This is a genomic window from Anaerotignum lactatifermentans, from assembly GCF_014982935.1.
Taxonomy (GTDB): Bacteria; Bacillota; Clostridia; order Lachnospirales; family Anaerotignaceae; genus Anaerotignum; species Anaerotignum lactatifermentans.
This window is the reverse complement of record NZ_JADCKK010000019.1, coordinates 1-46,098: the sequence shown is the minus strand read 5'-3', so window position 1 is coordinate 46,098 and position 46,098 is coordinate 1. Positions and strand designations below refer to the sequence as shown.

General features: G+C 39.5%; 49 protein-coding genes and 2 pseudogenes. 48 read left to right on the top strand and 3 right to left on the bottom strand.

Annotated features, from left to right (window positions below; genetic code table 11):
- Positions 1 to 202 precede the first annotated feature (202 nt).
- Positions 203 to 868, bottom strand: coding sequence for a GntR family transcriptional regulator (locus INF29_RS06795; RefSeq protein WP_193485459.1), 666 nt, complete (start codon positions 866 to 868; stop codon positions 203 to 205).
- A gap of 1,083 nt (positions 869 to 1,951) precedes the next feature.
- Here INF29_RS06795 and brnQ point away from each other — a divergent pair.
- The 43 genes and pseudogenes from brnQ to INF29_RS06590 all read left to right on the top strand — a co-directional run bounded on the left by brnQ (position 1,952) and on the right by INF29_RS06590 (position 40,954).
- Complete coding sequence (gene brnQ / locus INF29_RS06790; protein WP_193485457.1) at positions 1,952 to 3,232, top strand: branched-chain amino acid transport system II carrier protein; 1,281 nt, start codon at positions 1,952 to 1,954, stop codon at positions 3,230 to 3,232.
- Between the two features lie 80 nt (positions 3,233 to 3,312).
- Entirely contained in the window at positions 3,313 to 5,091 is a 1,779-nt protein-coding gene (gene iorA, locus INF29_RS06785; RefSeq protein ID WP_193485455.1) for an indolepyruvate ferredoxin oxidoreductase subunit alpha, read from the top strand.
- A gap of 4 nt (positions 5,092 to 5,095) precedes the next feature.
- The gene (locus INF29_RS06780; RefSeq protein ID WP_193485453.1) at positions 5,096 to 5,680 is read left to right on the top strand and encodes an indolepyruvate oxidoreductase subunit beta; all 585 of its coding nucleotides are present in this window, start codon (positions 5,096 to 5,098) and stop codon (positions 5,678 to 5,680) included.
- 50 nt (positions 5,681 to 5,730) lie between these two features.
- Entirely contained in the window at positions 5,731 to 6,912 is a 1,182-nt protein-coding gene (locus tag INF29_RS06775) for a pyridoxal phosphate-dependent aminotransferase (protein WP_193485451.1), read from the top strand.
- A gap of 41 nt (positions 6,913 to 6,953) precedes the next feature.
- Positions 6,954 to 8,732 (top strand): indolepyruvate ferredoxin oxidoreductase subunit alpha, encoded by a 1,779-nt coding sequence (gene iorA, locus INF29_RS06770; RefSeq protein ID WP_193485449.1) that lies wholly within the window; start codon positions 6,954 to 6,956, stop codon positions 8,730 to 8,732.
- A 1-nt stretch (position 8,733) separates the two neighbouring features.
- Entirely contained in the window at positions 8,734 to 9,306 is a 573-nt protein-coding gene (locus INF29_RS06765) for an indolepyruvate oxidoreductase subunit beta (RefSeq protein ID WP_072850967.1), read from the top strand.
- Positions 9,307 to 9,406: 100 nt separating this feature from the next.
- Positions 9,407 to 10,744, top strand: coding sequence for an acetyl-CoA hydrolase/transferase family protein (locus INF29_RS06760; protein WP_072850965.1), 1,338 nt, complete (start codon positions 9,407 to 9,409; stop codon positions 10,742 to 10,744).
- An 11-nt stretch (positions 10,745 to 10,755) separates the two neighbouring features.
- Positions 10,756 to 11,964, top strand: a complete 1,209-nt coding sequence (locus INF29_RS06755) for an MFS transporter (protein WP_072850963.1) — start codon at positions 10,756 to 10,758, stop codon at positions 11,962 to 11,964.
- A 248-nt stretch (positions 11,965 to 12,212) separates the two neighbouring features.
- Positions 12,213 to 12,716 (top strand): flavodoxin, encoded by a 504-nt coding sequence (locus INF29_RS06750; RefSeq protein WP_193485447.1) that lies wholly within the window; start codon positions 12,213 to 12,215, stop codon positions 12,714 to 12,716.
- Positions 12,717 to 12,729: 13 nt separating this feature from the next.
- A complete protein-coding gene (locus tag INF29_RS06745) occupies positions 12,730 to 13,149 on the top strand; it encodes a cupin domain-containing protein (RefSeq protein ID WP_193485445.1) in 420 nt (139 codons plus the stop codon).
- A 5-nt stretch (positions 13,150 to 13,154) separates the two neighbouring features.
- Positions 13,155 to 13,484, top strand: a complete 330-nt coding sequence (locus tag INF29_RS06740) for a carboxymuconolactone decarboxylase family protein (protein ID WP_072850955.1) — start codon at positions 13,155 to 13,157, stop codon at positions 13,482 to 13,484.
- On the top strand, positions 13,481 to 14,017 hold the full coding sequence (locus INF29_RS06735) for a flavodoxin family protein (protein ID WP_193485443.1): 537 nt from the start codon (positions 13,481 to 13,483) through the stop codon (positions 14,015 to 14,017). The genes INF29_RS06740 and INF29_RS06735 overlap by 4 nt, the downstream gene beginning before the upstream one ends.
- Positions 14,014 to 14,409: an SDR family NAD(P)-dependent oxidoreductase gene (locus INF29_RS06730; RefSeq protein ID WP_330608306.1), complete on the top strand. Its 396-nt coding sequence runs from the start codon at positions 14,014 to 14,016 to the stop codon at positions 14,407 to 14,409. The genes INF29_RS06735 and INF29_RS06730 overlap by 4 nt, the downstream gene beginning before the upstream one ends.
- On the top strand, positions 14,324 to 14,608 hold the full coding sequence (locus INF29_RS15065; RefSeq protein ID WP_330608305.1) for an SDR family oxidoreductase: 285 nt from the start codon (positions 14,324 to 14,326) through the stop codon (positions 14,606 to 14,608). Before INF29_RS06730 ends, INF29_RS15065 begins: the two co-directional genes overlap by 86 nt.
- A gap of 29 nt (positions 14,609 to 14,637) precedes the next feature.
- Entirely contained in the window at positions 14,638 to 15,630 is a 993-nt protein-coding gene (locus tag INF29_RS06725) for an alpha/beta hydrolase (protein ID WP_193485441.1), read from the top strand.
- Between the two features lie 307 nt (positions 15,631 to 15,937).
- On the top strand, positions 15,938 to 16,768 hold the full coding sequence (locus tag INF29_RS06720) for a DUF2262 domain-containing protein (RefSeq protein WP_193485440.1): 831 nt from the start codon (positions 15,938 to 15,940) through the stop codon (positions 16,766 to 16,768).
- A 15-nt stretch (positions 16,769 to 16,783) separates the two neighbouring features.
- Positions 16,784 to 17,509 carry a DUF4241 domain-containing protein gene (locus INF29_RS06715; RefSeq protein ID WP_193485438.1) on the top strand — a complete coding sequence of 242 codons (726 nt, stop codon included), beginning with the start codon at positions 16,784 to 16,786 and terminating at the stop codon, positions 17,507 to 17,509.
- A gap of 15 nt (positions 17,510 to 17,524) precedes the next feature.
- Positions 17,525 to 17,851 carry a DUF5713 family protein gene (locus tag INF29_RS06710; RefSeq protein ID WP_193485436.1) on the top strand — a complete coding sequence of 109 codons (327 nt, stop codon included), beginning with the start codon at positions 17,525 to 17,527 and terminating at the stop codon, positions 17,849 to 17,851.
- Between the two features lie 5 nt (positions 17,852 to 17,856).
- Positions 17,857 to 18,210, top strand: a complete 354-nt coding sequence (locus INF29_RS06705; protein ID WP_193485434.1) for a hypothetical protein — start codon at positions 17,857 to 17,859, stop codon at positions 18,208 to 18,210.
- Between the two features lie 7 nt (positions 18,211 to 18,217).
- Positions 18,218 to 19,198, top strand: a complete 981-nt coding sequence (locus tag INF29_RS06700; protein ID WP_193485433.1) for an NTF2 fold immunity protein — start codon at positions 18,218 to 18,220, stop codon at positions 19,196 to 19,198.
- A 402-nt stretch (positions 19,199 to 19,600) separates the two neighbouring features.
- Positions 19,601 to 20,155 carry an RNA 2'-phosphotransferase gene (locus INF29_RS06695; RefSeq protein ID WP_193485431.1) on the top strand — a complete coding sequence of 185 codons (555 nt, stop codon included), beginning with the start codon at positions 19,601 to 19,603 and terminating at the stop codon, positions 20,153 to 20,155.
- 134 nt (positions 20,156 to 20,289) lie between these two features.
- Positions 20,290 to 20,640: a DUF6547 family protein gene (locus INF29_RS06690; RefSeq protein ID WP_193485429.1), complete on the top strand. Its 351-nt coding sequence runs from the start codon at positions 20,290 to 20,292 to the stop codon at positions 20,638 to 20,640.
- Positions 20,641 to 20,690: 50 nt separating this feature from the next.
- Positions 20,691 to 26,284 (top strand): annotated as a pseudogene (locus INF29_RS06685) (immunity protein Imm33 domain-containing protein).
- Positions 26,285 to 26,298: 14 nt separating this feature from the next.
- A complete protein-coding gene (locus tag INF29_RS06680) occupies positions 26,299 to 26,880 on the top strand; it encodes a DUF4274 domain-containing protein (RefSeq protein WP_193485427.1) in 582 nt (193 codons plus the stop codon).
- Between the two features lie 23 nt (positions 26,881 to 26,903).
- On the top strand, positions 26,904 to 27,767 hold the full coding sequence (locus tag INF29_RS06675) for a CbrC family protein (RefSeq protein ID WP_193485425.1): 864 nt from the start codon (positions 26,904 to 26,906) through the stop codon (positions 27,765 to 27,767).
- A gap of 98 nt (positions 27,768 to 27,865) precedes the next feature.
- Positions 27,866 to 28,285 (top strand): nuclear transport factor 2 family protein, encoded by a 420-nt coding sequence (locus INF29_RS06670; RefSeq protein ID WP_193485423.1) that lies wholly within the window; start codon positions 27,866 to 27,868, stop codon positions 28,283 to 28,285.
- Positions 28,286 to 28,532: 247 nt separating this feature from the next.
- Positions 28,533 to 29,036, top strand: coding sequence for a glutathione reductase (locus tag INF29_RS06665; RefSeq protein WP_193485421.1), 504 nt, complete (start codon positions 28,533 to 28,535; stop codon positions 29,034 to 29,036).
- A 383-nt stretch (positions 29,037 to 29,419) separates the two neighbouring features.
- Positions 29,420 to 30,247, top strand: a complete 828-nt coding sequence (locus INF29_RS06660; protein ID WP_193485419.1) for a hypothetical protein — start codon at positions 29,420 to 29,422, stop codon at positions 30,245 to 30,247.
- Positions 30,248 to 30,399: 152 nt separating this feature from the next.
- A complete protein-coding gene (locus INF29_RS06655; protein WP_072850923.1) occupies positions 30,400 to 30,915 on the top strand; it encodes an RNA polymerase sigma factor in 516 nt (171 codons plus the stop codon).
- Positions 30,912 to 31,574, top strand: a complete 663-nt coding sequence (locus INF29_RS15060; RefSeq protein ID WP_193485417.1) for a DUF4367 domain-containing protein — start codon at positions 30,912 to 30,914, stop codon at positions 31,572 to 31,574. Before INF29_RS06655 ends, INF29_RS15060 begins: the two co-directional genes overlap by 4 nt.
- 136 nt (positions 31,575 to 31,710) lie before the next feature.
- Positions 31,711 to 32,007, top strand: coding sequence for a hypothetical protein (locus INF29_RS06645; protein WP_193485414.1), 297 nt, complete (start codon positions 31,711 to 31,713; stop codon positions 32,005 to 32,007).
- Position 32,008: 1 nt separating this feature from the next.
- On the top strand, positions 32,009 to 32,203 hold the full coding sequence (locus tag INF29_RS06640) for a helix-turn-helix transcriptional regulator (RefSeq protein WP_193485412.1): 195 nt from the start codon (positions 32,009 to 32,011) through the stop codon (positions 32,201 to 32,203).
- A 230-nt stretch (positions 32,204 to 32,433) separates the two neighbouring features.
- The gene (locus tag INF29_RS06635) at positions 32,434 to 32,766 is read left to right on the top strand and encodes a hypothetical protein (RefSeq protein ID WP_193485410.1); all 333 of its coding nucleotides are present in this window, start codon (positions 32,434 to 32,436) and stop codon (positions 32,764 to 32,766) included.
- Positions 32,767 to 33,317: 551 nt separating this feature from the next.
- Positions 33,318 to 34,433, top strand: coding sequence for a hypothetical protein (locus INF29_RS06630; protein ID WP_193485408.1), 1,116 nt, complete (start codon positions 33,318 to 33,320; stop codon positions 34,431 to 34,433).
- 197 nt (positions 34,434 to 34,630) lie between these two features.
- Positions 34,631 to 34,979, top strand: a pseudogene (locus INF29_RS15330) (DUF7021 domain-containing protein); the annotation flags it as partial.
- A gap of 36 nt (positions 34,980 to 35,015) precedes the next feature.
- Positions 35,016 to 35,504, top strand: a complete 489-nt coding sequence (locus INF29_RS14710; protein WP_243184114.1) for a DUF2262 domain-containing protein — start codon at positions 35,016 to 35,018, stop codon at positions 35,502 to 35,504.
- A gap of 18 nt (positions 35,505 to 35,522) precedes the next feature.
- The gene (locus INF29_RS06620) at positions 35,523 to 35,747 is read left to right on the top strand and encodes an Imm17 family immunity protein (protein WP_193485406.1); all 225 of its coding nucleotides are present in this window, start codon (positions 35,523 to 35,525) and stop codon (positions 35,745 to 35,747) included.
- Between the two features lie 48 nt (positions 35,748 to 35,795).
- On the top strand, positions 35,796 to 36,242 hold the full coding sequence (locus INF29_RS06615) for a C-GCAxxG-C-C family protein (protein WP_242949226.1): 447 nt from the start codon (positions 35,796 to 35,798) through the stop codon (positions 36,240 to 36,242).
- A 36-nt stretch (positions 36,243 to 36,278) separates the two neighbouring features.
- Positions 36,279 to 36,620 (top strand): DUF6881 domain-containing protein, encoded by a 342-nt coding sequence (locus tag INF29_RS06610; RefSeq protein ID WP_087990374.1) that lies wholly within the window; start codon positions 36,279 to 36,281, stop codon positions 36,618 to 36,620.
- Between the two features lie 554 nt (positions 36,621 to 37,174).
- The gene (locus INF29_RS06605) at positions 37,175 to 37,633 is read left to right on the top strand and encodes a hotdog fold domain-containing protein (protein ID WP_072850905.1); all 459 of its coding nucleotides are present in this window, start codon (positions 37,175 to 37,177) and stop codon (positions 37,631 to 37,633) included.
- Between the two features lie 62 nt (positions 37,634 to 37,695).
- Entirely contained in the window at positions 37,696 to 38,154 is a 459-nt protein-coding gene (locus tag INF29_RS06600) for a hotdog fold domain-containing protein (protein WP_072850903.1), read from the top strand.
- A gap of 132 nt (positions 38,155 to 38,286) precedes the next feature.
- Positions 38,287 to 39,480 carry a CaiB/BaiF CoA transferase family protein gene (locus INF29_RS06595; protein WP_193485404.1) on the top strand — a complete coding sequence of 398 codons (1,194 nt, stop codon included), beginning with the start codon at positions 38,287 to 38,289 and terminating at the stop codon, positions 39,478 to 39,480.
- A 118-nt stretch (positions 39,481 to 39,598) separates the two neighbouring features.
- A complete protein-coding gene (locus tag INF29_RS06590; protein WP_193485402.1) occupies positions 39,599 to 40,954 on the top strand; it encodes a branched-chain amino acid transport system II carrier protein in 1,356 nt (451 codons plus the stop codon).
- Between the two features lie 107 nt (positions 40,955 to 41,061).
- On the opposite strand, the gene INF29_RS06585 is transcribed toward INF29_RS06590, so the two are convergent.
- A complete protein-coding gene (locus tag INF29_RS06585) occupies positions 41,062 to 41,919 on the bottom strand; it encodes a MerR family transcriptional regulator (RefSeq protein ID WP_193485400.1) in 858 nt (285 codons plus the stop codon).
- Between the two features lie 163 nt (positions 41,920 to 42,082).
- Here INF29_RS06585 and INF29_RS06580 point away from each other — a divergent pair, with 163 nt between their 5' ends.
- The 5 genes from INF29_RS06580 to INF29_RS06560 all read left to right on the top strand — a co-directional run bounded on the left by INF29_RS06580 (position 42,083) and on the right by INF29_RS06560 (position 45,683).
- Positions 42,083 to 43,048 carry an MBL fold metallo-hydrolase gene (locus INF29_RS06580; RefSeq protein WP_272872638.1) on the top strand — a complete coding sequence of 322 codons (966 nt, stop codon included), beginning with the start codon at positions 42,083 to 42,085 and terminating at the stop codon, positions 43,046 to 43,048.
- A gap of 19 nt (positions 43,049 to 43,067) precedes the next feature.
- Positions 43,068 to 43,757 (top strand): metallophosphatase, encoded by a 690-nt coding sequence (locus tag INF29_RS06575; RefSeq protein ID WP_193485398.1) that lies wholly within the window; start codon positions 43,068 to 43,070, stop codon positions 43,755 to 43,757.
- Between the two features lie 132 nt (positions 43,758 to 43,889).
- Complete coding sequence (locus tag INF29_RS06570; protein ID WP_193485396.1) at positions 43,890 to 44,186, top strand: hypothetical protein; 297 nt, start codon at positions 43,890 to 43,892, stop codon at positions 44,184 to 44,186.
- 2 nt (positions 44,187 to 44,188) lie between these two features.
- Positions 44,189 to 45,034 (top strand): M56 family metallopeptidase, encoded by an 846-nt coding sequence (locus INF29_RS06565; protein WP_191344352.1) that lies wholly within the window; start codon positions 44,189 to 44,191, stop codon positions 45,032 to 45,034.
- Positions 45,035 to 45,215: 181 nt separating this feature from the next.
- Positions 45,216 to 45,683 carry a hypothetical protein gene (locus INF29_RS06560; RefSeq protein ID WP_193485394.1) on the top strand — a complete coding sequence of 156 codons (468 nt, stop codon included), beginning with the start codon at positions 45,216 to 45,218 and terminating at the stop codon, positions 45,681 to 45,683.
- A 232-nt stretch (positions 45,684 to 45,915) separates the two neighbouring features.
- On the opposite strand, the gene INF29_RS14510 is transcribed toward INF29_RS06560, so the two are convergent.
- On the bottom strand, positions 45,916 to 46,098 hold a 183-nt coding region (locus tag INF29_RS14510; protein ID WP_207728133.1), incomplete at its 5' end, for a hypothetical protein.

The window sequence follows — 46,098 nt, the reverse complement described above, 5'->3', positions numbered from 1 at the left end:
GCATCGTTTCTACCACCAGTTGCTTGAATTCTGGTGTATATCGTTTATTTGGTACTCCTTTTGGCATAAAAATCACCCCACTTGTTATTCAGTATATCATACTGTCTAACAAATGGGGTGCAGTTCAGCATTGCAAAGATTCCAGCTTTTTTTATTTTCTCGTGAAGAAGCCACACGAGGGTAGATTTTATTGTTCGTTATTTTATACTTTGTCTGATTTTTTAACACAATCATGAAGATACATGATATGTTCTGCACGGTTGTTATAATGCTTGCTCAAAAGTTCTTCTGCTTTTGACACATCATTTGCTTCGATTGCTTCCAGAATTTCTCTGTGTTCTTCGATATTCCGTTCTCTATGGGAGATCTGGTCATACGTTATAGACAAAGTCAGTAAGGTGATAACAACGTCATATGTTTTTTCCAGCATAGGATTATCAGCAGCAATGATGAAAGACCATTCGAAATCCATTGATGCAGCAACATAGTCATTGCTGTTGGAAGCGTCATACATTTCCTGCTGTTTTTCAAAGGCTTTGCGAAGTTTGGAAATCAAAATCGGCATTTTTCCGTTATCACGGCAAACTTTAAAAGCACCCAGTAAATGAATGAGCACAACAGAGCACAAATCATTGATCAGCTTCTCATTCAAATCTGTGACATGATATTTCTGATTGGAATTGATGGTAATCAGTCGCTCTGTTTCCAATTGAGATAAGGCTTCTCGGATAGGGGTGTTGCTGATACCAAGTTCTTTTGACAGATGCACAATGTTAATAGGCTCACCCAAAGAATATTCTCTGGATAATATTCTGTTTTTGATGATTTCATACACCTGATCTCTCATTGAAATTCGTTTGAGTGTCATAAGACAAATCCTCCATCTATGTGTTATTCATGCTGTAATCATTTTCGCAATAATCATACATTATAAAAAAAGAGTTGTCATTCTTTCACATAAAATAACAACTGTAATATTATAGGTGTGATAATTTTTCTATAAATATAAAATTTATATTAAAAGTATACACCTGGAAAGGAAAAATCGTCAAGATGAATATACCACAAATTGTGGAAAAACAGAAGAAACTACAGTAATTCCTCTATTTTTATGCCTGTATATTTTTAAAATCAGAACAATCTATCATGCATGAAATATTTTTCGTACATACATTATGGAATACAGAAAATCAGACAAGAAAAAGAACAAATTTCTCTATTTTAGAGAATCAAGGAATCAAGCAAAAGCGCTTTTTGTAAAAAGTAAATTTAATATTTAGCGAATTACTTTCGACTAAAATGAAGTGGATACGGCTCATTTTTCAAGTAAAATAGGGGGTTATGGCTTGGCTAAAGTTTTTATCATATTACTTCTATGGAGGGGAATAAGATATAACACGATAAAAGTGTGCACAATGCCTAGTAGAGTTACTTGGAAAATAGTTATAAATAGAACGCAAATTTTGCTTGTTTTTATTGCAAAAAAACCAAAAAAATGGGATAATTCTATGTAGGTTGTTGTCATATTTATGAAAATAACCGAATTCCTATTTTTTTGCGCGCAAATATCGTTTTTTCTGTCTGTTATTACCTAAAAAAATTAAAATTAGACTCAAATTTAAAAATATCAACAAAAACATTGACAGATTGTATAAAATCATGTACTATATAGTCAAAAGTGCACTGTGCATAGTTTGAGATAGTACAAAAAAGGTAGGTGCAGGGTGTTTGTGAAAAAGTTATGTAATATCGTGTAAATTCCGTAAGGTTTTATATCATTTAGATACTGCTTGTATCTGAACGGAAAATATGGATCGTGCAAAAAAAGAGGAGAAAACATCGTATTAGTGGTTGGATTACGATGCTACTTAAAAAAAGAGGAAGGAGGAAAGAAAGTTAGAAATGTTACCGGATTTATAACTGTAATAATGTATGGAAGGGAGAATGTGTAATGAATAATCTTAAGGGTAAAGACATCATGGCGGTTGGCTTAACAATGTTTGCGATTTTCTTTGGCGCAGGCAACTTGATATTTCCGCCCTATTTGGGGAGAATGACAGGCGCGGAATGGTTCCTGGGATTCTTTTTCTTCTTCATTGTCGATATCGGTGTTTCCATGATCGCAATTTTTGCTACCATTCGAAGCAACGATTTGTCCATGACTGGTATTCCCAGCAGATTGGGGAAAAAGATGGCAACCGTTGTAGCAATCATCATTGCTACCTGTCTTGCACCTTGCTTGGCTGTACCCAGAACTGCTGCAACAACATTTGAAATGGGCTGGTCACAGATGTTTCCCAGCTTAAGCATTTGGGTTTTCAGCTTTATCTTCTTTGCAATTGTTTGTTTCCTGACAATTCGTCCATCCAAGGTCGTTGATATCGTAGGTAATTATCTGACACCTATTCTTGTAATTTGTGTACTTGTACTGATTGTTCTTGGTATTGTAGATCCCATTGGTCCCATTGCAGAAGAATCTACAGTAGTAACAATCAAAGAAGGTATCATCAATGGTTATCAGACAATGGACCCTCTGGGCGTTGGCTTGATCATCGTAGCAATCATGGGTGCAGTAACTGAAAAAGGTTATGCAACAAAAGATGTACAGGGTCGTCTGCTGGCAAGAGCAGCCCTGCTGGCCGGAATTTTGCTGTTCGTTATCTATGGTGGTTTGACACACCTTGGCGCTACTGTTTCTTCTGGCAGTTATGAAGATTACAACCAGGCAGCACTGCTGGTAGCAATCACAGAAGAATTGTTGGGCACATGGGGCGTTATCATGATGGCAGTTATCGTATTGTTCGCATGTTTGACAACTGCAATTGGTCTGACATCTGGTTTTGCAGGTACACTGGAAAAACTGACAAACGGCAGATGCAAATACAAAACAGTCGTAATTGTAATGTCCGTATTCTCCTTCGTAGTATCTAATGCTGGTATCGACAAAATCATCAGCGTAGCAGCACCTATTCTGTCTGTAATCTTCCCTTGCTTCATCACAATGTCCGTATTGATGTTCTTTGGGAAATATATCAAAAATGACAACGTAATCAGAGTGGCAACACTGTTCGCATTCGTAATCAGCTTGTCTGAAGTTCTGGCTGGTTTTGGTCTGCCTCTGACATATACTCAGTATCTGCCACTGCATGAATATTCTCTGGGATGGATTCTGCCTGCAGTCATCGGCGGTATCATCGGTAAATTCATTCCCTGTAAGCAAAGTGAAGCGTAAGGAAAAATCATTCCATCGTCAAAAAATGTAAAAGTACATCATGACATATGACACAACCAAAGCAGATAAGGAGGATAGTTATGAAAAAACTGATGACAGGTAACGAAGCTCTGGTGCAGGGCGCATGGGAAGCCGGCGTATTAGTTGCTTCCGCATATCCGGGCACCCCTTCCACAGAAATTATCGAAAATATGTCTGCACGGAAGGAAGTTTACTCCGAATGGGCACCCAACGAAAAGGTAGCAATGGAAGCTGCCATCGGTGCATCTATCGCAGGTGTAAGAAGTTTAGCAGCAATGAAGCATGTAGGCTTGAATGTTGCTGCAGATCCTCTGTTTACATTTGTTTATACTGGTGTAAATGGCGGTATGGTTGTTGTAACTGCCGATGAACCTGGACAGCATTCTTCTCAGAATGAACAGGACAACAGAAATTATGCACGAGCTGCAATGATTCCCATGATGGAACCTGCAACAAGTGCAGAAGCAAGAGATTTCATGAAAGAAGCTTACGAAATTTCTGAGCGTTTTGATACACCGGTACTCATGAGAATGACCACAAGAGCTTGTCATTCCAAAGGTCTGGTGGACTGCGTCGATAGAGTGGAAAAAGCTCCTGTAAAACCTTATGAAAAAAATGCGAAGAAATATGTAATGGTTCCTGCCAATACAAAGGTACGCAGAGTGGAACTGGCAGAAAGGCTGAAAAAGTTAGAAGAATTCTCCGAACAGACACCGCTGAACTTTGTGGAAGACAATGGAAGCAAAGTTGGTGTGATTACTTCTGGTATGTGTTACTGTTTTGCAAAAGAAGTTTTTGGCGATGATGTAAACTATTTGAAATTGGGCTTTACATATCCACTGCCTCAGAAAAAAATCGCAGAATTCTGCAAAGGTTTAGATACGATCTATGTAATCGAAGAAAATGATCCGCTGATCGAAGCAGAAGTACAGAGACTTGGCTTTGAACCAAAAGGCAAAAATACATTCCCCGCTTATGACGAACTGACATCCGATGTAATTCGCAGATGTGTTCATGGCGAAGAATTTGAAACCATTGATTATGACAAAGCAAAAGTTGTTCCCAGACCCCCCGCACTGTGTGCAGGATGTCCCCATAGAGGTTTCTTCTATGAACTGGGCAAGAGAAAGAATGTCATGGTAACAGGTGATATCGGCTGTTATACACTGGGCTTTGCAGAACCTTACAACGCAATTGATTCCTGCGTATGTATGGGTGCAGCTTTCTCCATAGGTCATGGTGCTGCGAAAGCTTTCGAACAGAAGGGCGAAGATACGAGAGTGGTTGGTGTCATGGGTGACTCCACATTCTTCCATACAGGTATCAACTCCCTGACAGAATGTCTGTACAACAATTCCAAGACCGTCAGTGTTATTCTCGACAACAGAATCACTGGTATGACAGGTCATCAGGAAAACCCTGGTTCCGGCAAACACGCAGATGGCAGTGATGCAACAGCAATCGACATTGAAACCATATGTAGAGCATTGGGAGCAAAAAATATCAGAACCATCGACCCCAACAATCTGACACTCATGAGAGAAACACTGGATTGGACTCTTGGTCTGGATGAACCTTCTGTAATCATCACAAAATGGCCTTGCGTTCTGAAGAAATTCAGCGAAGACGATAAAGCGAAATTCCCTACAGCATACAAGACCAAAGACGTTGTAGACACAGATAAATGTATTGGCTGTAAGCTGTGCCTGAAGACAGGCTGTCCCGCTCTTTACATTGACAGAGAAACCAAAAAAGCTGGTATCGATTCTCTGCAGTGTGTAGGCTGCGGCGTATGTGAACAGGTATGTCCGAAACAGGCAATCGGAAAGGAGCGCTAAGAAGATGAGTGATAAAAAAACAAAAAACATTTTGCTGGTTGGCGTAGGCGGTCAGGGTACCATCCTTGCTTCTAAGCTCCTGACACTGGGTCTGATGGAAGAGGGATATGATGTAAAAATGAGTGAGATCCACGGTATGAGCCAAAGGGGCGGCAGCGTATCTTCTCAGGTAAGATATGGTGAAAAAGTTTGGTCTCCCGTTATTGAAAAAGGCTCCGCGGATATGATCGTATCTTTTGAAAAAATGGAAGCTCTGAGATGGCTGGAATACCTGAAAAAAGATGGCAAAGTTGTTGTCAACAATCACGAAATGATGCCGATGCCCGTCATCATGGGTAAGGCGGATTATTCTCCAGATATCATTAAAGAAATGCAGGATAACTGCAAAGACGTTACGGTTGTTAACGCAACAGAAGAAGCAGTCAAACTTGGCAATGGCAAAGTAATGAATATCATCCTCCTTGGCACCATCATCAAAGCCATGGGTCTGGAAGATATCAACTGGAATAAGATTGTCAGTGAAAATGTGAAACCTGCATTTGTAGAAGATAACCTGAAGGCAATTCAAGTGGGTATGAGCCTTGTGTAATACCTGCAAAAGATAAAGTAACTGCAACAAAAGAGAATGGAGGCTGAAATATGTATAATCAGTATTTTTATGGCCTTGGTAGTGCGAAATCCTGTATTCGCGAATTGTTTGAATACGGTTTGCAGCAGGCAGCAGTAGTGGGTAAGGAAAACGTTTTCGATTTCTCTCTGGGCAATCCCAGTATTCCTGCTCCTCCAGCTGTAAACGAAGCTGCAATTGATATTATCAAGAATGAAGATAGTCTGCTGGTTCATGGATATAGCAGCGCACCTGGCTTTGCTGATGCAAGAGATGCGGTTGCAAAAGAACTGGCAGAACGTACAGGAACAGAAATTCATGGCGCAGACCTGTATTTCACCTGTGGTGCAGCACCTGCGCTGATTGCAGTGTGCAAAGCACTGAATATCGACAGCAATACAGAAATTCTGGCAGTTGCACCGTTCTTCCCTGAATATCGTCCTTTTGTTGAAAGTACCGGCAGCAAGTTCGTATATGTACCTGCCGATACAGAAAACTTCCAGATTGATCTGAAAACATTAGAAGCAATGATCAATGAACATACACAGGCAGTGATCATTAACTCTCCCAACAACCCCTCCGGCGTTGTATTCAGCAGAGAAACACTGGAAAAAGTGGCAGCGATCCTGACAAAGAAGAGTGAAGAACTTGGTAGACCTGTATATCTGATTTCCGATGAACCTTATCGTGAACTGGTATATGATGGTGTAGAAGTGCCTTGGATTCCTTCTATCTACAAAGATACACTCGTATGCTATTCTTATTCCAAATCTCTGTCTCTGCCCGGCGAACGTATCGGTTATGTATATGTTCCCGAAAAAATGACAGATGCAAAAGAAATGTTTGCTGCAATCGCAGGGGCATCCAGAGTGATTGGTCATGTTTGTCCTCCGACACTGATTCAGCGTGTAGTTGCTCGCTGTGCATATGAAAAACCTGACCTGGAAGCATACGATGTAAACCGGAAACTGCTTTACAATGGTCTGAAGAAAATCGGTTATGAATGTGCAAGTCCTGACGGTGCGTTCTATCTGTTTGTAAAAGCACCCGGCGGCGATGGAAAAGCTTTCTCTGAAAAATGTAAGCTGAAAAATCTGTTGGTCGTTCCTTCCGACGATTTCGGCGTAGAAGGTTATTTCAGACTGTGCTACTGCGTAGCAAAAGAAACAATCGAAAAATCCCTGCCGATTTTTGAAGAAGTATTCAACGCATAAAAATGTGTATTTATTATGGAATGGAAGAAGGAAATTGAAGTATGAAGAAATTAATGACAGGTAACGAAGCTTTGGTGAGAGGCGCTTGGGAAGCTGGCGTGAATTTTGCATCAGCTTACCCTGGTACTCCCAGTACAGAAATTCTGGAAAACATGTCCGGCTACAAAGAAGTGTATTCTGAATGGGCACCCAACGAAAAAGTAGCTCTGGAAGCAGCTGTTGGTGCATCTATCGCAGGTGCAAGAAGTATGGCTTCTATGAAACACGTTGGTTTGAACGTAGCGGCAGACCCTCTGTTCTCTTTTGTATATCAGGTCGTAAACGGCGGTATGGTTATTATTACAGCTGACGAACCCGGTCAGCATTCTTCTCAGAATGAACAGGATAACAGACATTATGCAAAAGCAGCAAAACTTGCTATGATGGAACCCTCCGATTCTCAGGAAGCAAAAGCATTCATGAAAGAAGCTTTTGAAATTTCTGAAAAACTGGATACTCCTATCCTGATGAGAATGACAACAAGACTTTGCCATTCCAAAGGTATCGTAGACTGCGGTGAAAGAGTAGAAGTTCCTGCAAAAAAATATGAAAAGAATATTGCAAAACATCTGAATCCTCCCGCAATTGCAAAAAAACAGAGAATCCTGCTGGAAGATAGACTGGTAAAACTGAAAGAATTCTCTGAAACAACACCTATGAACAGAATCGAAGACAATGGCAAAAAAGTCGGCGTTGTTGTTTCCGGTATGTGCTATTGCTATGCGAAAGAAGTTTTCGGTGATGATGTAAACTATCTGAAACTTGGTTTTACATATCCTCTGCCTTCTGACCTGATCAAAAAATTCTGCACAGGTCTGGATATTATCTATGTAATCGAAGAAAATGATCCTATTTTGGAAGAAGAAATCCAGAGACTTGGCTTCGATCCCAAAGGCAAAAACACATTCCCTGCATATGACGAACTGACACCTGACGTAATCAGAAAATGCGTATTCGGCAAAACATATGACAGCGTAGATTACGACAGAACAAAAGTAGTAGCTCGTCCACCCGCACTGTGCGCAGGCTGCCCTCACAGAGGTCTGTTCTATGAACTGGGCAAGAAAAAGAATGTATTGATTTCTGGTGACATCGGATGTTATACTCTGGGTTACGCAGATCCTTACAATGCAATGGACCTGAACCTGTGTATGGGCGCAAGCTTCTCCATGGGTCATGGCGCAGCTAAGAAATTCGAAATGTTCCACGAAGATATGAGAGTTGTATCTGTTTTGGGCGACTCCACATTCTTCCACACAGGTATGAACTCCCTGGTTGAATGTATTTACAATGGTTCTAAGACCGTAAATATCATTCTGGACAACAGAATCACAGGTATGACTGGTCATCAGGAAAACCCTGGTACAGGTAAACATGCTGACGGCAGCGATGCAACAGAACTGGATATCGAAACAGTATGCAGATCTCTGGGCACGAAAAACATCAGAACAATCAACCCCAACAACCTGCAGCTGGTAAGAGAAACCTTGGATTGGGCACTTTCTCTGGACGAACCTTCTGTTATCATCACAAAATACCCTTGCGTATTGAAGAAATTCAGCGAAGAAGATAAAGCAAAATTCCCTGAAGCATATAAAACAAAGAACATTGTTGACAAAGACAAATGTATCGGATGTAAGATGTGCTTGAAGAGCGGATGCCCTGCTTTGTTCCTGAACAGAGATGATAAGAAAGCAGAAATCGATCCTCTGCAGTGCGTAGGCTGTGATGTATGCCAGCAGATTTGTCCTAAGAATGCAATCGGAAAGGTGGAGAAATAAGATGACAAAGAGTGTATTATTGGTTGGTGTAGGTGGTCAGGGTACTATCCTTGCTTCTAAACTTTTGACATTGGGCCTGATGGAAGAAGGCTATGACGTAAAAATGAGTGAAATCCACGGCATGAGCCAGAGAGGCGGTAGCGTTTCTTCTCAGGTTAGATATGGTGATAAAGTTTGGTCTCCCGTTATTGAAAAAGGTTCCGCGGACATGATCGTGTCTTTCGAAAAAATGGAAGCACTGAGATGGCTGGAATACCTGAAAAAAGACGGTAAAGTTGTTGTCAACGATCATGAAATGATGCCCATGCCCGTTATTATGGGGAAAGCTGATTATGCAGCTGACATCATTGATGAAATCAAAAAAGCATGCCACGATGTAACTGTTGTAAACGCAACAGAAGAAGCAGTGAAACTGGGCAACGGCAAAGTTATGAACATCATCCTGCTGGGCACAATCATCAAGGCTATGAAACTGGACAACATCGATTGGGACAGAATCGTAAGAGAAAACGTAAAACCTGCTTTTGTTGAAGACAACCTGAAAGCAATCAAAGTAGGTATGGATTTGGTATAACAGGAAATACTGACTCTAGGTAAATAAAGTAGGCGAATCTCAGCAATACAACCGCTGGGATTCGCTGTTTCTAAAATTTCTAGGAAATGAGTGTTGAATTATGAATGTATATGAAGAATACAAAAAGAAACTGGTATCTGCTGAAGAAGCAGTAAAAATTGTTAAAAGTGGTGATTGGGTAGACTACAGCCAGACCTGCTCTTTCCCAGAAGATTTGGACGCTGCCCTTGCAGCACGCAGAGATGAACTGGAAGATGTCAACGTAAGAAATGCCATCAGCATGAAACCTGTTCAGGTTGTAGAACAGGATCCTGACCAGAAAGCATTTACTTATAACCTGTGGCATTGCTCCGGTATCGACAGAAAATATGTAGATCAGGGGAGAGCTTTCTATTCTCCTATGCTTTTCAGAAATTGCGGTTCCTACTATACAAGAGGCTATGCACCCGTTAACGTGGCTATGATTACCGTAGCACCCATGGACAAAAACGGTTATTTCAGCTACGGTCTGACAAACTGCTGTATGCAGGAAATGCTGGACGCTGCTGATCATATCATTTTGGAAGTAAACCCCAATATGCCTTTTGTTTTTGGTATGGAATGTGACCATATCCATATTTCTGAAGTTGACTACGTTGTAGAAAGCACAAAACCTCTGGGTATTGCTCCCGGCGGTGCACCTTCTGAAATAGATAAAAAAATTGCGGGAAATATTTTCCCTTACCTGTATGATGGTATCACACTGCAGATTGGTATTGGCGGCATGCCCAACGCTTTGGGTGGTCTGATTGCTGATTCCGACCTGAAAGATCTGGGTATGCACACAGAACTGATGAGTGATGGCTACCTGAAACTGTATCAGGCTGGCAAAATCACAAATAAGAAAAAACTGCTGAACCGCGGTAAAGGTGTATTCTCCATCTGTAATGGTTCCACAGACCTGTATGAATTCCTGGATCACAACATTGATATTATGTCTGCACCTATGAGATACGTAAACAATCCTGAAACCATCAGACAGCTGGACCATTTTGTATCCATCAACGGTTGTGTTTCTATGGACCTGTATGGTCAGGTTTGCTCCGAAACATCCGGCACAAGACATATCAGTGGTACAGGTGGACAGCTGGACTTCGTAACAGGTGCTTATGCTGCTGAACATGGACAGGCATTCCTGGCAATGTCTTCCACATTCAAAGACAAACAGGGAGAAGTGCATTCTCGTATTCTGCCTAAATTTACAGCAGGCGATGTAATCACAACACCTAGAACACAGGCACCTAGAATGGTAACAGAATATGGTGTTGCACAATTGTCTGGCTTGGCAACATGGCAGAGAGCCGAAGCTATCATCTCCATTGCCCATCCTGATTTCCGTGATGAATTGATTAAAGCAGCTGAAGAACAGAAGATTTGGCGGAGATCCAACAAGCGATAGGAGGAAAACCTATGGGTGCAAGTGTAAATCGTTGGATAAAGCTGATCGCGGGGACGTTCATGTTATTGTTCCTCGGTTTGCTTTATGCATGGTCTATTTTCAATGCTCCATTCAAAAGTGTCTATGAAAGTTGGACAGTTTCACAATTGTCTATGACATTTACGATTTCCATGATTTTCTTTTGCCTGAGTGCATTCGTGGCAGGGAATCTTGCGAAAAAAATCAGCACACAAAATATTCTGCGGATTGCAGCAGTTATGCTTTTTGTTGGATTCTTCGGGGTATCTATGCTTAATCCTGAAGATTCCGCTACAAGCTTGATTCTTCTGTATATCCTCTATGGGTTCCTGTGCGGCAGCGGTGTTGGTATGGGATATAATGCCATTATCAGTACGGTCAACAAAAGCTTTGCAGACAGAGCAGGCTTGGCATCTGGTGTCATGCTGCTGGGCTTTGGTCTGGGCGGTATTGTATTAGGCGGCACTGTTGGTAGTGTTATTGAAAAGATCGGCTTATTTCCAACATTCAGAATCTTAGGTATACTCATTGCAGTTGTTTTGTTTGTTGGATCAATATTCATCACACCACCTCCTGTGGAACCCGGAAAAACAGTTGAACAGAAAAAGCCCGATGACTTTGGTTATACAGCAAGTGAAATGATCCGGGAAAAATCCTTCTGGATATTCGTTGTTTGGACCATTCTGTTGAATTCTGCCAGCCTTCTGGTAATCAACAGCGCAGCAACAATTGCAGTTTCCTTTGGCATTCCTGCTGTTTTGGGGCTTATTGTTTCTCTGTTCAATGGTATCGGACGTGTTATTCATGGCGCATTCTTTGACCGTTTTAAAGAAAAGAAATCTACCTTGTTGAATACAAGCTTCGTGCTTTGTGCAGGTATTTTGTTAACATTAGGTGCGTTCTTTAACGCTGCGCCATTCATCCTGTTGGGTCTGATCTTCAGTGGTCTTGGATATGGCGGTACACCAACATTGGCGTCCACTGTAATTCTGGATCGCTTTGGACCCAAAAACTATGCTGTTAACTTCAGTATTGCCAACTTTTCTCTGGCACCGGCAGCAATCATTGGTCCAATGATTTCCAGTGTTCTGATTGAAAAATCCGGCGGTGCGTATAACAGTACATTTTGGATGATTATCATTCTTGCGGCTGTGGCAATGGTTTTGAGATTGTTTTTGAAAGAGCAGCATGCTCACAAATAACTGTCGATCAAAATAACCTCCAAAATAATGACATACTGTACATGACAAAAGAACGTTAATATTGCAAAAGAGATGTTCCTAAAATACTTCAAAATTATTGAAGCAGCCAAAGGATGTGGCTTGCCATCTGTTCATTGCGGATGGCAAGCCTTTTTAATTTACAAAACAAAAATAGCCAGAATCCAAAAATTGAACTGCACCCCATTTGTTAGACAGTATGATATACTGAATAACAAGGAGGGAACAAGATGGGAAAAAAGTTGATTGCTTTTTATTCAAGAGCTGATGAAAATTATGTAAGCGGCATGCTGAGAAATTTGACAGTAGGAAATACAGAAGTGGCAGCAGGCATTCTGCAGGAATTGACAGATGCGGATTTGTTCAAGATTGAGCAGGTGCAGCCTTATGCGAAAGGCTACAATCAGTGTATCGCGCAGGCACAGGAAGACCAGAAACGAGATGCCCGTCCTGAATTAAAGGCATATCCTGAAAGCATTGATGCCTATGATACCATTTATCTTGGTTTCCCCAATTACTGGAGTACCATGCCCATGGCTGTCTTTACCTTTTTGGAACATTTTGATTTTAACGGAAAAACCATCAAACCTTTCTGCACACATGAAGGAAGTGGAATGGGACGGAGTGAAAAGGACATCAAACGCTTATGCCCCAATGCAAAAGTGGAAAAAGGGTTGGCAATTTACGGCAGCAGTGTGAGCCGTTCCAGAAAAGATTTTGAAAAATGGATATAAGGAGGAATGAAGCATGAAACCAGAAGAAATGAGCGTATTTCCCGTAGGGGAACCGAATGATGCATACGCAAAATATTTTGTTGGTCAGAGCTATTTGAATATGCTTTCTACGGAACAGGTAGTGGTAGGCAATGTAACATTTGAACCGAGATGCCGCAATAACTGGCACATCCATCATGCAGACAAAGGCGGCGGACAGATGCTGCTGGTAACTGCCGGAGAAGGTTGGTATCAGGAATGGGGTCAGAAACCCGTGAAACTTCATCCGGGCAGCGTTGTACACATTCCAACTGGTGTAAAACATTGGCATGGTGCAGCAGCAGATTCCTGGTTCCAGCATCTGGCAATTGAAGTGCCTGGGGAAAATTGCAGCAACGAATGGTGTGAACCTGTTTCAGATGAAGCATATGCAAAATTGGAAGAAGAGGTGTAAAGATTATGGCAAAAGTAACAGCAGGCAGAGATGAACTGGGTGCATTCGCACCTAAATTTGCGGAATTAAATGATGATGTTCTTTTCGGTCAGGTGTGGTCCAGAGAAGAACAGTTATCTGCAAGAGATAGAAGTATTGTAACGGTAACAGCACTGATGGCAAGCGGTATTCTGGATTCTTCTTTGAAATTCCACTTACAGAATGCAAAAAATCACGGCGTAACAGCAGAAGAAATGGCAGAAATTTTGACACATGCTGCCTTTTATGCAGGATGGCCAAAGGCATGGGCAGCATTCCGTATGGCAAAAGAAGTTTGGGAGGATGCAGATAAATGAAAAACGTATTGATTATTTCAGCAAGTCCGAGAAAACATGGCAATTCTGATACACTTTGCGATTACTTTGCAAAAGGTGCACAGGAAAGCGGCAATCACGTAGAAAAGGTTTTTCTGGCAGAAAAGAATATTGGCTATTGTACCGGATGTGGTGTTTGTAATGAAACACATCTTTGTGTGCAGAAGGATGATATGAAAGAAATTTTGGATAAAATGGTAACAGCAGATGTCATTGTATTTGCAACACCTGTTTACTTTTATTCCATGAACGGGAGAATGAAAAACTTTATTGACAGAACCGTTCCCAGATACACAGAAATCACAAACAAGGACTTTTATTTCATCATGACCGCAGCTGATACAGACAAAGCAAATCTGGCGCGTACCATGGAAGCATTCCGTGGATTTACAGAAGACTGTCTGGAAGGAACCAAAGAAGCAGGCATCATCTATGGAACAGGTGCATGGCATAAGGGTGAAATCGAACAGACACCTGCATGTAAAGAAGCCTATGAAATGGGGAAATCCTTATGATGAAAAAGAATGTAATGCTCTGGGTAGGTGCAGGGCAGATTGGTATGGCAATTGCTCGCAGAATGGGTTATGGTATGAAAATCATTGTAGGGGATAAGAAGCTGGAAAATGCAGTGAAAACAGCGGAAATTATGAATCAAGCAGGATTTGATGTTGTTCCGCTTGAAATGGATTTATCATCAAAGGAATCAATTTGTTCCATGCTTGCGGAAGGTCAGAAATACGGCCCTATCAAAGTGCTGGTCAATGCTGCAGGTGTTTCTCCCAGTCAAGCGTCCATCAAGACCATTTTACAGGTAGATTTATATGGCACAGGCTGTAGAGTGGGGAAAACGTGGGGCAAGACTCAATGCCATTGCTCCTGGCATTATTGTAACACCTTTGGCTCTTGATGAATTTAAAGGTGTTAGAGGAGATTTTTATAAAAATATGTTTAAAAACTGTCCTGCTGGTAGACCTGGAACCGCTGACGAAATTGCCAATATTGCAGAATTATTAATGAGCGACCGTGGTTCATTTATCACAGGTTCTACTTTTTTAGCTGATGGCGGCGCGACGGCAGCTTATTACTATGGTGATTTGAATAATTAAAAATTTTGTTCGTATAGGAAGGTGAAAATATGACGCAATTACACTTAACAGAAGAATGGGATAAAGTCTTTCCAAAAAGTGATAAAGTTACACATTCCAAAGTGACTTTTCATAACCGCTATGGAATCACACTTGTAGCAGACTTATATACGCCTGTAAATGCAACAGGAAAACTGCCAGCCATTGCTGTATGCGGACCTTTCGGCGCCGTAAAAGAACAGGCATCTGGTTTATATGCGCAAACTATGGCAGAACGGGGTTTTTTGACCATGGCATTCGATCCTTCTTTTACAGGAGAAAGTGGCGGTGAACCTAGATACATGGCTTCTCCTGATATCAATACAGAAGATTTTCAAGCAGCTGTGGACTTCCTGTCTGTTCAGGAAAATGTTGACCCTGAAAAAATTGGTATCATCGGCATTTGTGGATGGGGCGGCATGGCGCTGAATGCTGCAGCAATTGATACAAGAATTAAAGCAACAGTGACAGCAACCATGTATGATATGAGCCGCGTCAACGCCAACGGATATTTTGACTCCGAAAATAGTGAGGAGCAGCGCTTTGAAAAACGAAAGGCACTGAATCAGCAAAGAACAGAAGAATATAAAACAGGTGTTTACGTTCGCGGCGGCGGTGTAGTTGATCCTTTGCCAGAAGATGCTCCATTTTTTGTAAAAGATTATTATGATTACTATAAAACGGAACGAGGATATCATATCCGTTCTTTGAATTCCAATGATGGTTGGAATGTTACAGGTTGTATGTCTTTTCTGAATATGCCTATTTTACGCTACAGCAATGAAATTAGAAGCGCAGTGCTGATCGTTCATGGAGAAAAGGCACACTCTTGCTATTTCAGCAAAGATGCCTTTGCAGACATGGTAAAAGATAATGCTTATACGGAAAATAAAGAACTGATGATTATCCCAGACACTGTACATACGGATTTGTATGATGGTGGTGGAAAAAACGCCATTCCTTTTGATAAGATCACCGCATTTTTTCAGAAAAATTTGAAATAACTTAAAAAGTATATAATGCATTGATAGAAAAAGCTTTCTGTTTCAGAAAGCTTTTTTTGTAAAGGTTGTTTGGAAGTTGTTAAAAATGAATTTAGGAATCAGATTATTATAAAGTGCTCTTTACGTTTATTTAGCCATCATTTACAATAGATGTATATGAATGATGGACATTTGCTTTTCTAAAAACTAGTTACAAATAAGCTATAGACGAACTGCTGGTTTATAGAGAATGATTGCAATCAGAAACCATATCATTGATGCCTGAAATCCCTATATTTTGGGCTGCATTTTAAAGGAGATGTTTAAAATGAATGAGAAGTTTTATGAAAAATATTCCTCTGATGAACAGGAAGCATTTGTTTTGATACAGCAAACTCTTGGCGCAAGTCCTTTTGAGAATCAATGGGAAATGCTGACAACCACTCTTGGTATGGTGTTCTGTACAAATGGCAAAGTTGATACAAAAAGAGGACGTTTGAACTGGCTTATTACAGAAGAGGAACGCAGCAGTCAAAACACTTGGAACAGATTCAAAAAAGGACAGATTTGTCGTATGAAAGTTCGAAAGCTGCTGGATAAATATGTCCCTAAGAATGTCGCACCAGAAGAATTCAACGCTTGGTGTGTAGTTGATGTGTTGGAACAAAAGGTTTCCTGTCCACAGCTTGAGGAAGTTTGGGAAGCATATAATCAGCCTGTTATCATCGAGGATGAAGTGCTGGGAAAGCTGACATTGAATCGGGATTTCGAAATGTTCGAAGGTTCATTCCAGTGGAATGAAACAGAAATTTCGCTGGTGCTGGAAGTAGATGCGCAGGACCGGTCTACATGGAAAACTACCTGCAATACTGCCAGAAGTATGGTTTCAGAGCTGGAAACATGGGATCAGGACATGCGTGCTATTTCTGCAAAAGAGCTGACGAGCCTTGCCAATGAGTGGATGGAAGAAGATGATGAAAGTACTTCGCCCATTACAGAGAAAATCTTTGCAGAACGTATTTCACTGTCTGAACTTGCTTTTCCCTTTGAGGATGGATTTACTGCTTATTATGAGGATGATGATATGTTTTGGGGACATACCATTGAAGTTTCTGGTTCCTTGGAGCATGGAATAGAACGTGCCAACATTGTGGGATAAAAAGGAGGAAATGCAATGCCGCAAAAAGAATGGATGGAAAAATATGAAGCGATAAAAGAAAAATTAACCTGCAAAATTGATTTGGATGCTTATTTCACAGAAAAGATGATCAGAAAAACCCCAATAGATGTACTGGAAATTGGGGATGTGCCTTTTCCTACAGGTGCGATATTCGCATGTGATCCGTTGATTGAACTGGAGGATATGGAACCATTTATGCAGACCATTCCCTCAGGGATTTATCCAGTGAAAATCTGCGTGGTACCAAGTGAAAAATACGGTGATCGGTATGCCTGTGTAAAAGTAGAAATCAGTCATCAGAAACCTGTTCGTTATGAATTAGGAATGTTGGGGAATGAAAACTTGGATGATGAACTGGAAGAAGATGCCTTTTTTGGTTTTGGTGTGGACGCAGGCATGGGTTGTATTGCGGATGTGAAAGCACAAGAAGCTTTCAATGCGTATTGGGAACAGCGTCTAAAAGATGATCCGGACATAGACCCTTATAATAATCTGTTTTGCGATTTGTTAGAAGAAAACGCAAAAAAATATCCAAAGTATCAAAGAGAATATGGTGACTGGTTAAACTGGAATATTCCAAATACTGACTGCAATGTTCCTATTTTTGCATCTGGCTGGGGAGATGGCGCATACCCTTCTTATTTTGGCTATGATGCGGAAGGGAATGTTTGCAGTGTGTATATCCATTTTATTGATATTGCGCAAGAATACGACGAATAAGCGGTGATAGGAACTATGAAATTATTTGACACCAATTATAAACTTTTAGATGAGATGTATCAGGATGATTACTATCCAACTTTTTTGGTAGACAAAGTAAAAGACGAACTCCAGAAGGTCATTGCTTTGCTGGAAAGCGGTGAAACAGATGTAGAAGTTGTACAGGAAAAACTGGATGAAGCAGTCTGTGGTATCAATGACTTGCAGGAGGAATTTGACCAGAATGACAGTGAGATTGAAACAGTCGCACGAGACTGTATTGGAGTAACTGTGGCTTATATTTTGGAATGGTTTGCCATTCCCATTGATATAGAAGAGGCAATCCGAGAAAGGGATTGGTGAGAATCATGGCAGTTGAAGACATGTTTGGTGATTTACAAAAAATCGATATTCTTGCAGAAAAACGTGAAACCAATGAAGTTTTAATGGTTTTGGTCTGCAATGGCTTTATTGATGGTTCTCCTCAAACACAAAAAGCGCTGCTGGATAAGATGGAGGGTTACCTTAATCACACACAAAGTGAAGTATTCCAAGAAAAATATGCAGATTGGTCTGTTATTTTGCGCGTGACTTTTGATGAAGAACCAGACCAGCTCGTTATGTCGTTGCTCAATAAGTGTAAACCTTGGACAGATGACTATGCAGTAAAGCTGGAGTTTGAAATTGGAGGAAAACAGGTGCGCTTTGTGGAGCAAAGCTGACATCTCTATGAAAGGAAGAATTATAATGACAGAATTTCCCAAACGCGCACGAACCATACGGTGGGAAAATGATATTTTAATATTCGATGGAGAAAGAACTATAGAAATGCCGGAACTGACCATGGAAATCATGGAGAAGTTGGCAGATTATAAGCCAGTTGGATTTTATGTGAAAAACAATGCTCTGACGGATGAATTGTTGATGCCATTTATTGGCTCTAAAAATATGGTGAATTTCGGTGTGGAATATGGTCGATTAACAGATGTTTGTTTTTCTGTGTTTGCAACTATGCCAAAGTTGCGTTATCTGCTCCTTGATGGTAATCGCAGAATCACAGGAAGCAGTTTAAATGTAATGAAGGAATGTAAGATTGATCTGTTGACACTCAATCATACAGGTCTCAATGACAATGGTTTGTTGCAGGCGGCTTCTATTCCGAAACTTACACATATCCAGATAGACCATACGGCAGTTACATATGAAGGACTTTTGAATATTGCAAATCATCCTAGAATTGAGCCAGTTTCTAAAGAACAGTTCAATCAGGAACAGATGGAACATTTCTCAAAGCTTCAAAGAGAAAAGGCGAAAAAATCGGTAAAGCTGGATCAGCAGGCGGTGGAAGAATGTCAGAAGCTACTGAAAGATTTTTTTGAAGCCATGACAATATGGGAAAAGTATGTATCTCAAAAGGGCTTTGAGGATGAAGAGGTAAAACTGCAATTGATGAATATTTGGGAACAGTATGTCAGCGAAAAACCAAGATTAGGATACCGTCCTTTGGCACTTTCTTACAGCCCCGCAGGAACTTATAGCGAAGACATGTTTATAGATGCGGAACAGCTTACAAAGAATAAATTATATATTTATACCAAAACAAAAAGTGTGGGCTTTGAACGCCGTTTTCTCATGAAACGAATAGGTGAAAAATGGAAAATTGAGGCTTTGCAGGAACGGTTAGATGGCTGGCAGCGGATTGGATTATGATAGTCAAATCACGAAATTCATGAATCAATCTGGTATTAATCAACAAGAAAAGTTAATTGTAGGAGCATGGTATTATGGTGATCCCATTTAGGAGGGGCTATATAACAGAAAATTTCCACAAGAGAAAGATTGGTATTTTCAGGAAGCAATTGAAATACATATTGTCATTTGCATTTCAGCAATAAACATACATGAGAAACAGGATACAGACGTTGTAGTGTATATGAAGTCTCAATAGACATCATTGATCTTATGATTGCTATAAGAGTGTATGGATTAGTAAATGTGCAGAATTTTTTAGAAGATATAATTATTTTCAAATGATTGAACATGGAAGTGAAAGATATAAAGAGATGACAAAAGAAGTCATCAATGTTAGGAGAACATCGGGAGAAGATATATATGAGAGTAACAAATTCTGACTTAACAAAAATCAGCAAATATATCAGTTTGATTTTACGGCATAAGCCAGAGGTAATTGGGATTCAATTGGATGCCAATGGCTGGGCAAATGTGGAGGCACTTTTAGCAGGCATTGGCAGGAAATATCCCATTGATTTTGAGGTTTTAGAGGAAATTGTAAGAACTGACAACAAAGAGAGGTATTCCTTTAACGAAGATAAAACCAAGATTCGTGCAAATCAAGGACATTCCATTCAGGTCGATGTGGAGCTTTCTGTAACGGAGCCGCCGGAAATCTTGTATCACGGGACAGCGGAACGGTTTTCTGCTTCCATTGAGGCAAAAGGGTTACTTCCTGGAAACCGATTATATGTTCATTTGTCTCCTGATACAAAAACAGCAGAAAAAGTGGGACGCAGACATGGAAAACCAGTTATTTATCTGGTCAATGCAGGACAGATGCAGCAGGATGGATACACTTTTCTTCTATCCGCCAATGGTGTATGGCTGACAAAGATGGTTCCTGCACAATATCTGAAAAGGTTAGGAAAGTAAGGTATGATACATATTTATATTTCAAGGCAATCTGCACTAGGAACTGGCAGATATGATTATGACAGAAGGCAACTTTTGAAAATACAAAATCGAAATAAATTCTTAATTATAATGGAAAAACGAGGAAGATGTGTATGGGCAAAGAATTAGAATTATATAAAGCATTTATTGATGGTCTTGTGGAACAAAAGGATAATGTGACAGCAAAATGGGTTTTAGAAGGCGGTTTCCCTCATACAGAGGACAATCAGGCAAAAAATGAATTCCTTTCTTCTTTGACACTTGAACAAAAAAGTGTGTTGGCAGAGATGCTTCAGGAGGAACATATTGCTGGAATCCATGATACGCTGGCGTATATCAATGAAATGATGGATTTGGATGGGTTGGAACTTCATCAGGATGGAGAATCTTATCCCAATGATGCTTTTGAAAGCCTGCATTATGATTTTATCAGCAGATGTGAAGGAGACCAATGGCCGGAATAAATTTTATGATTTGAACAGAGTTTGTGATAGCGGAATAGGAGGTGCAGCAGATGTACATCAGCAAATACTGGGGCAACTTTATTGGAGGTTCTGACGACAGTCTGAACCTTGTGGCATTTTTAGAAGATCAGAAAAAAGAGGAAATCCCTCTTAGCGAAATTTTCTCAAAGATCGGTCTGGATAAACAAAATTGGGATTTCCATCAAACAGTGGAATATCTGGAGTTTACCCATTCCAACGGTGTGGAAATGGATTTTCATTTTGCCATTGATGTCATCACAGATCTGGCAGCCATTTTGTTGGAATGTTACGTCAATGGCAGTGTAAATCTGCACGACTTGGACGACTACAATACGCCTTCTCGTTGCATCCGTATCACTGCTACGCCAGAGGAACACAATGCTATAGACAGAACTCTTGCGGACTTTGCCCAAAATCCTCTGTCCTATGACCTTCATGAAATGATGGATGATGAGGAGATTCAAGAAATGGCTCGAGATGTGGAGGCACTGCGTAAAGAACTTTATGAGTCTGCTGGTCGCAATCGCCAGTACTATGTGAAGGCAGATGACATGAAGAATTTACTCCCTGACTGGGATGGAGCCAATGGATGCATTGCCACTAATCGTATTACGGTGGAAGGTTGCAAGGTTGGTTACTGCTACCGAGAGAAGCCAGATGGTGACTGGGACAGCGGTTGGCGTTTTACTGCCGGTGACGAAAGTGATACCTATATGGATGATCCAAATAACGCGGGTATTTACACTTTGCATTCCATTTGTAATAGCAATCCTGATATCATTCCTCTGCTGAATGCACCATACAATTCTGCTTTCGTAAGAGATGAAAATGGTATATTTCAGCAGATAACAGATTGGGAAGCGCCACAAAGTGGGGAGGAAGAACAGATGGATTTATTGCAGATGTGCCAAATGTGGCTTGAAGATGGAGAATATCAGAAAATCAAAAATGCGTTGGAACAAATCCCTGCTGATGAACGAACACCAGAAATGGATAGTGAATTGGCAAGGGCATATATCGCAGGAGCGGATGCGGCAGAACGGGAGTCTTTTGAAAAAGCGCTGGAACTTCTGGCGCCCCATGAGGCATATTTTGCGGAAGATCATTGCTGGAACTATCGGATCGCTTCTGCTTATTATTATCTGGATCAAGAAGGTCCCGCTCTGCGCTATTTTGAAAAAGCTTTGAAAACCCGTCCCGGAGATGAAGACACTCTGGAGTATATCGACGATTGCCGCCGCCGTTTGTCTTTGCCCCGATTTTCCAAAAACTTTCGGGAACGAACAGAAGCAGCATGGGCGGAATTTGCGGAACAGGAAGCAAAATTGCGCCAAATCATGGATACAGACAAAAATCAGGAACGAGGTGAAGAACTCGTTGCTAAATGTGAGGAGCTTTTACATATTGCTTTTGAAGATATTTCTTTTGAAATGGGATTTAACGGCGAAAAACATGAACTAATCCTAACTCCAGAAGGCAACAAGGTAAAGCTATTTGAACTGGTCTACTTCCAGAAACACGCACCAAAAGAGATCTTGGAGCATTGGAATATTCTGGTGGGACGCCAGAGCGTGGAAAACATTGGTCTGCGTACAGGTGAATGGTATATTTCCGGCGAGGATGTGCAGATTTGGCTGGAGGAGGTTGATGAAAATCGTTTTGCTTTGGAAACCTATTGTGAAAAACTGTTGCCGATGCTTGCGGAAGAAGAAGGTCGTGTATGGTGGATGCTGACAACGCTGACAGATCAGGTGTTGGGTGAAATCCCTCATATGCGATACATAGAAGCTTTTGATGTACTGACAGAACCAAAAGAGGAACCTGCCGAACTGCTTTCTCGTCTGCCGGACATACTGAAAGAAAAAAGCTTAGACCTTTCCAAAGATCCAGAATGCTATCTGGAAACTTATATGGGATACAGTATGGAACCAAATGATGACCCCGAGGCAGATTGGAGATTAGATACTATTGCCGGCTCCACTTGCTGTGCAGCTCTCATCAATGGTTATCTAGACAATGACAACGATTACATGGACGATCTTCACGCCGATGGTGCAGTGGCAGGCTTTTTCTGCTATCCACTGGATACACTTCGTGAGGAAGAAGGCAGTCAGAAGATTTTTGATTTTCGAGATCAGTTGGAGGGAGTATTTACTACCGATGAAGGAAGTGAAGTGCTTACTTTGACTGGCGGCGCCACAGGTATTTATTATGGCTATGTAGATTTTATTGCGTGGGATATTCGTACTGCACTGCAAATGGCAAAGGATTTTTTTGCGGATACAGATTTGCCTTGGGCAAGTTTCCATACATTCCGCAGAGAGGCATCCAATGTGTATCTGAAACAGACCGAAAATGATGATCTAGATTCCAAGGAGAGAGTTGAAGAATTGGAAGAAACATTGACGGGAATGGATTATATCCCTTATACACCGGAAAATGCGGAAGCATTTTATCAGCAATTAGAGCAGTGGAATGATGAGGACGAGTATACTCGTTGCATTCAGGCGTTGAATGCCATTCCAGAGGAATGGTGGAATTACCGCATTGCCTATGCCATGGCACGGGCACTGGAAAACTACGCTATCATCGGAGATCACGATGAGGGAACACCAAATTACAAGGGAGACAAGGCTCTGCTGCGTGCCATTGATGTGCTGGAATCTGTTCGAGAAGAAGGTCAAGACAAAGCAGAATGGAATATGCGTATGGCTTATGCTTATCAATATCTTTATGGACAGGAAGAAAAAGCTATCCATTATGCACAGCGATGGGCGGAATTAGATCCAGAAGATACGGATGCACCTTTGGTAATACAGGAATGCCAGAACGAAATTGCCAGACGTGCCGAGGCAGAATCGGAGGACGAGAGTGACCCCACAGGCGTTTTTACCGGATTTATCCTTTTGTCCAAAGGAAAATGGGACAAGCAGCAATTTATTCAAGATATGAAAGAAAAATGGAACATCACCGTGGATGAACATGACGCAAGCGAGGATAAGAGTGACGATGCCTTGGTGTTTGAAGTGGGAGATATGCTTGCTGCTGTCAGCCTTGGAACTTATCCAATTCCCAACGGCGAAGCGGAAATAAATGCGGAAAACAACTATATGTGGGATGATGCGGTAAAGATAGCAAAAGAACATTGTGCTCATATTATGGTAGCAGTTTTGGGAAAAGAGGAAGATTTGCTGGAAAAAGGTAAGTTGTTCACCAAACTGGTAGCTGCTTGCTGCCGCCAGAAATACGCAACAGGGGTTTATACCAGCGGTGTTGTGTTTGAACCTCGTTTCTATGAAGGTTTTGCTGATATGCTGCAAAATGATGAACTGCCAATCTTTAACTGGATTTGGTTTGGACTGTACCGTGATGAAAATGGTATGAACGCTTACACTTATGGAATGGATGTATTCGGCAAGGATGAGATGGAAGTGCTGGGTACTGATGCCGAACCGAGTAATTTGAGAGACTTCCTGGCAAGCCTTGTGTCTTATGTTCTGGAGAATGATGTAGAACTTCACGACGGAGAAACCATTGGTTTTTCTGCTGGGGATAAACGCACCATTACGCGCAGCCCCGGTGTCAGTCTGCCAGAAGAACAGATGACGCTGAAAATCTCCTGGAAATCAACAGATAATGACCCAGATGGCGACGGTGAGGACAATTCCGATAAAGACGTATCCTTTAGTGAACCGGAAGTCTACACTGAGGATGAGATGAAAGTCATCGAAAATCATATTCAGCAGTATTTCGGTCGGTTTGAAAATGTGTTCCATGAGTTGGCTTCACCTGACATACATGTGGATATTTGTGTTGTTCCTCCTTCTGAAGAACGAGATTACTACACACTGGTTACTATGGGGATGGGTGCTCATCGAATGAATGTGCCAGAGGAACTTACGGAATACAAGCTGGAGCGAGCAGAGCTTGCCATTGCATTGCCAAAAAACTGGAAAATAAAAAAAGAGGATTTCGAAGATGAGAAGTGGTACTGGCCCATACGTTTGCTGAAAACACTGGCTCGCCTGCCCATTGCCAGTGACACCTGGTTGGGATTTGGACATACCATGGATTATGAGGAGAATTTTGCGGAAAATACAAATCTCTGTGCCGCTATGCTGACTGCTCCTCAGGGTACAGAGGATGGCAGCGAGGTTTGCATCCTGCCTAGTGGCGAAGAAGTTAACTTCTATCAGGTAATTCCTCTCTATCGTGATGAATTGGAGTACAAGCTTGCCAATGAAGCAGACGCTTTGTTGGACAAAATGGAGGGCATCAGCTTTGTAGTAAAACCTGATCGTCAGAATGCCATTACAAGAGGCACATTGGGCAGTGTAGATGATAGCGACGGCGTTGATGAGATGGACGATGCCATTTGGCATCTGGAAACCATAGAGGAAAAAGAACTGCCGGTGGATGAAATCAACGCCTACAACCATATGGCAATTTATCTGCGTTGGTGTATGGAACATGATCTAATGGCCGAAGGCTTTATGGAGGAATACGGTGATGTGGTACAGAAGGTCAAAGATGATGTTGAAAGTGTGGATCTGAGGGTATTTATTCGAGATGAACTGGAAGGACAGCTCTTTGGGTCATTGTTTAACCAAAAAGGCTTGGCTTTTGCTTCCTACTACTACGGTGAAAACGACAGCCCTTATTTCCCAAGCGATATCGACAACTACGCCATTTGCATCATTGGTCAGGAACGTAACTATTCCGATGAAATTCAGGATGAAGCATATCTGTTCATTCCTTTTGATGAGGAATATTATCAAGCTATGGCAAAGGTCATTGAAAAGCGATTTATCAATTGGCAGGGGCAGGAATTCAATGAAGATACACTGGAGCCCTCTGAACTGGCACAAGCAATGATGGAATATCTGGACTGTGAATGTACTTACTTCCCATCTATGAAAGATGACGACCCTATTACGGCGGCTTACAGTTATGCTAAGCGAGACAGCGCCCAGGAAGGTTTTGTGCCAGTGCTCATCAAGGCGGATGACGAAACGCTGTTGGAGTGTCTGGTGATGAACGCCGACCCAGAGAACGAGGCGGACTTTTACGAATTTGACCTCAAAACCGTAACGGAGTATCGGAAGAAGATGCTCTCTACCTCCGTCAAAGACGGAAAGGCAGTTTTGGAGGAAATGATTGGACTTCGAAAAGAAGAAGCTGACGATGATGATATGAATTGGGAAGAAGAAATACTTGGAAAAATGGAAAATGGATACGAAAATAACCGTTTTGCTAGCTATTGGGAATATGATACAGACATGACATATCCTATGATTTTGGCTAAAATTCCAGTAAAACACCCTTGGGAAATCTTTGCATACTTGCCTTTTGGGAACTGGAATGAATGCCCAGATACACCAGAACTTATGGCAGTGGCGAAATACTGGTTTGAGCTGTATGGAGCTATACCTGCCGTTTTGACACATGACGTACTGGAATTTGATCTTTCGGCTGCTATTTCAAAAGAATGTGCAATGGAAGTGGCTTTGGAACAATATGGTTTCTGCCCAGATATAGTGGATCAAGGACTGAAGATGCTACGGTAGGCTCATTGGCAGATGTATTGCGACAGTCCAAGGTTTGGTATTTCTGGTGGGATTGAAAGGAGATGAAAATATGCTGCATATCAATGACATTTTAGACTCTGACTTTGATTGGGATGGAATTGAAATTACAGAAGAAGAATTTGACGAATTAAGCACGGAACTGCTGATTGACTATCTGAAGAAACACAATCCAAAAGAAAGACAAATGCTTGCATTGTGCTGGAATTTTGACAATTCAAAAGAAGTTATTCGATGGATTGTAGATCAGCCAGATACAGATAAAGGAACGATTTTGCTTTTATATTGGTATATGTCACCTGGATTCTATAAGAAATTTGCTGACAGAGAAGAATGTGAAGCAGAGGCTTTTTGGGCATTGGATGATTATGATATCATTCAAACCATTGAAAAAAATTACCTTTCTGGCTTTTATGGAAACCAAAAATATGCTTTTGATCCTGCAAACGATGAATATAGTGATCATTATGATTGGACCTCTGAGTACGAGGAAGAAGAAGCAAAAGTAAAAATACCAAAAGAATTGTTTTTGGCTCTTGAAGGAGAACGGATTGAAAATCCCCAATGGGAAGAAGGTATACCAACAGAAATTTCTGATATTATGGACAAGCTTTGTGATGTTTGTGAAGAATGAGTCCTTTGAAATGGGGTGGAAGTATGAATGCATATCAAGAAAAATATGTCGCATTAAAAAAGCAGTTTGAACAATCAAAGGGCGATTCTTTCAGTGTGACTGCTCTTTATGATTTCAAGGAAAGTTTGGAAGAAAGTGAAGCAATTGCTGCAAAAGAAGTTCTGGTAAATGTATATGATCTTTTAAACTATAAAAAAGATGCCTATGATTTATTATCCAGTATTGGTGATCTTTCAGATGTCAAAATCAAAAAACGCTTGGGAAAAATGAAAGAATATGCAGAAAACTGGAGAAACGATTTTGCAATTCCAAACCCCAAAACAGAAGAAGATATTCAGAAAGAAAAAGAAATGCTGGCAGAACTGGGAATACCAACATTCAAATACCACCCCAATCCGTTAAATACTGGAGCATTTGAGATATCAGAGGAAGGCGTTGTCTGTGACTGCTGTGGAAAGGTAACGCACATTTATTATGAAGGACCATTCTATGCTGTGGATGACATTGATTATCTGTGTCCAGCTTGTATCGCCAGTGGAAAAGCAGCTGAAAAATTTGATGGCAGCTTTCAGGATGATTATTCCGTGGATGATGGTGTGAAGGATGCCGAAAAACTGGACGAACTCATTCATCGTACACCTGGTTATTGTGGCTGGCAGCAGGAATACTGGCGTGCCCATTGCGGGGACTTCTGTGCTTATTTGGGCAGAGTAGGTGCTATGGAATTGCAGGCATTAGATGTCATGGATGAAGTACTGGATGACCCCATGTGGGATGATGAGCAGAAAGAAATGATTGAGCATTCTGTCAATGGCGGTCATTTGCAGTGCTATTTGTTCCAATGCCTGCATTGCGGAAAGCACTTGGTCTGGATGGATTTTGACTAGTCACATATAATTCCAATCAATAAACGGTTGGATGTTATATATGATGGATGTTATATGGCGAAAAATTGAATTTGAAATAATCAAGGAAGGTTTTGAGGATGGAAAATAAAGAAAGAATCATCAGACTTTGGTTTGAAATGTGGCTTGCAAAAAAAGACCTTGGTATATTCGATATCTTCTCAAGTGATGCCATTTACATTGAAAGTTGGGGACCAGAATATCATGGAGTCCAGAAGATTGCACTTTGGTTTGAAGAATGGAACACGAGGGGAACTGTATTGCAGTGGGATATCAAACAGTTTTTCCATAAAGATAATCAGACAATTGTTGAATGGTATTTTAAAAATCAAATGGATGATGGACAGGCAGAAGCCTTTGATGGAATATCACTGATTGAATGGACACCCGATAATAAGATTGCTTTCCTAAAAGAATTTGGCTGCAATGAAAATCGATATGATCCTTATAAAGATGGCAATACACCGCATTTTAAGAACGAAAATACAAAGTGGTTTTAAAAAGTGGAAGCTGGTTACAAAATGCAATCAAATGAATCAATGTATTTATATAGTATTGCATTTTGCTTTTAAGAAAAGAGTTTTATTTGAAAAGAGAAAAGGGCAAAACAATTCTATTGTTTTCGCAGTACAGGAAAAAATGACTTAATAGCAGTACAATAAGAACGCAGTTGTTCTGACAACATAGAACTGTGAAATTATAATAGCTTGGATATTGTTTGCAACAATATGGGAGGAGGAAATGATTATGGATGAAATCAGAGATTTTTTGCTGTCACCACAAGAATATTTAGATACCTTTTGGGAAAGCGATGTTTTAATCTGGATAGATTGGCGTGAATATGATGAATCTATCATTAAATACATCAATGAAAAACTATCAGAAGAAGATAAGGTGAAGTTTACCTGTGTGGAAATTGAAAAAGAACGAGACGTAGATATTATTTTAGAAAAAAACAGTATTTCCACAGCAATCCCCTATGCGGAAGAATATACAGATCGTGATACCACATTGAAAAGCTTACAGGAATATGTATCTCCAAAATATCAAATCCGTTGGTTTATGGGTTCTCTTGGCAGTGATACTCTTGCATTTTGTATTTATCCTTCTGCCCAGTGGGAACAGTTAGAAGAAGAATTCGGTGCAGAAAAAGTAGCGTATTATTTTGCACCAATCAAGGAAAACAGCGTTATGTTTGAAATGGGTATGGATGAAGTGTTTAATTTGCTGGAGCAAAGAGGAGAAGCGTAATAAAAACGAGTTATAAATTTGCTATCTAACAGCGGATAGGCTTATTAGGAGGATAATATAGATATTCTAGCTGTAGATTAGTATATATATCTAGAATCAATACGATTTTAAGAAGGAATGACAATTTTAATCAGGAAAAAACAGAATTTCATTCAAGAGATATAAATGTAAAGCTTTTAAATGGAGAAGTTTATAAAAGAGAGAAAAAACTCCATTTGACCGCAAATGAATAAGACGCTTTGTCTATTTTAGGAAATCTTTTATAGATTTCCTATTTTTTATGCGGAGATGTCTTAAAAAGTAAATCTGGTTCGTTACAATTATAAAAGAGGTCTATGTTGTTCATAATATTTGATTGTCTAATAAGGTTGGAGGGATTGGAATTGATAAAATATAAAGGAACACAAAAGATATGGATTCTAATTGTATTGGCGGTAATCGCGGTGGCAGGTTGGACTTGGAGTTATGGTTATCATAATAGAAAAAGTAATGATAATCTTCCTAATTTACAGTCTATTGCCCAAATGGATGAAGCCGAAGTAAATAATATATTATCGGGATACAGACGAACACAATTATCTGAGGTCTGGGGTGTTCCTGCATACAGTGATTCATCGGAGGATGTATGGCTATTGGAGAATGCTACTGTACTGACAGTAAATTACAAAAACGATAGTGAAAAAGTGGTGATATGCGGAATAGGACCAATGCTATTTCCAGCAGATACAAAAGACATTACATACACAGTTTATTCTTCAGGTGATTCAAAACAGTTACGTATGGAGGAAATCACAGATGTAAAAGACTGGGCACTTAGTCTGGATTTGATGTATGTAGATTTTCCCGATGGAGGGGCGCCTAACGAAGTCTATGCTGGTGGAGAAAGCTATACATTTGATATAAACCACGGAGAGAGAGTATTTTCTTATTTAAATATCAATGATTATTATATTTTTGTCGACGATCACTGGTATTTCGTTAAAAATCCTTCTGAACCACCAATTTCAGATGAATCTGATGAGTTGAAATTCCATGATAAAACATTGAAAACTTCTGATTTATCAGAAAAAACGCTGGAGTGGCTGAATTGGTACAATGAATGTTCCAAAGAGGATCAACTTGCAGTAAGCTATATTCCATCTGAGCTTTACAAACGTTGTGGTTATCCTTCTGCAGGAGATGAAAGTGCAGTACAGGCGGAAAATGAATAGAATGAAATAAAACGATGAAAAGGCAGTTTCATGACTGCCTTTTCTTATGTGTTTTTCGTTATAAGCAAATATATTTGATTTTCTATTTTAATTCATTTAATATAAAGAACAGATTTGATTTTTAATTTTCAATTATGCTGGAGGATTCTTCTATGATATATCTACAAATGATAGAAAGTGAAGAGGATAAAGTAAAATTTGAGGAGATATATCTGAAATATAAAGCATTGATGTTTTATACAGCCAATAAAATTCTCCATAACGAGCAGGATGCAGAAGACGCTGTGCACATGGCATTTATAAAAATAGCAGAGAATATAGAAAAGATAGACGCGTTGGACTGTCCAAAAACACGCAGTTATATCGTTACAATAGCTGAACATAAAGCCATAGACATATATCGAAAGAAAAACAGGCACAAACAAAACGAATATTTGGAGGAAATAAATGGTATTGAAGTGACTTATGACGGTGACAATCTGCTTACAAAGTCCATTTTGAACCTTCCTGCTAGATACAGAGAAGTGATACTGTTACGGTATTATCATGGGTATAGTGTTCGGGAAATTGCTGCCTTATTTGATATATCTCTTGTGGCAGCATCGAAGTTAGACCAAAGGGCAAAGAAAAAACTAAAAGAGCTGTGTGAAAAGGAGGGAATCTTGTGATAACGGATGAAATGCTGAAACAAGCAGCCAAAGAGGCTGGAAACATCATTGCAGATTCACTTCTGCCGCAAGAAGAATACAGTCATGTATTTTCCGAGGTTTTTGAAAACAACATAGAAAATGTGCTGCAAAAAGCAAAACGCAAGAAAAAAAACAGAGTCTTTAGACAGGCAGCTTGTTGGTTCGCAATATTTGTAGTAGCAAGCAGTTCCTTTTTGATGTTTAACACAGAGGCAAGAGCTACGTTTTTATATTGGCTGAAGGGACAATATAAGGGCTATATGGAATATCGTTATACAGGCGATGGTTCTGCTCAACAGATAGCGTATGTTCTTACCTATATTCCAGAAGGCTATTATGAAAAAGAAACATCAGAAACGGAAGGAATGAACATTACTATCTATCAAAATGATATGGGAAATCAAATAGCCTTTATGTCCTCAAGTGGCACAGATGCCATCAGTTTGTTTGTTACAGATGAAAATGCCCAAGAGGTCATGGTAGGAGAACGAAAAGGGGATTACTATGAAGCCGAAGCAAAAGACGAGAATAGTGTGATTGTATGGTATTCGGAGGATAGAACAACCATATTCAGTATATCGGCAGCCCTTTCAAAGGAAGAAATGGTAAAAGTTGCAGAGAGTGTGGAAGAAAAATAGATAAGATATAAATTAGCGATACGTATTCTCTCTATTATCTTTAAAATGTAAAAAACTCTTGACATTTAATATATATTTGTTATGATAAAAATGTAAAAAGTATTTTACATTTTTAATTGGAGAGGGGAGCGAATTTATGAGAACAACTACACTTTTTTTGATCGTATTTGGAATTTTTCTTATTGCTCTAATTTTCATAGATTTTATGATGATTGTTTCTCTGTTAAAGACTGGCGATGAAAGAAGAAAGCTAATGGTATGGAAAGCAAGTTTTTTTACACTTCTTATAACAGTGCTTGGACTTGTATTAGATGTCATAACAGCAGTTTTGCAAGCAGAAGCTATGCGTAACAATCCATTTATTGAACTAAGTATAATTGCTATGACATATTTTTTAACACTTTTGTATTATAAGAAAAGGTATGGCGGATAACATGAAAAACATCATCAAACATAGAAGGAAGGAACTCGGATTCTCCCAAGATGAATTGGCAAAGAAATGCGGTGTTTCAAGGCAAACAATCAATGCAATAGAAAACAATAAATATGATCCTACACTTTCTTTGGCTTTTAAACTTTCAAAAGAATTGCAGACTACAGTGGATAAATTGTTTGAACCGGAAAGTTAATAGCAATATAAAATAAGAGATGCCATTCAAATGGCATCTTTTTATTGTCATAAAAACTTTTCCCCAAAAGTATATACAAATCAATATTTTGGCTGATCAATGTGACTTTAAATTTGGTACACTATAAAATTGACAGATTGAAAAATAAACACGTAGTGTCTAAAAATGCATTTCTTGTTCGTTACTTAAGATAAAACAAGAAATGTATTTTGTTGTTAGGAGAGGATTGTATGACACACGGCATTTTTTTAGATCTGTTATTTTGTTCTGCATGTACCATAGGTGTATTGGTTCTTTTTATAGGATGTGGCATTGTTATATTTGTCAGAAGGGAACGTAAATATGACTGTATCAATATTCTATCAGGAATATTGATGGCGGCTTGTTTTTTTGTGCTGTTATTTTTATTATGGTGTGTGATTGGGTTTGGCAGTAATGTACCAAATACAGAGCCAAAACCAAGCGGATATGATCATACTTTGGATGGAACAGCAGAAAGATATATGATTTCTAACTGGGATTGTCAAGAAAAAAGTTGCCATCTCTATGAATTGATGCGATAATTACTCGATTTATAGGAAATGTAACCTAATACTTGGAAGAGAATGTTACTATGCATTTTTTTGTTGTTTCTATAGTGTATTGAAAATACTGCCGCTGAGAAAACTGTTTATATAGCTTAAGCTTGCAGTTTGGTTGATCGTAGTTAAATCAATATTAAGAATACACATGATTGTGACTAGCATTTTTTGAATCTCATTAGAGTATTTGTCATATTTAAAATATTAGCATTACGGTATTTTATCACGGTGATTTGCTTGTAATTTCGAAGGTTTTCTTTTATAATTTCTATAAGTTGATTTTGTGCATATTTGTTAAAAATCATAAGAAAAAAGAAAGAGGTTTACACTATTTTTAATGAGGTAACATCGTATGAAGCTAAAGCACGATTATCATCGAAAGGCAAAGAATCACTTAGTGATGACATGGAAAGAAATTGTATCTGATAAAGAATATGATTTTTCTCCGGCTTTTTTCGCGCCTTGCATTATGCTGTCCTTCTGACAGTATGGATGCAGGGCTTTTTTTGTATTGATTGAAAGGAGCGAGGAATATGAGTTTGAAATATCGTTGTCCTAGTTGTGGGACCTCATTAGGTTATGAAGGTTTGTGCTGGAAATGTCAAATGGAAAAAGAACGTCAGGATGTGCTTGCATGGTCACCGGAACAGATTGCGCAAAAACGAGAAAAACTGATGGAGAATATAAAAGGATTGGAAGATTATCAAGAGCCAGCCTTCACAGATTTTTGGAAGTTGCTCAGCTATTTGGATGCCATTACGCCAGAAATCCAGAAAGCAGCTTTGGAGGCAAAAGTATTCTATCCTTGCGAGATCTACTACCATGCGCCAGAAGATGTGAGAGATGGACTGAAATCCGTACTATTGGAGACAAAAGATGCCAATGAAGCAGCTAATCTGATGAGCTGCCTTGCCATGCAGGGGGATGATCAGGCACTGCAAACACTGCTGGAACTGGAACGTAATCCTCGTCCATGGAGAAAGCGTCTATATGTTGATCCATCCATTTATGCCCAGTGTGGCGGGTGGACTTTTGATAAAGAGGGTCATCGCATTCACCTCAATTTTGATACTTGTTATCCCATGGTAAAGGGGACTGCCAATGAAGAAACACCCGTCAAAATCGGTCGTTTACGAGAAGATACTTGCCCTCACTGCGGTGGGAAAATGGTGGACATTTTTGTTCTGGATGGCAAAGATGAGCGATTGAAGTTTTTAGGCTTAGATGGAGTTTTGACTGCTACTTGCTGTCCAAACTGTGTCGGATTTTTGGATGGTCCTGCCTACAATCGTTTTACTTTAGATGGTGGTACAGAAGTTTTTCCTTCCAAACTTTATGATGACAAAGAGGAAATGGAATGCTACATGAGACCGGAAGATTATAAATCTATGGCAGAAAATCCATTTGTGCTGGCAAAAAATCCGGTTCCTTTGTTTTATGGAGCTTTCTGTGAGGATGTCAATACCGTTGGTGGTTTTGCGAATTGGGTACAGGACTGGGAATATACAACTTGTCCTGTGTGCGGAAAACCTATGAAATATTTGGCTCAAATACAATGGGATACCATTATGGAAGGAACGGAAGGGACACTTTATATTGAAGTTTGTACGGATTGCAAAGTGGTTTCCATGCAGCATCAGCAGACCTGAGAGGTGATATATATGCGTTTGCCAAAGAAAAACGGCGTAAAGGTGCGTTATTATCTGATAAAAACGATAAGGACGTAGAGCTTCTGGAATACGCAGATGCGTATATCCAGGATATGCTTATGGACGATTTGGTAAAAAGATTCAGATAGCGGCAACAGAAAAGTCGTCAAAACAGCTCCTGCACATTGGCGATATATATGAACAGATCTTTCACTAAAGGGGGGAACGATATGAAAAAAAGAACAGTGAAGGACTTTATTGCCCTCTATCATGTAGAAGATGAGGAAAAGCTGGTACTGATTCAAAGTGGTACCAGTGCAGATAAAACATTTATGGATCATTTCTGGACAGCTCATACCTATGCTCTAGCTATGGCTGACGTACAGACTGGTCAAGTAATTTCTGATCGTTGCTGCCTGAATTCGCCATTGACGGAGAAAGAGAGAAGCAGGTGAGTATTCCAAACGATTTGCAAAAGGGGAGATTTATCGGATCAAGGTTCGAGGATGGAAAGGCACAGCACTTAGTGAAACACAGTGGTATGTCACCGAAATCGTAGAGGAGAACGCTCCGTGTTCGGCTTTGGAAGAAATCTGGGCAGGGTACATCAAACCTGTTGTGATGGAAGATGAGCTGTTGGGAACGCTGACTTTAGATAAGGAAATGAGTTTTTTCACTGGAACCTGTCAGTGGATGGGAAAAGAAATCCACATTTCTCTGGATGTTGATATGGAAAAGAAAGCATCTTGGACACGCGTCCGAAATGTGATGAAGAAACTCATAGAGGATCAGCAGATTTGGGATAAATCTTTGCGAGATTTTGCAGCCCAAAAGCTTACAAGCCTTGCCAATGACTGGCTGGCAGACAACAATCAAACGGACCGTAATCCTGAAAAAGACCCTATTACAGAGGATGAGTTTGGAAAGCGTTTGATTTTAACAGAATTCACTGTTTCTCCAGGCGGTCGTTTTACTGCTTGGTATGAGGATGACGATATGTTCTGGGGTCATGTGGTGATTGTAGAAGCCACACTGAAAAAAGGTCCCATATCTGCTGACATACAGGGGTGAGGAGAGGAGGAAGCCTAAATGAATAGCGAACAGATAACTGCTTTTTTACAGGAGCATTGGAACCTGCTCACACTGGCTGTTGGTATCGTGCTCCTGATTGGTACAATTTTGAATTGGAATTGGCTCTGCGATCCCACAGGCAAACCTGATTCTCACCGTTATAGTCGTGGCTCTAGGCGATTCATTTTCTTTCTGCTGGGGATTGTATTAATTGTAGTTAGTATGATGTCTTGGTTTCTCTAAGAAATATGAAATAATGACTGAAAATATTGTTGTGTGATTGGGGGCAGTATGAGAAAAATGAAATTATATGAATTAGTCAATCAATATCATATTGGTACAAATTTAAGCTGTGCGGAAGCAATGTTCAAAGCGTGTAATGAATACTATCATCTGCATTTAAGTGAAGAAACCCGCAGAATGTTCTCTGTGATGGGGATCGGTATGCAGACAGAACAGTCCTGTTGTGGCGCCTTTACGGTAGCCGTTGGAATCATTGGCTTGATGACTGCAAAAGATGGCGAAACAGATGCAGACAATATCGAAGGTTATCGAATGATTTATGACTTGACAGGACATGTACTGGAAGTATTTGGAACACTGCATTGTATGGAATTGCAGGGATTAGAAATCGAAGGGGAGGAAAACCCTTGTCATGTTATTGTAGAAGAAATCGCAAGGAAACTGGAAGAGATCCTTTCTGGTGGTCATGAGTATTCCCAGATGCTTGTGAATTAATGAAAATTTGTAAAATTATGGAGGAATTGAATCAAAATGGAGTATATCAAATTATTTTGGAAGGATGCACCATTGGGAGAACCATCTATCATTCTTTATGAAGTTGATACAGAAAATGAACGTCTTGCACTTCGCTCCATTGATATTTTTGCAGATGGACATACGCACAATATTACGGATCTCTATGACGGCGTTATTGAAATCGTACCTATTCCCACTGTGGAAGAATTGAATGCCCATGTCTGGGGGGAGGAGTTTTATGCCCACTCGATGGAAAAAGCAGAATTTGAGATCATCTGGGAGAGCCACAACTATGATGGAGAAATAGGAATGAATGATATTGAAAGCGCCGAAAGAATAATCACTTCGAATTTGTAGGGATTAAAAATGAGAACTAAGGGACAAAACATAAAAAGGCAATAAACTTTGTATGGAAAAGGCAAAAATCCATTTATCCATATAGAACAAAGTTTTGCCTTTGGTGTATATATTCAACTAGGATGCCCGAAATACATGAAATGGCTCATATATTTTTGCTTTCTAACTGAAATAGAAAAATTGTAAACCAAAAAAGATAACGTTTCTATAATTGAAAAGCGTTATCTTTTTTTCATATATGGTAAACATGGGTTAAAGCATAAAAAAATTGCCTTATTACTAACAAAAAAGGGTAATTATCTGACCATAAAGAAGTAAAAAACTCTCCATAAAATCAATAGATTTTTGCGAAAATTTCTCCTGCAACAGTAAAATAAGGCGGAAAATTAAGGAAAAAGAAACCCTCCAGTAAGTAGAAACTTCGGTCTATGCGTTTTTGCAATTTCTGAAAAAATATAAAAAGCAGATATTGACATTCCATTTACGGTATGCCGTACAGTATAACCATAAAATAAACCAAACAAAAATACATATAACAGAAGGAGGAATTTAATATGGTAGGTAAAAAGGTTGTACATCATCTGATGATGAGCGCAAAAGATGCACATTATGTTGGCGGTCTGGTAAATGGTGCAAGAATTGTGGATCAGTGGGGCGACGTTGGTACAGAACTGATGGTCTATGTAGACGGCGACATCAGCCTGTTCTTGGGTTATGAAAACATTGAATTCCTGGCACCTGTATATGTTGGTGACTTTATGGAATACCATGGCTGGATCGAAAAAGTAGGCAACCAGTCTTATACATGTAAGTTTGAAGCATGGAAAGTGGCAACACAGCTGGATAGAACAGATGCTGACCTTTCTGGCGTAGCAACACCCGAAACAGCAGCAACAGCATGTGAACCTCCCGTACTGTGCGGCAGAGCAACTGGCAGCCTGTATATTGCGAAGAAAGATCAGAGAGGTCCTCAGGAATCTTCTTTCAAAGACAGAAAACACCCCGGCGAGTAATTATCTATTTCTAAATAATGATCATATGAGCAAATTGGATAAATAAAAGGAGGAAAATTATTATGGTAGGTAAAAAAGTAGTACATCATCTGATGATGAGCGCAAAAGATGCACATTATGTTGGCGGTCTGGTAAACGGTGCAAGAATCGTTGAACAGTGGGGCGATGTTGGTACAGAACTGATGGTTTATGTAGATGGTGACATCAGCCTGTTCCTGGGTTATGAAAAAGTAGAATTCCTGGCACCCGTATATGTTGGTGACTTTATGGAATACCATGGCTGGATTGAAAAAGTGGGCAACCAGTCCTACACATGCAGATTTGAAGCATGGAAAGTGGCAACACAGCTGGACAGAACAGATGCTGACCTTTCTGGCGTAGCAACACCTGAAACAGCGGCAACAGCATGTGAACCTCCTATTCTGTGCGGCAGAGGTATCGGCAGCCTGTATATTGCGAAAAAAGATCAGAGAGGTCCTCAGGAATCTTCTTTCAAAGACAGAAAACATCCTGGTGAATAATCTGTCCTAACTACAGGTGTGCAGTCTGCACATTTTATAAACTTTGCATATTGTACGGTTCATATGAAAATCCCATAACGAAAATTCGTTTTGGGATTTTCTATTCTCAAAAATCAGTAAAGAGGTGAAAGTATGAATAGACCATTGGAAGGAATTCGCGTCTTAGACTTGACACAGGCTTATAGCGGACCATTTTGCACAATGAATTTAGCGGATCATGGTGCAGAAGTAATCAAAATTGAACGTCCTGGCAGCGGTGACCAGACAAGAGGCTGGGGTCCCATGAAAAATGATTACAGCGGTTATTATGCATATATCAATCGAAATAAAAAAGGCATCACTTTGAATTTGGCTTCCGAAGAGGGCAAAAAGATTTTTCGTGAACTTGTAAAAACAGCAGATGTTGTTTGCGAAAACTACAAAGTAGGTGTATTGGAAAAACTGGGATTTTCCTATGATGTACTGAAAGAAATTAATCCTCGTATCATTTACGGATCTATTAGTGGATTTGGATTGGAAGGTCCTCTGGCATCTAGACCGTGTTATGATATCGTAGCACAGGCAATGAGCGGCATGATGAGTGTAACAGGTTTTGCGGATGGTCCTCCCTGCAAAATTGGTCCTTCTATTGCTGATAACTACTCCGGCGCTTATTTGTGCATGGGCATTTTGATGGCTTTGTATGAAAGAGAAAAAACAGGCGTCGGCAGGCGAGTGGATGTTGCCATGGTAGATACATTGTTCTCTGTTATGGAGAATTTCGTTGTAGAGTATACCATTGCTGGCAAAACACCACATCGTGCAGGCAACCAGGATCCTAGCATTGCTCCTTTTGACTCCTTCCGCGCAAAAGATGGCGAATTTGTAATGGGATGTGGCACAGATAAGATGTTTGCAGGTCTGTGCAGTGCTATGGGTAGAAATGATCTGATTGAAAACCCTCTTTACAAAACAAATCTTGCCAGATGTGAAAATTATCTGACTTCCTTGAAACCCATCATTGAAGAATGGACACAAACAAAGACCATCAAAGAACTAGAAGGGATCATTACCAAGCTTGCAATTCCCTTTGGTGTTATTCTGACCATTCCAGAAGCAGCAGAACATCCACAGCTGCAGTCTCGCAATATGCTGTGGAATGTTTACCAGAAAGGAATGGATACAGAAATCCGAATTCCAGGTACACCTATTAAGATTCATGGAGAAGAAGATAAAGTGCAAAAAGGTGCTCCTCTTCTTGGTGAAGACAATGAATTGGTTTATAGCAGTCTGTTGGGAATGACAAAACAGGAAATTGATGAACTATATGTAAAAGAAATCATTTGAGATAAAGTGGTTTTGTAAGGAAGATAGATGGTGTTGTCGATAAAAGATATATAAGAATGGTAGAACAAAGAATGGAGGATGATGCCATCTATCTTGATTTGAAAGGAGGAGAAGTAGTATGAGGATGAAGAAAGGTGATTTATCAGTACCCGCGCTTTTGATGATGGGTGGTGCCTTGTATTCCATGCACTTTGGTGCATCCAGTATGGTTTGGCCCATGACATGGGGCAAAGAAAGTGGCAGCTCGGTTTTTATTGCTTTTATCGGTGCTTTTATTACATCTTTGTTTTTGCCTTTGCTGGCTTATGTAGCACTGGCAAGAGGACAGGGCACATACTTCGGTTTGGCTAAACGGGCAATGCCTAAATTTGGTCCGATATTTACAAGCGTTACTATTATCATCATGGGTCCTTTGTATACAATTCCTCGTATGAGTGCATCTTCCTGGGATGCGATCTGTCAGGCAACTGGTTTTGCACCAGACAGTTCTATTCCGATTATCTTATTTTCTGCTTTTTATTACGCTCTTACATATTGGTTCTTGGCGGGACGTAGTGACATGATGGATAAGGTTAGTAAATTCCTGTTTCCTGTATTGATTTTGATTGTTGCTGCGATCATCGGAAAGGGCTTGATGACTCCGTTGGGCGAGTGGCAGCCGAAAACTTATGAGACACCTGCACTTGCTTATGGATTCACACAGGGGTATGCAACTTCAGAATTGTTGTGCGCACTGACTTTTGGGATTGTTGTATTGAACAACCTGAAAGGTCATGGTGTAACAGACGAACGAATGAATAAAAATATTATCCGAGTAGGGATTGTAGGAATTGGATTGCTTTCACTGACACATTTGGGGCATATGATTGTTGGGGCAAATACAGGCGGAACAATTGAACTGCAGTATGTTACACTCTATACACAAGTAGCATTTGAATTGTTGGGAACAATTGGCGGAGCAATTTTTTCCATCGGTCTTGTATTTGCATCTTTGACAACTGCAATTGGTATCAGTGCTGCTACCGCAGAATTTTGTGAAGACGCATCCAATAAAAAATTAAAATATAAAAAATCTATCGCGATCGTATGTATTTTCAGTGCAATCATAGGGGCAATTGGGCTGACAAACATCTTAACATACGTTGCACCTATTCAAGATGCAGTTTATCCCGGCGCAATTATCCTGGTACTGTATTATGTATTAATGCCGGATTGTCAGAATAAAAGACACTTGGCCGTATGCAAGTGGGGGATCATCGTAAGCGTCTTTTTCGGTGTTCTGGATGGCATTTATACATATAATAACCTGCTGAATTTGAATCTGGATTGGTTTGTAAATCTTTATCTGAAACTGCCTTTTGCAGAATGGAAATTGGCATGGGTACCAGTATGTGCGATTGTAATGGCGTGTGTTTACCTGTTTTCTTCAAAGAAATCGGAAGATGTTCCAGTAACTGATTGTATAAGTGAATAAAGAAAATAGAAAATATCCTGCTTTTTTAAGTAGGATATTTCTATATTTATCCGTAATTTACTTCAAACTAAAAATTCCTCCTGCTTATGACAGAAGGAATGATAAGATTATACACGCTTAATGGGAATGATTACTTTGGTAATATGGTTTTCTACTTCAGAAACATCAATAGGCGAAACAATGTACTCTTCGGAGATTGGACCGTTGATGACATAGCCCTGTTGTTTGATCCATTTAATAGCTTTTACATGGGTTTGTATGATATCTTCGTTTTTGCCGATATGAATGGTTGTCGCAGCTAAAAAACCACCGAATTGTTTGAATTCTGGTCCATCTTTTGGTTCTGGTACCTGAATACAGGATTCTAAATCACAATCTTTGTTATAAAACTGTTCCAAAGGTTTGTTATGATATGTTAAAATAATAGAACCCATAGTTTTTAGATGATATTTTTTGGCAAGCTCAATCAGTTCAGACCAACGGTCAATGGAGACATCCGAATTTTGATAATCCAGTTTGATTCGTCTGGTAGAGATAACGTGATATAAAGGGATTTTTTCAATTCGAATGGTACTTTCCGAATCTTGATTTTTGTTTTGCAAAAATACATTTCCTGTGTTCAGGCGTTGGAGCAATACTTCGCCAATGGCAAGCTGGTCCTGTAGTTCTTGGATGTGTTTAGAGATTTCATGCATTCTGGAAACAACGCATTGTTCCATAGCGGCGTTATCGCAGTTCTGGATGATCCGTTGGATATCTTTTAAAGAAACGCCCAACAGACGTAGTTTGCGAATGATATGAAGTGTAAGAAGCTGGGTATGTTCGTAATACCGGTAATGGCTGTCTTCCTTGCGATATTGTGGAACAAGCAGACCAATCTGGTCATAGTAACGCAAAGTTTTAATGGGTACATCGCATATGGAGGACACCTTTCCGATGGAGTAATATTTGTTTTTTTCTGACAAATTTATCGCCCCTTTCCACAATGGTTACATACATTTTCTATGTAATTATACCAAAAACATAGGGATTTTTCAATAATATTGCATTAATATTTCGCATAGTTAATTAAAAAAAATAGCATAAATAGTGATACAATCCAAACAATGCAGAAAGGATGGATAAGAAATGCTTACAGAAGTAGCAAAAAATATTTACAAACAAGTTGTGCCTTTACCCAATAATCCTTTAAGAGAAATCAATGTCTACTTCATTTTAGGAGAAAAAAATCTTATGATTGATACAGGATTTAACAGACCTGAATGTGAAGAAGCATTGAAAAATGCAGTTACAGAATTGGGTATTGAAGAATATGATGTATTCATTTCTCATCTTCATTCAGATCACTGTGGTTTGATTTCCAAGTTTGCAAAATCTGGATGCAAAATACTAGCAGGGGAAACAGAGGGGGAAATGATCAATTTTGAATCTGGCAATCTGTATTGGCGGATGCTGGATGACCTTTTCATTAAGTTCGGATTTCCCAAAGCACAGTTCGGCAGGAATACAGATATCCATCCCGGCAGAAAATATTGTAATACAGAAAAAGTAAACTTCACGTATGTAGACGAAGGTGATGTACTGGAATATGGCGGTTACCATTTCCAGCCGATTTTGACACCAGGGCATACACCAGGGCATATGTGCCTTTATGACGCAGAAAAGAAAGTTCTGTTCTGTGGGGACCATGTTCTTGGTACCATTACACCCAATATCTGCATCGAATTAGGTGTTGAAAATCCTTTGCAGGATTATTTAAGCAGTCTGAAAAAAATTGATGCATTGGATGTGGATGTCGTTTTAACTTCCCATGGCACCATGATTCAGGATGTCCATACCCGTATTCAAGAACTTTTCCAACATCATGAAGCAAGATTGGCAGAAGTAAAAAACATTTTGACAGATGAATGGAAAACGGCATATATGGTCGCACAGCATATGACATGGGAAATCATGTGCAAAGATTGGGAAAGCTTTCCTGCACCACAAAAATGGTTTGCAACAGGAGAAGCAATTTCACATTTACAATACTTGTATTTATCAGGTATAATTTTGAGAGAAGAACGAAATGGTATTTATTATTATAAAAAATAAATGTGGTGAATATTGAAAAATGAGTGGAAGAATTTTTATTACTGGTGATAAACATAGAACCTTCGTGCCACTGTTTTGGCTTGCAGAAAAAGAAACATTGCATCCGTCTGATATTATGATCATTGCAGGGGATGCCGGATATGTTTGGGACAAAGATTATGTGTACGATATGGAAAGCTTACAGCAAGTGTTTCCTGGCACAATTGCTTTTGTAGATGGCAATCATGAAAATCATGCGCTCTTGAATGAATTTCCCGTTGAAAAGTGGAACGGTGGTAATATACATCGTATAGGGGAACGTGTTCTGCATCTCATGCGAGGAGAAATATACGATATTTACGAAAAGAAATTTTTTGTATTTGGCGGTGCCCGTTCTGTAGATAAGGACAGACGCACAGAAGGCGTAAGTTGGTGGAAAGAAGAAGAACCAACTGCCGAAGAAATAGAACATGGTCAAAAGGTGTTGCATCAATTTGCAGACCAGATTGAATACATCATTACCCATGAGCCGCCGCTCTTTGTCAGAAGTTCTATTCGCAGACAAAAAAGCCTAGATGATGATTACCAATTTCCACTAATTTTGAATGAATGGTACCAAAGTATGGAACATCAGCCGAAGTTCCAGAAATGGTATTTTGGTCATATGCACGTAGATCAGGAAATCACAGAGAAACTTTTAGGTGTATATCATAAATTCGTTGAAATTTAAATTTTTCTTTATTAGCTTCTTACAACAAAAGATATACAGAAGTACTAATCAAAAAAGAATACTGGAAACAACAGAAAACAGGGACACAATCCCTGTTTTTTTTCATATTATGGGGGAAAGGAGGAGATGGAAATGACTGGACAAGAATTGGTGGCATTTGCCAAAAGCAAATTGGGTGTGCCCTATGTATACGGAATGAAAGGCAAAGTCATGACAGAAGCCATTTATAATAGCCTAAAAAAAGCCTATGGGAATTTGGTTTGGAATAGCGATAAGCAAAAAATTGGGAAAGTTTGCTGTGATTGTTCTGGACTTATTAGCTGGGCAACGGGCATTGCACGTAATTCCCAGAATTACCATGATACAGCTTTGGAAGTACAGCCCATTGCAACCATTGCCAACGCACTTTCATGCATTATGATCTTGTGATCATGAAAGGAGCAGATAGATGCAGTAATTTTGCCGCTTATTGGAGAAGCGCCTTTCCATATATGCATTACATAGATATGATATGGTTTGCTGTTGCAGTTCTTTTTCTTGTCACAAAAGCCATGTTATATGTATACACAATTTCGAGCATAAAACGGAAGTGTTTTACCATCGAAAGCGACAATTGGCTGGATGCCTTTGAAAAAATCAGTATGGAACAACCAAAACAAAATGTTGTGTTGGTAGCAAGCAATGATACGCGAAGCCCTTTTGCTGTCGGCATCATGCAAAAATATATCGTAATACCAGCTATTATGATAAATACATTGGACGAAGAAGAAATTGATTTCATTCTAAGGCATGAGTATTGCCATGCTTTACGAAATGATGTAGCCAGGAAAGTCATTATTGTAATTTTCAGTTGCCTAAACTGGTTTAATCCTTTGTATTTTCTTTTAAAAGCAAATCTTTCTGCATGGATAGAAATCGCATGCGATGAGATGGTAACCAAAAGTTTTGATGAGAGACAGCGAAAAAAATATGCAGGTTTGATCATCAAAGTATTATCATTGCAAAATGTGCCAAAAGAAAAGCATTTTTATTGCATCTGTTATAGTGGTGATGGTATCAAAAGTTACAAACGGAGAATATTGGAAGTTTTACAGGAAAAAAAGAGAAAAGGGATATTGGGAAAAACTATTGTATCCGTCCTTACTATATTTTTGCTGATTTTTGGCAATATGATTGCTAAGGAGGCAGACATACCTGTAAACATGCTTTTTTCTGATAATGTTGTGGTGTATGACTTAAACGATCCAAATTTAACGATTGAGATAATAGAAAAATAATTTTGTTTTTATATATATACTGGATACACAGAAAAAGTAGAAATTTGTACAATGCTGTATTTCTATGGGGGAAAAGTGTCATATAGCATAGTAGGCATGAAGAGATGTAAATGATATAGTGTATCCAGTATTTTTTTATGTGTTCTTGCTTGCCATTTCATGAATTGAAAGGGGTGTCTTTATGAAGGGAATTTACAGAAATAAGATTATACTTGCAGTATTGGTAATAGGCAGTATCGGAACCGCAATTTACGTTGCATCGGAGAAAAACGCTGCAACAGAGAATAATTCTGCAATGACAGGCAGTCCTACAATGGAAAGTCTACAAAATGACCTGCTTGATTATCTGAAAGATAATCATCCTGAAATCAGATTCGGCAGTCAAAAATATATAGACTATGTTTCAGATGTTTGTATACTTGCTGAAGCAGATCCTGAATTGGCGAAGTTATCAAATTATGAAGATATTCAATTTTACTGTGCGGAATACTTGCATGAATTGGATGAACAGCAGGTCAAAGGAATCATTCCTTTCTTCGGTTTCAAACCATCTGAAGATTTTTTGTCAAAAACAATAGAAGAAATCCAATTGGAAGTGATTGCGAAAGAAAGGCAGAATGAAACAGAATTTCAACAAGAAAGAGATTAGAAATACTAGAAGGTAAAGTAACCTGAAAGTGAAAAAGAATAGAGATAAAAATATACATAGTAAAAATAGTAAAGAACGCTATTTACATACACTATTATCCACAAAAATTCAATAAGGTTACGCAGTTTGTAAATTTGCTTATAAATTTAAAAGGATGACGATAAGCTAATACTCTTTGAGAAAACATTGCATTTTTTTCTTGATTTCTTAAGGGAAATTGTGATGGCTATCTTCAGAAGAAAGCATACCAAATAAAGTCTTCATAAAAATAAGAAAGCTGAAATCCTATATCATGAACTGCACCCCATTTGTTAGACAGTATGATATACTGAATAACAAGTGGGGTGATTTTTATGCCAAAAGGAGTACCAAATAAACGATATACACCAGAATTCAAGCAACTGGTGGTAGAAAC

What these genes read in the sequence shown, in the direction of transcription:
- INF29_RS06795 (WP_193485459.1), bottom strand. Translation starts at nt 868, where the DNA reads ATGACACTCAAACGAATTTCAATGAGAGATCAGGTGTATGAAATCATC.
- brnQ (WP_193485457.1), top strand. Translation starts at nt 1,952, where the DNA reads ATGAATAATCTTAAGGGTAAAGACATCATGGCGGTTGGCTTAACAATG.
- iorA (WP_193485455.1), top strand. Translation starts at nt 3,313, where the DNA reads ATGAAAAAACTGATGACAGGTAACGAAGCTCTGGTGCAGGGCGCATGG.
- INF29_RS06780 (WP_193485453.1), top strand. Translation starts at nt 5,096, where the DNA reads ATGAGTGATAAAAAAACAAAAAACATTTTGCTGGTTGGCGTAGGCGGT.
- INF29_RS06775 (WP_193485451.1), top strand. Translation starts at nt 5,731, where the DNA reads ATGTATAATCAGTATTTTTATGGCCTTGGTAGTGCGAAATCCTGTATT.
- iorA (WP_193485449.1), top strand. Translation starts at nt 6,954, where the DNA reads ATGAAGAAATTAATGACAGGTAACGAAGCTTTGGTGAGAGGCGCTTGG.
- INF29_RS06765 (WP_072850967.1), top strand. Translation starts at nt 8,734, where the DNA reads ATGACAAAGAGTGTATTATTGGTTGGTGTAGGTGGTCAGGGTACTATC.
- INF29_RS06760 (WP_072850965.1), top strand. Translation starts at nt 9,407, where the DNA reads ATGAATGTATATGAAGAATACAAAAAGAAACTGGTATCTGCTGAAGAA.
- INF29_RS06755 (WP_072850963.1), top strand. Translation starts at nt 10,756, where the DNA reads ATGGGTGCAAGTGTAAATCGTTGGATAAAGCTGATCGCGGGGACGTTC.
- INF29_RS06750 (WP_193485447.1), top strand. Translation starts at nt 12,213, where the DNA reads ATGGGAAAAAAGTTGATTGCTTTTTATTCAAGAGCTGATGAAAATTAT.
- INF29_RS06745 (WP_193485445.1), top strand. Translation starts at nt 12,730, where the DNA reads ATGAAACCAGAAGAAATGAGCGTATTTCCCGTAGGGGAACCGAATGAT.
- INF29_RS06740 (WP_072850955.1), top strand. Translation starts at nt 13,155, where the DNA reads ATGGCAAAAGTAACAGCAGGCAGAGATGAACTGGGTGCATTCGCACCT.
- INF29_RS06735 (WP_193485443.1), top strand. Translation starts at nt 13,481, where the DNA reads ATGAAAAACGTATTGATTATTTCAGCAAGTCCGAGAAAACATGGCAAT.
- INF29_RS06730 (WP_330608306.1), top strand. Translation starts at nt 14,014, where the DNA reads ATGATGAAAAAGAATGTAATGCTCTGGGTAGGTGCAGGGCAGATTGGT.
- INF29_RS15065 (WP_330608305.1), top strand. Translation starts at nt 14,324, where the DNA reads ATGGCACAGGCTGTAGAGTGGGGAAAACGTGGGGCAAGACTCAATGCC.
- INF29_RS06725 (WP_193485441.1), top strand. Translation starts at nt 14,638, where the DNA reads ATGACGCAATTACACTTAACAGAAGAATGGGATAAAGTCTTTCCAAAA.
- INF29_RS06720 (WP_193485440.1), top strand. Translation starts at nt 15,938, where the DNA reads ATGAATGAGAAGTTTTATGAAAAATATTCCTCTGATGAACAGGAAGCA.
- INF29_RS06715 (WP_193485438.1), top strand. Translation starts at nt 16,784, where the DNA reads ATGCCGCAAAAAGAATGGATGGAAAAATATGAAGCGATAAAAGAAAAA.
- INF29_RS06710 (WP_193485436.1), top strand. Translation starts at nt 17,525, where the DNA reads ATGAAATTATTTGACACCAATTATAAACTTTTAGATGAGATGTATCAG.
- INF29_RS06705 (WP_193485434.1), top strand. Translation starts at nt 17,857, where the DNA reads ATGGCAGTTGAAGACATGTTTGGTGATTTACAAAAAATCGATATTCTT.
- INF29_RS06700 (WP_193485433.1), top strand. Translation starts at nt 18,218, where the DNA reads ATGAAAGGAAGAATTATAATGACAGAATTTCCCAAACGCGCACGAACC.
- INF29_RS06695 (WP_193485431.1), top strand. Translation starts at nt 19,601, where the DNA reads ATGAGAGTAACAAATTCTGACTTAACAAAAATCAGCAAATATATCAGT.
- INF29_RS06690 (WP_193485429.1), top strand. Translation starts at nt 20,290, where the DNA reads ATGGGCAAAGAATTAGAATTATATAAAGCATTTATTGATGGTCTTGTG.
- INF29_RS06680 (WP_193485427.1), top strand. Translation starts at nt 26,299, where the DNA reads ATGCTGCATATCAATGACATTTTAGACTCTGACTTTGATTGGGATGGA.
- INF29_RS06675 (WP_193485425.1), top strand. Translation starts at nt 26,904, where the DNA reads ATGAATGCATATCAAGAAAAATATGTCGCATTAAAAAAGCAGTTTGAA.
- INF29_RS06670 (WP_193485423.1), top strand. Translation starts at nt 27,866, where the DNA reads ATGGAAAATAAAGAAAGAATCATCAGACTTTGGTTTGAAATGTGGCTT.
- INF29_RS06665 (WP_193485421.1), top strand. Translation starts at nt 28,533, where the DNA reads ATGGATGAAATCAGAGATTTTTTGCTGTCACCACAAGAATATTTAGAT.
- INF29_RS06655 (WP_072850923.1), top strand. Translation starts at nt 30,400, where the DNA reads ATGATATATCTACAAATGATAGAAAGTGAAGAGGATAAAGTAAAATTT.
- INF29_RS06645 (WP_193485414.1), top strand. Translation starts at nt 31,711, where the DNA reads ATGAGAACAACTACACTTTTTTTGATCGTATTTGGAATTTTTCTTATT.
- INF29_RS06640 (WP_193485412.1), top strand. Translation starts at nt 32,009, where the DNA reads ATGAAAAACATCATCAAACATAGAAGGAAGGAACTCGGATTCTCCCAA.
- INF29_RS06635 (WP_193485410.1), top strand. Translation starts at nt 32,434, where the DNA reads ATGACACACGGCATTTTTTTAGATCTGTTATTTTGTTCTGCATGTACC.
- INF29_RS06630 (WP_193485408.1), top strand. Translation starts at nt 33,318, where the DNA reads ATGAGTTTGAAATATCGTTGTCCTAGTTGTGGGACCTCATTAGGTTAT.
- INF29_RS06620 (WP_193485406.1), top strand. Translation starts at nt 35,523, where the DNA reads ATGAATAGCGAACAGATAACTGCTTTTTTACAGGAGCATTGGAACCTG.
- INF29_RS06615 (WP_242949226.1), top strand. Translation starts at nt 35,796, where the DNA reads ATGAGAAAAATGAAATTATATGAATTAGTCAATCAATATCATATTGGT.
- INF29_RS06610 (WP_087990374.1), top strand. Translation starts at nt 36,279, where the DNA reads ATGGAGTATATCAAATTATTTTGGAAGGATGCACCATTGGGAGAACCA.
- INF29_RS06605 (WP_072850905.1), top strand. Translation starts at nt 37,175, where the DNA reads ATGGTAGGTAAAAAGGTTGTACATCATCTGATGATGAGCGCAAAAGAT.
- INF29_RS06600 (WP_072850903.1), top strand. Translation starts at nt 37,696, where the DNA reads ATGGTAGGTAAAAAAGTAGTACATCATCTGATGATGAGCGCAAAAGAT.
- INF29_RS06595 (WP_193485404.1), top strand. Translation starts at nt 38,287, where the DNA reads ATGAATAGACCATTGGAAGGAATTCGCGTCTTAGACTTGACACAGGCT.
- INF29_RS06590 (WP_193485402.1), top strand. Translation starts at nt 39,599, where the DNA reads ATGAGGATGAAGAAAGGTGATTTATCAGTACCCGCGCTTTTGATGATG.
- INF29_RS06580 (WP_272872638.1), top strand. Translation starts at nt 42,083, where the DNA reads ATGCTTACAGAAGTAGCAAAAAATATTTACAAACAAGTTGTGCCTTTA.
- INF29_RS06575 (WP_193485398.1), top strand. Translation starts at nt 43,068, where the DNA reads ATGAGTGGAAGAATTTTTATTACTGGTGATAAACATAGAACCTTCGTG.
- INF29_RS06570 (WP_193485396.1), top strand. Translation starts at nt 43,890, where the DNA reads ATGACTGGACAAGAATTGGTGGCATTTGCCAAAAGCAAATTGGGTGTG.
- INF29_RS06565 (WP_191344352.1), top strand. Translation starts at nt 44,189, where the DNA reads ATGAAAGGAGCAGATAGATGCAGTAATTTTGCCGCTTATTGGAGAAGC.
- INF29_RS06560 (WP_193485394.1), top strand. Translation starts at nt 45,216, where the DNA reads ATGAAGGGAATTTACAGAAATAAGATTATACTTGCAGTATTGGTAATA.